This window comes from Sulfobacillus sp. hq2, assembly GCF_002903155.1.
Taxonomy (GTDB): Bacteria; Bacillota; Sulfobacillia; order Sulfobacillales; family Sulfobacillaceae; genus Sulfobacillus; species Sulfobacillus thermotolerans.
In genome coordinates, this window is the sequence record NZ_NWUL01000048.1 from 115343 (window position 1) to 173013 (window position 57671).

Genomic DNA, 57671 nt, shown 5'->3' on the forward strand with positions numbered 1-57671 from the left:
ATACGCACAATACAAACCGCGGGAGGAGTGGTCTCTGCCCTTGACCCGTTACTGCAAGAAATAGGCGGAAACTGGGTTGCGTGGGGATCGGGCAATGCAGATATCGAAATGTCTAGTGGAGGCCAGCGTCAAGTGCCTCCCGAGCGTCCGCGTTATACCTTAAACCGTATTACATTAAGTCCAGAGGAAGTTCAAGGGTATTACGCGAAGTACTCAAATCAAGGCCTTTGGCCTTTAAGTCACATGTTGATTGAACGGGCTCAGTTTTCGCGACGAGCCTGGCAAACGTACCGCAGTGTCAATCAGAAGTTCGCCAAACGTGTAAGCGCTGTCAGTCCACCGGGTGCTTGGGTGTTTTCCCATGATTACCAGCTCGCATTATTTCCCGCTTTCGTACGCAAAACGAGACCCGATGTGACAATCGCGCATTTTTGGCATATTCCATGGCCTCCGTTGCCCATTTTCCGTTTGTGTCCGCAGCACCAGGAAATTCTGCGCGGATTGCTAGGGGCTGACGTGCTCGGGTTTCAAAGCGAACAAGATGTTGAATACTTTCTCAATGCCGTCGAGCGAACGTTAAAGACGACAGTCAATCGTGAGACCGGGCGCATTGATTGGCAAGGACGTAGTGTCCATGTCAAATCCTTTCCTATTTCGGTTGATGTCAACGCCATTGAAGCGATGGTGGAAAGCCCACGAATTCGGCGTTGGGTCCGAGGTATTCGTCGCCACGTAGACCGTCGTGATCAAATTTTAGGGATTTCTGTCGATCGCGCCGATTACACGAAAGGTCTTTTACCGCGTTTAGACGCCATGAAGGAATTTTACACGTTGTATCCGCAATACCGCGAACACGTCACGTATCTTCAAATTGTTGTCCCCTCGCGGACGGAGGTGGCTGAATATCGGCGCTTCTACGAGCAGGTAGAAAAGAAAACGCAGGAAGTCAACCAACGGTTTGCGACGAACGGATGGAAACCCATCATTACATTGCCCCACAGTCTCGATCGCCCTCGTCTCATGGGGCTCTTCCGTGCCGCGGATTTTGCGGTTGTGAGTTCTTTGGTCGACGGTATGAACCTTGTCGCGAAAGAGTTTGTGGCCGCACAAGTTGACAAACGCGGGGTCTTGCTATTAAGTGAAACCACCGGGGCCGCCAATGAACTAGAACACGAATCCTTCCCCATCAATCCCTTAGACCCGGAGGGTTTTGCCAATACCCTGCATGAAGCTTTGAGTATTTCGGCAGACGAACGGGCGGATCGTATTTCAGCCATGCGTAAGCACCTCGAAGAACACACCATCTATGATTGGATGGCCGATATTTTTCTCACATTAAAGATGGCTGCGCAATCTTATGTCTAAACCGCTCTTTTCCGAGTTCACGTTGCATCGTCTCGTTTGTGATCGCCATATTCAAAGCTGTGTGTGGTTCATGGATATCGATGGCACCTTGTTAGATCTCGCTCCGAGCCCGGACCGGGTCCATGTCCCAGAGTCTTTGCTATGGGCTCTGGGGCAAATCGCACAATCACCTCAGCACCGGATTGCATTAATTAGCGGCCGGGCGCTCTCTGACATCCAACAGCGTTTTGCGCCACTGCCGCTGATCTTCAGCGGCAACCATGGCGCCGAGTATCAGGCCGGCCCAGAGCATTGGACGCATGAGAATGTCCAAGCCTTTGGCCGCCACCATGATGCGATCGCAAAAGCTTTGGCCCCTTTGCGCCAAGAGTTTTCAGGATTGCTTATTGAAGACAAAACCTATTCCTTTAGCGTCCACTACCGACAAGTGGCAGCGGCCGAAGGCCCTGCCGTTGCCCGCCGTGTGCGTGACGCCATGACGGGCATCGAGGCTATTGAGATCGTACCAGCTAAATTGTGTTGGGAGATTCGCCCTAAGCCCGGCCCAACGAAAGCGGATGCCGTTCACGTCTTGTGGCAACGGGTGCAGGCGATCCTGCCCTCCCCAACCCTAGCTGTCGTCATAGGAGACGACCGTACGGACGAAGACGCCTTTGCCGCGCTCCCGTCAGCCGTGACTATCCATGTTGGGGACGGCCCTACAACCGCCCAGTGGACCCTGCCCTCGCCTGCCGCAGTACGCGCTTTGCTCCAACACACAGCGCAGCACCTTACGACCTTTTTTTCGTGCTGAATTCCTGACGGATATAGGCAATGAGGGGCAAGAGCGGCTCAACGCGATTGAATGAAGGCACCAGATAGACACCCTGAATAACCGATTCGAGATCGTCAAGCAATGCACAGGCCATGTCAATCCCTAGCGCTGTCCCATCTTGGACATGTTCGAACTGTGCTAAAATCTCTGTGCCAATGGTAATCCCCGGCACCTCATTGTGCAAATACAATGCTTGACGATAGGATACCAAGGGCATAACGCCTAATAACAGGGGGACCGGCAAGGGACCAAAACGGTCCAAAAATCTCTCCAGTTGTTCTTTGGCATAAATGGGTTGAGACATAATAAATCCCGCGCCGGCTTCTAGTTTTTGCTGTAAGCGAAGCACTTCATGGTCGAGGTCCTCGGCCGTCGGATTCACCCCGACTCCGATATCAAACGCCGTATGGCCACCAATTTTCTGTCCCGACGCATCTTGCCCTTGATTAAAGCCTGCCAGCACCTTCACGAGGCCAATAGAATTGATGTCGTACACAGCGGTCGCATGGGCGTAGTCACCGATGCCCGGCGGATCGCCGGTGAGCGCCAGTACATTGCGAATGCCTAAGGCATGGGCCCCGAGCAAATCACTTTGTAGTCCCATCAGATTGCGATCACGAGTGGTAAAATGCAAAATAGTTTCGACCGGTAGCTGTTCTGCAATCAACCGCGCCGTTGCAAGCGCGCTGAGTCGCACCCGTGCCATGGGACTATCACCAATATTAATGGCGTCCGCGCCGGCTTCCCATACGGTGCGCGCGGCTTCCAGCACCCGGTGGGGATTGACGCCCCGAGGCGGGTCGAGTTCCACGCTCACAACAAAACGCTTGCCAAAAAGTTGCCTTATGCCTTCAGGAGCGCCTTCACCCCCCATTGTTTCATTAGCGGCATGTTCGTCCTCAACGTTCCACGTCCGGACCTGGGGCAAAACAGGCATATGCTGCAGTGTTTGAGCAATGGCTTGGATGTGCGCCGCTGTCGTCCCGCAACACCCGCCAATCACTCGACACCCAGCTTCCGCGAGGGCTGGGGCCATGGTCGCCACATAATGTGGACTGGCCGGATAATGGACATGATTGGCCACCATCGCGGGCTGCCCTGCATTAGGAAAGGCGGCTAACGGAATCTGCAAATCTTTGGCCCGTGGCGCCATTCGAATCACGGCATCCAGCAACGGAGCCGGTCCACTTCCGCAGTTGGCACCCACCAACTGAGGAGGACCGCCTGGTAATTGGCCCATCGCTTCAATGGCCTGTTCGGGCGTAAGCCCGTAACGCGTCGCCCCTTCCGGTGAAAACGCAAAACTCACAATAATCGGCAAGAGGCTTTCCTCGCGAATGGCTTCTACCGCGGCTAATACCGTGGGAATATCAGACATCGTCTCCACAATAAAGCCATCGACTCCACCAGCTAACAGTCCCGCGACCACCGGGCGATAATAGTCCACGGCCTCTTCATGCGTAAGGCTCTCCATAACCGGCGAGGCGACAGGTTGTGCCAAAGGTCCTATCGATCCAACAATCCACGCGGGTTCGCCAAAGATATCGCGCGCGTGTCGCGCAATTTGCGCTGCGCGGCGGTGCAATAAGACAACGTCGGCTTCGAGCCCCAGTGCCGCCAGTTTGCTCCCATTGGCGGAAAAGGTTTGGGTCTCTAACAACCGTGCTCCGGCCTCGAGATATTGGAGATGGAGATTCATTAACGTGTCAGGCTGTCTTAGCGGCACGAGAGGAAGAGCAGCGGGGTCGATCCCCGCCGCCATAAGCGCCGTGCCTGATGCTCCGTCCCCTATAATCCACGTCGGGTCCCTTAAAGCATCCGCTAACGATTTCACTCGAGGCCTTCCTCTTCCCGCACTGCTTGAACCGCTTGCGCCATTACGCGCAATTTCTCTGTCGCCTCGTCCCATGTACGCGTCTTTAATCCGCAGTCCGGGTCAATCAGCAAATTGTTGAGGGGAACAATTTCAAGTGCCCGCCGAATTCCCGCCTTAACCTCATCGACGGATTCAATGCGGTGCGTGTGCACGTCCACCACGCCTAATGCCAATTCTTTGTTTTGGGGCCAAGGATGGCGCGCCAAAAGGTCGAGCAATGCATAATTCTGATTAGCGGCTTCGAGGTCGAGCTGGTCCACCGGAAGCTCAAATAATCCCGGCAAAATGGTATCAAAATCCCCGTAACAAATATGACTGATGGTCTTCGCCGTCAATCCTTCTGTGACAATCGCCATGGCTTCAATAGCCAAATCCAATTCTTCGGGCCTCGTCGATAACGCGGGTTCATCAATTTGGATATAACGAGCGCCCGCTTTTTCTAATGCCACCGCCTCCTCGTGCACCAGATGAGCTAAATCCAGCACGAGAGAACGACGGTCGGGATAATAGGCATTGAAAGACCAGTCACAAATGGTATAAGGACCGGTGAGCATCCCCTTCACAGGACGGGCCGTCAATTGGGCCGCTTTTTGCCATGATGCGACCGTTAGCCCCGCTGCATCTCCCAAGGCCACAGTGCCTTCGACGATGGGTTTGTGATAATAGCGGTTGCCGTATGACCGAACCGGCAATGACTCCGAAAACCCTTGCCAATTCTCCGCGAAATAAGCGACCATATCGCCTCGCTCCATCTCGCCATGCACAAAAATATCGATGCCCAGTTCTTCTTGCAAATCCATGACTTTTTTCGTCGCGGCCTCTTCCGCTTGTTGCAACTGTTCGCGCGAAATCTCACCGCGGCGAAAACGCGCACGCGCAGCCATAAGTTCCGGAGGCTTGGGAAAACTGCCCACACTAGTGGTCTGTAAATATTTGGCCATTGGGTTGTTTGTCCTTTCTGTCGGTTAACCGTTGATCAGGGTTTTGAGGTCCTGTAAAAGACGTACTTTCGCCGCCGCCCGGTCAGGAGGCAAAAATTCCAATCCACAGTTGGGGTGTACCCAAACCCGATCAGAACCTTGGCGACGCAATACCGGTTCCAAGATGTCGACCACCTGATGAGCATCTTCCATTCTCACATTGCGCCCATCAATGATTCCCACGCCCACTGAAGCAGGCAGGGTGTGAGACGCCAGGCGATCAAGAATGGCCGGTTCGCTTACGGCATCAAAAGATAGCCGCGCAAAGGGTAATGCTGCCAACGTGTCCAGCCACGGTGACGAGGGTCCCCAATACAGAGCTAACGACTGCTCCAGTGGTCCTTCCAACGCTAGGAGCTTCTGGTACGCTTCTTGAACGAACGCTGTGGGCCAACGATCCGCATAGCGCGCCAGCGCCGGCTCATCCCACTGCACCTCAACAATACCCGTATCAGCGAGGTGACGGACGGTCAACCGCATGACATCAACCAAGTCACTTAATAGCGTTTCCTCATTGTGGTAATTTTTGTCTTCCACCATAGATAAAAAGGTAAAGAGGCCCGGAAGGACAATTGTCACGGGAATACGAGATAAAGAGGCCGCTTCGCGACTCCATGCCGCTAGCGTTCCCCCTTGATATTGTAGGCGACCTGTGACGACCGGATGACGTACGTAAAAGTTGTTGTCAAACAGCCGCAGTAGACCCGCACTGTACACATTATCCAAGTCCCGAACGACGGGATCAAAGAGATCGTACCAGCGGATCTGGCCATCTGTGGTCCTATCACACTGTGCATCAGCGGCTAAGTCCACGACCCGTTTTACAACACTTTCATAGGTCGAGTACAGTTGCTCCGGCGAGATTTGCCCTTTTTCGAAACGTTGAATAGCAGTCCGGACACTCGGCCCCGGACCCGCCGGAATTTTCGGATAAGACCCCATAATCGTTGTCTTCATTATATAATTTCTCCCCTGTTCTGATCTCACCGGCATCAAAGTCGTTGAGGAAATGAAGCTGGACGCGTGGCGTGGACCAGACAGAGCCCGGCACATCCAACCATAAAAAAACGCCTACTTAGAGAAGAGGCGTTAGCTCTTCTCATCTTAAAGAATACGAATCCGTATTCTTCCGGAATTGGCACCCACCCTATGGGGGTTGCCGGGTTTCATCGGGCCAGTCCCTCCACCACTCTGGATAAGAAGTAAATCTTATTGAATTGTAAGCAAAATACCATGGCGTCGCGAAATGGTCAAGAGACATTGCATAAAATAATATAATTGCCATTTTTTGGTATGGATGATAGAGTATCCATAGGAGGTGGCACCATGTCGTCATCGGGCTCGTCTTTATCCAAAGAACGGCGCCACAGCGTGCTGGATTCCGACTCTAAACCAGCTCGCCGCCGCCATGTGTTCCGTTGGTTCGTCGTCATTGTTGCCGTTCTCGGCTCTGTCTTGTTATGGCAGTTGAATTTTTTCATCCACACCTTAGGGGATGCCCAGCGCAGTCTCGAGTCATGGCAAGGAGTCCGCGCCATATTAGGCTCCTTTTTAACCTTTGCTGCTATGCAAATCAGCCACACGGCCTTGACCTTGTGGCATCACGTCTTCCATTAAGCGACTCCCGCTGCCCTTAATGCGGCGGGAGCTCTTGCTCTCCTTCCCCTACCTCTCGCCCATTCTTTCTATACAAAAATCCTCCGTCTAGGAGTTTCGTGCCTTGCACACAGCCCCATCTTCGCTGAAAATAGGAGTGATGATTGCGGGACTACCTGTCCACAATACTTAGGCCATGCGCATTAGTGAACCGACAGCGCAGGAGAAAGAAGGCGTGCCACATGGATGATAATGCGGGAATGTCTTTTGAGATTCTCGCGGCTGGACTGGAGGATGTCCGCCATGACGTCCCAATGCTTATGACCGTCTTGGCGCATAAGCTGGAGGCGTCGTTGCCCGAAAACGTGCGGGTGGTTCGTCAGTCGGGCCTCTTCTCCAAAACGTCATCCATTAAGTCGATCACCCTAACCTTTGACAATGTACGCTACCAACTTAGTGCCAAGGGCGGTCAACTGCTTCCCGAACGGCAAAAGATCGTGCACGACGTCGTATTAAAGACGGACCGTATTCCCTTAGACGCCTGGCTACGTGACGTGCTCAATTATTTATTGGAAGAAAGCCGTCGCCATGAAAATGCCCGTGATATTTTGGATCGTTTTCTCACTTCTTGATCGGCTGATATTGCCCCAGAAAGGACGATTTTTGTGCATCATATGAGGAGCCCTCAGTGGCATCCTGAAACTCTTGCTGCTCACTGCGGCGTCGGACAAGATCTCGCATATGGATCTGTTAGCACCCCGATTTATCAAACGGTGACGTATCAGCATCCGGGTGAGAACCTTGGCCAATACGACTATAGCCGGACCGAAAACCCAACCCGCCACAGCGCGCAAGAGGCTATCAACCGTCTTGATGGAGGTGCTGGCGCTCTTTTATATGGAAGCGGCATGGCTGCTCTCACGGCTTTGGTGCACATGCTCCACCAAGGCGATCATGTGATTGTCACTGACGATGCCTATGGGGGGACCTATCGCTTATTGGTAGATGTTTTTGCAAAATTTGGCATTCGCTCCTCGATGGTTAACACGCGCCAACTCGATGCGGTCGAGCGCGCCTTTACGGACACGACGCGTCTTGTTATTGCGGAAAGCCCTAGTAACCCCTTATTGCAAGTCAGTCCATTACGAGCTCTTGCGGAAATGGCCCATGCCCATGGTGCCAAATTGGCTATTGATAATACGTTTATGACCGCGGTTCGCCAGCGGCCTTTAGACTTAGGGGCTGATTTTGCGGTGTATAGCGCGACCAAATATATGGCGGGCCATAATGATGTCTTGGCCGGGGCAACGGTCTGTCGTTATGCCGAAGACTATGCGCAACTCAACGAACTCACCAATGCCACCGGAAGCATTCTGGGCCCGTGGGATGCGTGGTTACTGCTCAGAGGCCTCAAAACATTAGCTATTCGGATGGACCGTCAAGAAGCCAATGCTGCCGCCATTGCCGCGTTTCTCGCACGTCATCCCCGGGTTCAACGCGTCTTTTACCCTGGGCTCAATAGTCCCGAACAAGACGCCTTGCAAAAAAGTCAGGCTTCTGGAACCGGGGCCATGCTTTCATTTGTCTTGGACGATCCTAATCGTTACATTGACTTTATGAACGCTTTGCAATTGATTTTGCCGGCCGTTAGTCTTGGGGGAGTGGAATCCCTGATCACTCATCCTTTTAATGAAACCCATAGGGAGTTGCCCGAAGAAGTCCGCTGGCAACTTGGTATTATTCCCGGTCTCATGCGGTTATCCGTCGGCATTGAACATGTGGATGATCTCATGGCCGACTTAGACCAAGCGCTCAACTCCCTATCCTAGATGCGTCAAAGGAGTCTATGATGCCACACAAACAGACGGAGTTTATTCACACCGGCCAGGAGATTGACCCTGCCACCCAGGCGGTTACGCCTCCCATTTATCGTGCCACCACCTATCACCAAGCCGATCCCTGGAATCCCCCAACGTATGATTACGCGCGTTCGGGCAATCCAACCCGGCATGCTTTTGAAGCGGCCATGGCAAGCCTTGAGCACGGGAGCCGCGGTATGGCTTTTTCCTCGGGCATGGCCGCTTTGACGGCGGCTTTCATGCTGTTTTCTCAAGGCGATCATCTCCTCGTCACGCGAGACTGCCAAGGAGGCACACAGCGCGTCTTACGCGGCGTATTCAGCCGATTTGGCATTCATGCGAGCTATGTCGATACCGAAGACCTTAACGCCCTAGAAGCCGCATTAACGCCAAAGACCAAAGCCATTTTAGTGGAAAACTTTAGTAATCCGTTCCTACATGTGACAGATATCGCTCGGGTCTCGACATGGGCGCACGGTCATGGCTTATTGGTTTTGGTCGACAATACGTTTATTACGCCGTACCTACAAAATCCTTTAGACCTTGGCGCCGACATTGTCATTCACTCGGCAACCAAGATGATTGGTGGGCACTCCGACATCACCGCGGGCGTTGCCGTCACCAAAGATGAGGATTTAGGACGACAGCTGTACTTCATCCAAAATGCGTGTGGCGCTATCTTGTCTCCGGACGATGCATACATGAGCCTGCGTGGCCTGCATACATTACCCGTACGCATGGAGCAAGCGCAAAAGACAGCCCAATTACTGGCCCAATTTCTCTTGACCCATCAAGATGTTCACACGGTCTATTACCCTGGACTACCCAGTCATCCCGGACATGATGTAGCCCGAGATACCATGCGCGGTTTCGGGCAAATGCTCACGATTCGTCTGCATCATGCCGAACAGGTTCCTGGTATGGCGGAACATCTCGCCTTGGCTCGCGTAGGCGCAGGTTTTGGGGGCACAGAAACCATTGTATCTCTGCCCGAACTGCATTGCCACGCCGCTTTAACGCCAGAAGAACGCACCGAGCGGCACATCACACCCGATGTTGTACGCATTTCCGTCGGACTCGAGTCAGCGGCGGACTTGATTCAGGATTTTCAACAAGCTTTGACGGCTTCCCGTCTTTAATCCTGTGAGAGGGGACCTCCTTCTTAGGACGGTCCCTAACCAGGCGTTTAGGCCGAATTTTTGCATCGTCCTCGAGAATTGAATTGCTCTCCTCTAAGAGATTTCCGTTCCATCGGTCCTACTCAAACCTAACTAAACAGGTTCAAAGCTGACTTCCGGCTTCGCTGAGGCCGATTTCACCGCCGTCTTGCGATGGCGCTCAGAGCCTTCTGGACCTATGTCAATAAAATGGACACCCAAAATGGAGACATTATCCCGATCACGCTTGATATGCCGCCTCAGCCTCGGCTGGAGTCTGATAATCTAGGGCGCTATGGACGCGCTGCCGATTATAAAAAATCTCGATATCGGCAAAGATCGCAACTTCCGCTTCTGCCCGGGTTCGGAATTTCGTCAGGTCAATGAGGGCTGCCGTAACGTTCCCCTGACGCGGTCAACACCGCCCGAATCCGTTCGACCCGCCGGGCCCGAACTTGCGCTGGAGCACTGGGAGGGCGATGGCGCCACGCCTAAGACCCGCTTCGCGAAACGTCGAGGATTTGGCACCTCTGCGTGATGGAGACGGGGAAACGGTGTGCATGAATGAACGGAACGATGACTTCCGATCGTTGGTGACCAGGCGCAGCGCTTGGTCTTCCGCTTTCAGATGCTTCCCGACAAAGGGTTCGACCGGGTCGGCTTTGTAGGCGGCAATCCCCCCATACAACGTGTTGCTGGGAATGCCCAGTTCGCGCGCCACTTTTTTGTCGGGTCAACACGCGTTGAACCGCTTGTTCTTTAAACGCGCGATCCTATGGATTGGCCATCGGATTCACCTCAATTGAGCATTATTGTATCATCTTGTCTCAATACGAGGTGTCCACAATTTAGACTAACATCCACATCGTGACACGGCAGAATCCGCCCGGTCTCGAGCACCAATCGGCACGACACGGGCGTGACGTCACCTTCTCTGTCGCGGAATCGGGCGGCCCTTATCACGATACCTTCTGTTTCTTCACAAATTCAACCCCAAGTACACTGCATCCCGCTCTTCCCGACGAATCCCAATGTAGGCCAGCGTGGTGCCCGGACTGCTGAGGTTCAAAATCTGCTGAATAATAGCGAGATCCACCCCGGAGCGAAACGCCCAGTACCCGAACGATATCTTGTCCAGTATTTTAGAAACTGATCTTCTTGCGCTGTGGCATTTCGAACAGAGTTTTCTGCAGGCGGTGAGACTAGCCCATCCGCTGGATGGGCGATATACTTATTTTGAGCGGGCTCTTGTGCCCCGATCGGCCTCCTCCCGGCGTGCCACGTCTGCGATCTGCCGCCTCTTTGCGCGAGCAGAACCGGAAGGAGGTGGTGCTGATGAGTCTCCACCTGACCGCACCCGTGGCCTTGGCCCTTGTTGGGTTGATGGGACGCTGGCTGTTTCGGCGTCGCAAAAAGTAATCCGCGCGGGAGAGCAGCCCGGCGGATTACGATGAGTCTCTAGCTCTTTGTTTATCGATCGCAGACGTGGAGCTCTGCACGGTGCCGGTCACCCACCCGGGTGCCGTGCATCTTTCTATCATGTTTAGAATACTTCGTTTTCATACGTTCTGCAACGGGCAACGCAGGTTTAGTCTAGGCCGTTACAATCGAAGGATACGGCAAGGACGTCCGCTTCTTGCCCACACCCCTACGATGCACCGGGGATGCGTAAACTTCACCCCTCGCGGGCGGCCTTTATCACGATCCGTTTGGAGTCTCATAAATTCAATCCCAAATAGACCGCATACCCATGATGATCACCTCATTCTATTAGATGAGCATCATCGAGTTCGTGGTGTCCATGGAATAGACTAACATCCACCCGTCGGCGAACCAGCACGACCGTCCTTGTGCCCCCACTTTCCAGAGCGAGTCGCAGCCGCGCCTATGTGTTACGTTGGGCAATCGGGGTGTGCAACGGACCAACCCCCTATAATTGGTCGGCGGATTTACTTGTCTTATGGTCTTATGGCCCGAAATTCAAGGAATCGTTGCCGAATGCCATTAACATTTCGTCGCATGCGGGTCTTAGGCCAAAAGGCCTCCATTCCTTATGCCATAAGCAAGGCCTCACTAAATCACATGACCAAAATGCTCGCGGTCACACGGGCTCCGGAAATCGGAGTCAATGCCATTGCTCCAAGTCTAGTGGACACGCCCATGACGCACGCTTGGCAAGAAGTCCATGACTTGTGGCGTGCCAAGTCCCCTATGCAACGGGGTGCGTCCCCCATGGAAATTGCTGAAATCGCTCTCATGCTGGCCAATTCCACCTATCTTACGCGCGAGGTCGTCAGGGGAGATGGCGGATTAAACCTTACGTAGGCGACCTTGTGTTCTCACGAGGCCATATCTTTGATATAGTCCAAAATGAACCAGCAATCCCATGATGATTGTGTAGAAAAGAAAGGAGGCACGAGGGTGAAAATCTTTCCGGTACATTTTAAATCCGGGGGACAAGAGATCCGAGGACTCGGATATGGTCCTGAAGACGGAGTCCCTGCACCTTTTCGGGCTATTGTCATCCACGGCTATAGCTCCTCGAAACACCTCATGGACCCCGTATCGACCGCTTTGGCCAAAGCGGGGTATCCTGTCGTGTCAATTGACCTTCCAGGCCATAAGTTGGGTGCCAGCGGCGGATCGTTGATCAGCTTTGATATGGCCGTGCAAGCGGCACTCGACGCGCATCGGCAGCTGACCTCCCCCGCACCTCCCGTGTATATTGGTCACAGCATGGGCGCTGCAGCCGCATTGGTGGCGGGCAGCTTGGACCCTGCCGCGGTCGGAGTGGCAAGTTTAGGATTAGGATATCCCGTCACGGTCATGCGCCCTAATCCCGAAGTGATCCAATATTATTTAGAACGATGGGCATGGGTTGACGGCGCCAGTCCCGTCGAAGTCGGACTCGCCATGGACAAAGCTTTGCCTCAAGCTCTAGAGAAATTAGCCACCCGTCCCTTTTTGCTGGTCAGTGGAAGCCGCGACAAGGAGCTTCCCCCCTCAAGCGCAGCCCAGCTCTTTGCCATGGCTCATGGTCCCAAAACGCATAATACCGTGGATGCCGACCACTCCGGCATCCCGCTCCTCGCCGCCCCGTTCGTGGTGGAGTGGCTTAATGCTGTTCAATCCTCAAAGGCCTCATCCTAAGCCAACAGGTCGAAGGCTGCATGCGACATCCTTCGACCTGTTGACCCGTTATTCAGGATGCCGCTGCAACCAGCCCTCTTTGGCCTGACGCCTGACCACTTTGCCCGAAGGCCCGATGGGAAGTTCTTCCACGACCTCAATAATATAGGGTCGTTTGTAATCGGCTAATTGCTCTTTGGCCAGCTGATATAAACTTTCCACGTCGACGTTATGCCCACTGCGCGGTACGACTAAGGCGACCACGCGTTCGCCTCGCCTCGGATCGGGCACCCCAAAGACCGTAGCCATCCCCAAGTCGGGATGACGTAACAACGCTTCCTCCACCTCGACCGGATAAACATTTTCTCCCGCGACAATAATCATGTCCTGTTTGCGATCCACTAAAAACAATAAGCCGTCCGCACTTAAATAGCCCATATCCCCAACGGTTAAGTAGCCGTCCTGTGTGAAGCTCTCACGGGTCGCCTCAGGGTTACCCCAATACTCTTTCATGAGCGATGGCCCTTTAACGAATACCTCACCAATGACGCCAGGCGGTTGCGGCTGCCGGTGCTCATCCAAAATCCGGATATCTTGTCCGATGACGGGATATCCCACCGATCCTAACGGTCCATCTAAGCGGTGTCGAATCACAGAACACGCCCCGTACTCTGTTGAGCCGTAAATATCGTAGAGACGCACTTGGGAGAATCCCCGCAAAATCCGATCACGCAAGGTACTATCCAGCGGAGCGGACGCCGTAAGAATGACCCGTAAGGTTTCGGTGTCGACTTTTCCTGCTTCAACCGCATCGGCTAAAAAGGATAGCAAGGTCGGCACAAACATCGTATAGGTCACGCGGTGCCGATTCATTTCCTCGACGATATGCTGCGGATGAATGGCACGGTGGGGATAAATGACGCAGGTCGCCCCGATTATCGCAGACAACGTCACGACCCACAAGGAGTTCACATGAAACATTGGTAAGACCGCTAGGCCCACGTCTTCGGAGGAAATCCCCAATTCCGCCACCAACGTCAACGCAATCATCAGGTTGCTGATATGGGTCCTCACAGCTCCTTTGGGTTTGCCCGTCGTCCCTGAAGTGTAGACAATCACCCACACATCATCTTCCACAATGTCCACCCGGACCGGCTCAGACGGGGCCGCCGCCACGAGTTTTTCCCAACTGCGAGCCGGGCTGGCATCGTCGAGATGGGTATAGTAGACCGGGACCAAACTCTCCACACTGCTCAAAGCGGGCAGAAAATCTTTGTCCGCCACGATGAGGCTAATCTGACTATCCAATAACGCATAGCGAATTTCTTCTGGTGTCCAGCGAAGGTTAATCGGTACCCCAATGATCCCCGCCTTAGCGAGACCGAAATAGGCTTCGGCCATATCCAAGCCATTAGGCAATAGCAGTCCCACCCGCTGACCTTTGGTCAATCCTAAGGACAACAGTGCCTGCGCAATACGATTAGTCTTTAAATCTAATTCCTGAAAGCTAAGCTGCTCCTCCCCAAAAATTAGCGCCGGTTTGTTTTTATGGCGGACTGCCGCCCCATGTAATGCCTCTCCGACTGTTAGCACATTGTCCAACCTTTCTCATTACGTCGTGAACAAATTACGGAACTTCAGGCCCTTCCCGACCTACTCGCCCATACCCACTGACGACCAGCGTGACCCCCATCACCACAGCAGTGGCCGCGACGGTCGCGACCAGAATATGGGCCGTACTCAATGTAAAGGCGCGCAACGTATGATCGTGGACGAGCGTCCACGTCCATACGAGCAATCCACATCCTGTTGTCGTGATGACTTCCCATCGGCTTTGGGCGATCGAGTAAAACATCGCGATATTTAAAAGTCCAAGCCCTATCATGCCCCAATCATAAGACGGGAGCCATGGCGCAATCGCAAGAAAACGAGGGCCTAATATCATTATCACCAATCGCGCGCCGTGTGCAATAAAAATCCACTGGGCCAGCCCCGCTAAGAGCCCATACACGGCAACAGTCAATCCCAAGTATGAATAGCGGTGGCTGGGATCGGATAACATGGCCGTAAGCATCACCGTGGCCAAACTCCCCGACACAAAATCAATGCTATGCCCCATGATAGCCATACCGGTATATTGGCCCGCAATCTCTGGCGGTAATGCGTATTTGGCCGCCAGTCCATCGACAATCGCATATAACACATTGATGACCGCGACGACGCCCGTGGCCGTTACCATACCGAATCCGGTTGCCTCTTCTTGGACAGGCACGGTGCGTACCATCCGGCGGCTTACCACCCACGTCACCCACGCCGCCGCGCCTTCTAGTCCGCCCACTACCACCAAACGATAAACGGGCCACAATGCACTGCTCGCGGCAACAACGCGAAAGAGCCCGTTTAATACCGCAAGCGCGCCCACTAAGAGATACCTGCGGGCGTTTTGCAATATACCGGTATTCGCCGCCAAAGCGAGGCTGGGTACCACTTCTGCGGTAAAAATGATAAGTAACAGCTGACTAACATGAAACGTACGGGACAAGGGCCCGGCAAACACCCAAATCGCTGCCCACGAGACAACACCAATTCCCCACAACCACCATGCATCTCGTTGCCCTGCTGAGCGCGGCCGTTTGCCCAAGCGCGTATAGATGAGCACCACCACCGATGCCGGCATCACTAAGAAACTTGTAACATTGAGAAAGGTTGTCAAATCACCATACTTGTGGGGACCTAGAACATGCGCCAGAACCACATGATATAAATAATTGAATACCCCAACCAGCAAGGCCGAAAATCCTAGCACAACATTGTCCGACCAAAATTGGTGATTTTTAGCCACGTGTCCCACCGCCCCCGCTTGCTTTAGGACTATCTTGTCCATAAAGCAAGGGGATCTATTTCGACAAAAAAATTCGCCCAAGCTACACGCATAGCTTGGGCAATTAATATTTCGCGGTTCATTCAGCGGGAAACCAAATCACACATCCCAAGGACTTGGTTTCTCTATCATGATTATTCGACATTCCCCCTAAAAATCCTTTCATAATCTGCCAAAATGTTAGTCGTTTGGCGACTAAGCTAAGGCTGTGATCCAATTTGATGCAACAGGAGTTGCATCACGGCGTTGTTGGCATACCCGATATGCCACAAGGCCACCCCCGCCAAATGGTCTTGTTTCGCTAAAAGAATTTTCTGATTCATGCCTTGCAAACTTTCCCACCACGCAATACGCGGCCCCGAAGACGTGTCATATCGCGCATACGTTTCTTGATATTGTTGACTCCACACCGCATGCTGGTCCATGGTAGGAGTAACGGCATTATAAGGAATCGTTTGGGCATTCGTGCTGCCAATGGGCCAACTATATCCATAAAGGGCAATGCCTAGATCAATCTTTGATGCCGGAACCACGGTCATTAACCGCTTTAAGATATTCTCCACCCACGGCATGCCTGCCACAGGTCCTTCCAAACTCCCATCATCATGCTCATCATAGCTCATTAAGATAAACTGGTTCACTTCCCGACCCAAGACCCCGTAATTATAGGCTCCACCCGAATGCGGCACGATATCGATGGTAATCGTATCGGACCTAGGCAGGAAGTCACGCAAGTCAATCATAAACCCCGATAATTGATTGACCACGCGAGTGTGGGCGGGCTCAAAATCGATATTCACTCCTTGAAAATGCATTTTGCCGACCATGTCCGCGATATTGCGCGCCGCTGCCACGCGTGTCACTGGATTATCCAAAAAAGCCTGTGTGCCTGTCCCGTCATTGACCAGGGGAGTAATCGGAATATGCGCCTTTTGTGCCTGCTGCAATATAGTCGTATTAACATGAGCACTCAGCCCGCCATACGCGTCCACCGAATACCAAAAAGGTGCTAAGTCTGTGATAGCGTGCGGATGGCTGTAGAGATAGGTCAAGGGCGTCGACACATCATTGGCCCAAAATGCTACCACCTGTAACTTGGACGGCGCTTGGCTTCCGGATTTTGCCGCACGAGCCCCTAAACCACACCCGGATAGCGCGAGCGCTATGGTCACCACCAAACTTTTTGACAGCCATTGTTTGAATTTCCCGTGAACCATGTTAACCACCTCATCCTAAAGCTTGACCGAAAAAGGGGTCAAACATGCTCTCTTTGATCTTGAGAATTCTAGTAAAGTTCCCCAATTTGACTCATCCGTCGAATCATGGACAAGGCAATTCCTGGCACTTTCTTTGGGACCTCTCATATCCCTCTCATGCACCGCGGGGTATACTATAGAGAAGCTAAGCTGATGTTAGAGGAGGGATCGCGGTGCTCCATCAAAAACCGGCGGATTCCCCAGATTCCCATCACTCCGCCACTCCCAAAAAAGGTCGGTGGATACTGGTCGGGGCTGCCACGGTGATTGTTGGCTTGACCTTGTTTTACAGTGCCAATTGGTCTGGCCTCACGCATCTACCGCAACTGACCCGGCAGCGTTTACGCCAAGCCCACGCCCCCTGGACGTCATTCCATCAGATATCACCATGGTTCTCCAAGGCTTTAGTTGCCACCGAAGACCGGACATTTTATACCAACTGGGGCATTTCTTTTGAAGGCATTGCACGGGCAGCTTGGGTCGATTTGCAGACCGATGCCTTTACCCAAGGGGGGAGCACCATTACCCAGCAGCTCATTCGCGATCTCCTGCTGTCGCCTGTCAAAACCATTCCCCGTAAAATCACGGGCGTCTTATTGTCGCTGATGGCGACCCAACTCTATTCCAAAAAGACTCTCCTGACTTTGTATATGAACGAAGTGTACTTAGGCGATCACGCCTATGGTATTGGGCAAGCCGCTCGAAACTATTTTGGCATTGCACCAAGTCAATTGACTCTCCCCGAAGCTTCTTTGCTCGCAGGACTCCCCCAAGCCCCCTCCCTTTATGATCCATTCGTTCATTTTCGTCTCGCCAAGAAGCGTCAATTAGAGGTGTTAAACAGCATGGTGCAAGACCATATGATTTCAGCCGCACAAGCGAAAATAGCTTACCGTGCGCCATTGCCTTTAACCGGTTCCCACCCAGCATAAAAAGATAAGCCGACCTCCCAGATCACTCCTTCTAGGGGGGTCGGCTCCTTGGATGCGGCGTTTCGCTTACCGCCGCAGTTTCTTCAATTCTCCCATCAAGCGGTCATTGAGCACGCGAATGTGGGTCCCTTTCATACCCAGTGAGCGTGATTCAATCACACCAGCAGACTCAAATTTCCGCAACGCATTAACAATCACCGAACGCGTGATCCCGACACGGTCAGCAATTTTTGACGCCACCAGTAATCCTTCTTCTCCACCCAGTTCATCAAAAATGTGCTGAACCGCTTCCAACTCCGAATAGGACAGCGTATCAATCGCCACTTTCACAGCAGCTTTTTTACGCGCTTCCATCTCCAATTCATCCGACTTGGAGCGCAGAATTTCCATCGCCACCACCGTTGCGCCATATTCCGCGAGCACCAAATCTTCATCATTGAATTCCCGGCCAAAGCGCGATATCACGAGCGTTCCCAACCGATCACCACCGCCATTGACAGGCACTATCGTGGTAATCTTATTTTCGTACAAACACGCCTTATCGCGGAAGAATACGCACTTACGCGATTCCTGCGATACGTTCGGATAGGTTTCATCAACCTTGAGTAAGCCATTGTTGTAATTACTCGGAAACGCTTCTTCCGCTAAGACTTCACGAATCATGATGTCACATTCAAAGCCGTCCAATAAGCTATAGCCTAAAATTTTACCCCGGCGACTTACGACATATACGTTGGCCTGAATGAGTTCGCTTAAAATCTTAGCCATCTCTTCAAAATTGACTGGATGTCCAGCCGTTCGCTGTAGTAACCGATTAATGCGTCGTGTTTTTTCCAATAATTCTTCCACGACATGCACCTCCCTGATTCGACAAAGTTCCCTGTCGTCACAATTTTCACCACTTGAGTATACCACAGCGACGTTGGATTGTGTAAACGAAAAAAAACATTCAGAGTATATACCGATTGATGTCAATATTTTCGGCGATCTTTGCCAAGCGTTGTTGTACGTATGTTGCGGTGATGGGAATCTTTTGGCCTGACAACTCCGGGGCCGAGAAATTCAGTTCCTCGAGCACCTTCTCCAAAATCGTATGGAGCCGCCGCGCCCCAATATTTTCGGTATCCCGGTTGACCTGGTACGCATATCGAGCCATTTCCCATAACGCGCCATCATCAAACTCCACCTCCACGCCCTCGGCACCTAGCAGCGCCTTGTATTGCTTAATGAGGGAATGATGGGGTTCGGTCAAGATCTTATAAAAATCTTCCTCCGTCAAGGCATTGAATTCCACGCGAATGGGGAACCGCCCTTGCAGTTCCGGAATCAAATCGCTCGGTTTGGCCACGTGAAAGGCGCCGGCCGCAATAAATAAAATGTGGTCGGTTTTTACAGGCCCATATTTGGTATTGACCGTCGAGCCTTCAACTATGGGGAGAATGTCGCGCTGGACCCCTTCACGAGAGACATCGGGTCCATGCCCCTCCTTACTACTCGAGGCAATCTTGTCAAACTCGTCAATAAAGATAATCCCTTCTTGTTCTGCGCGCCATACCGCGTCCGCATGGGCCGCATCGGTGTCAATCAACTTTTGAGCTTCTTCTTGGGTCAACACCTTACGCGCTTCGGCCACCGTCATTTTCCGCCGTTTGGTCCGTTTAGGCAAAATGCCGGAAAACATCTCACCTAAATTCATTTGGTTTTCTTCGCTACCCGGTAAATTGCCCATCATTGGCAATGCCGGACCCGCGTCCTCGACTTCCACTTCGACGACTTCATGTTCCATGGCTTTCATGCGAAGCTTCTCACGGACCTTGCGGCGTTCATCTTCAATCCTGTGACGTTCCTCGGCACTCACGCTCGACGACGGCTTGTTTTGCCGGGCACCTCCGAAAAGCGCTTCTAAAGGGTTGACATTGGCAGAGGGTTCGTCAGGAAATGGCACAATGGCGTCTACCAATCGGTCCTCCGCAATGCGCTCAGCGCGGTCTTGGACCGCTTGCGACCGTTCTTCCTTCACCATGCGGACACTCGTCTCGACTAAATCCCGCACCATGGCATCTACATCACGGCCCACATACCCCACTTCCGTAAACTTAGTGGCTTCGACTTTGATAAAGGGGACGTGCAGCAAGCGGGCCAAACGCCGTGCTACTTCGGTTTTCCCCACCCCTGTCGGACCAATCATGAGGATGTTCTTGGGCGTAATATCCTCCTGTAATTCAGGATCTAACTGACTGCGGCGCCACCGGTGCCGCAGCGCTATCGCCACAGCGCGTTTAGCGTCATCTTGCCCAACAATGTACCGATCGAGCTCTTCGACAATCTTTCTGGGTGTCATTAACCGATCATCCATACCCAATCCCTCCCTACCCCAGTGTCTCAACCGTCAAATGATGGTTGGTGTAGATGCAAATATCGGCGGCAATGTCTAAAGAGCGCCGGACCACTTCTTCCAGCGGCATGGTTTGCTCGACTGAGGCAAAGGCCCTCGCGGCGGCTAAGGCATAACTCCCCCCTGATCCAATGGCGGCAATAAAGTCATCCGGCTCAATCACTTCACCGGTCCCCGATAGGATGAATAAGTGTTCTTGGTCTGCCACCAGCAACAAGGCCTCCAACTTCCCTAACATGCGGTCGGTCCGCCACTCGCGAGACAACGCCACGGCCGCTCGCGGTAGATTGCCATGACTTTCCTCTAATTTTCCTTCAAAATGTTCGAAAAGAGTTAAGGCGTCGGCCACCGAACCCGCAAATCCCGCAAGCACTTTCCCGTGATAGAGTCGGCGCACTTTGACAGCCGTGTGCTTCATCACCGTGTTTTGACCAAAAGTCACCTGGCCATCTCCACCAATCACCGCTTTGCCATCGCGGACCATCCCTAGCACGGTGGTGCCATGAAATTCCACATTGGACACGATGTATCCCTCCTAGCTCCGCTCCTGTGCTAGGCACGAGGATGGGCATGTTGATAGACTGTAGCAATATGTTCTTGTGAGACTAACGTATACAACTGTGTCGTCCGAAGCGTGCTGTGCCCTAAGAGTTCCTGAATGACACGCAGATCGGCCCCATTCATCAGCATGTGTGTGGCGAAGGAATGCCGGAGCCAATGCGGACTAACATTGCGCTGAATAGCCGCCTTGGCCAACACACTTTTAATAATGCGCCGCACGCTGCGCGTGGTTAAACGGCCACCTTGGTAATTCACAAATAACGCCTGAACGCTGGGACGCGCGAGCCACGGACGACTATGCTCCACATACTGATACAAGGCATCGTGGGCTTTTGTTCCAAACGGAACCACTCGCTGCTTTCCGCCTTTCCCTTGAACATGCACAACATTGGCCACCAAATCCACGTCGTGCTGATCCAAGGAGACCGCCTCTTGACTCCGCAAGCCTGCCCCATAGAGCAATTCCAAAAGGGCCCAGTCACGCAATCCGAGAGGCCCCGGACGTTTCGGCGCTTGTTCAATTAGGTCGTGCGCTTCATCCATCGTCAAGGTGCGGGGCAGAGACGGACGAAACCGCGGCGCTAACAAGCGTTGGGCCGGATTGTCCGCTCGCAATCCATGGCGCTGGGCAAAGCGGTAAAATCCTCGCACCACCGCCACCTTGCGCGCCACCGACCGCGGCGCTAGCCCTTGCGCCAGCAATGAGGCCGCCCAGCGGCGCAAATCTTGACTGCTCAAGGTTTCATAAGGACCTGCCGCTTCGACTAATTGCCGCAAATCTCGGCGGTATGCCTCTATGGTATTCACTGCAGCATGCTCGACATTCTGCAAATAGCGTAAATAGTAGGCAATGCCCTCACTCTCACTCATGCACAGGCTCCAATTGGCGGACAAACTCCTCCATCCGGGCCATGGCCCGGTCGCGAAGCCACTGGCGGCGCGCTTTTTTGTCACGGAGCCCCTGCACTTCCGGAGGCAGTTCAAACAATCCAAAATTCGCATTCATCGGCTGAAAATGCGCAGGGTCCGTATGCGTAATATAATAAGCTAAAGCGCCCATCATTGTCTCGCGCGGAAACACGGGCATTTCTCGACCCTCTAGGTATGCCGACATCCCCACCGCTGCCACGATGCCCATCGCCGCCGATTCCACGTAGCCTTCCACGCCCGTCATCTGTCCCGCAAACCACAAGTCTTCACGCCGCTTGGTATTTAACGTCGGCCTTAAAAGCGCAGGGGACTTGAGATAGGTGTTGCGGTGCATCACACCATAACGCACAAACTCTGGATTGGCTAACGCCGGAATCAACCCGAACACACGCTTCTGCTCGCCCCAACGTAAATTGGTCTGAAAGCCAACCAAACTCATTAAAGATCCTACCGCATTGTCCTGTCGGAGCTGCACAACCGCGTACGGACGGCGTCCCCCTTCAAACGGATTTTCCAATCCAATCGGCTTCATCGGTCCATATAACGGAGTCTTGGGTCCGCGCCGGGCTAGCTCTTCAATGGGCAAGCACCCTTCAAAAAAGGTGCTCGATTCAAAATCATGTCCCAGATGCTGTTCCGCATGAATCAGCGCATCATAGAACACCTCATACTCCGCTTTCGTCAAAGGGCAATTCAGGTAGTCCTCGCTGCCTTCACGCGATCCCCAGAACGCATGCTCCATGTCCACGGTGTCCGTCAGCACAATCGGCGCCGCCGCATCAAAAAAAGAGAGCATACTATCGCCTAAGGTCTCTTGAATAGCACCAGAGAGAGCCTCATGCGTCAACGGCCCCGTCGCAATCAGGCAGGGCTGTGAAGGGATATCTGTCACCACTTCGTGGTGGATAACAATGCGGGGATGCCCTTGTAACCGTTCTGTGACGCGCTGACTAAACACCTCACGGTCGACCGCCAAGGCCGATCCTGCAGGAACTTGCGCGGCCTGTCCTGCTTGAAGAATTAACGAGTCAAATAGCCGCATTTCATCTTTTAACAAGGCCGCTGGCGCTGTACCCTGAATGGACCCCAAAGAGTTGGAACACACCAATTCGGCGAATTGCCCGGTCACGTGGGCAGGGGTCATCACGTCCGGCCGCATTTCATACAGGTGCACCACCCAGCCCCGCTGGGCAAGCTGCCAGGCGGCCTCCGATCCCGCTAGACCTGCGCCTATGACCATCGCTTCATTGGGCCTGCTCTTCTTCATAACCGCATCCCTCCCGCAAACACATCAAACTATCGTGGTTGCCCCGCCGTTTGAAGGCCATGCTCGATCCGCACCGCGGACAGACCTTGTCGCTTGGACGATTCCACGTAACAAAATCACATTCTGGATAGCCCACACATCCGTAAAATGTCCGCCCTTTGCGGGTTCGCCGCACCACCAAATCTTTATGGCACTTAGGACATAAAGCTCCTGTCTTCTCGACATAAGGCTTGGTAAAATCACATTCCGGATACCCTGAGCACGCTAAAAATTTTCCAAACCGGCCATATTTGACCATCATGGGCCGCCCACATTTTTCACACACCTCGTCCGTCTCTTCCAAAGGCAGATCGACCTTTTCGATGTCGTCATCCGCCTTCGCCAGTTCTTCTGAAAACCGCTCATAGAAGCCCTTCAGAACATCTTGCCACTGCATATCATCTGCGGCCACATGGTCCAGTTCGGTCTCAATTTCGGCCGTAAAGCGCGTATCCACGATTTCCGGAAAATAATGTTGCAATAAGTCGACCACCACGCGCCCTAAGTCCGTCGGAATCAGCTTTTTCTGGTCGCGCCGCACGTAGTCTCGATGCAATAGCGTCTCTACAATCGGTGCGTAGGTCGAAGGCCGTCCAATCCCGAGTTCCTCTAAGGTCTTAACTAAGCTGGCTTCGGTATAGCGTGGCGGGGGCTCGGTAAAATGCTCTTGCGGTTCGATCCGGGCAATGGTCAAGACCGTGCCCGCTACAAGATCCAAGAGGGGCTTCGCTTTGGTGTCATCGTCTTGCAACTGGGGATCGGCTTCATCAAAGGACTCTTGGTACACGGTGCTATACCCAGGGAATAAGACCCGGGACCCAGTAGCTCGAAACTTGGCCTGATCTTGGAACGCGACATCAATCGTCGTCGATTCATACACCATCGCCGCCATTTGGCTCGCCACAAACCGTTCCCAAATCAGACGATATAGACGAAGCTGGTCGCGGTTTAATGCGCCCTTTAGCATATCAGGATGCCGACGGACGTTGGTGGGTCGAATCGCCTCGTGGGCATCTTGGACGCCGGGTTTGGCCTTGCTCTGCCGTATTTGACCACTTTCGGGAACATACGCCGGGCCAAAGCGTTCGGCAATATACTCGCGCGCCTCATCACGGGCACCGTCTCCAATCCGTGTCGAATCCGTACGAATGTACGTGACCAGACCGACGGTGCCTTCCCCTGGCACTTCTAAACCTTCGTACAGTTGCTGGGCAAGGCTCATGGTGCGCTTAACCGACAATCCCAACTTCCGCGACGCTTCTTGCTGCAAAGTCGATGTGGTAAAGGGCAAGGCAGGAAACCGCCGCTTCTCCTTAGTTTTGACATCACTCACCACCACTTGGGCGCCAACCTTGACCCCTTGCAGAATTTGTTCCATCTCTTGTGCCGTCACACGACCACGGTGGCCCAAGGGCGCATAATAATGACTCAGAAGTTCCCCATTTTCCGCCACGGCGGTCATATCCACGGTGAAGTATTGCTCTGGCACAAACCGTTGAACGGCATCTTCCCGGTCTACGAGCAGCTTAAGGGCAGCACTTTGGACGCGTCCGGCTGAAAGCCCTGGCCGCACTTTGCGCCAAAGCAAGGGCGAGAGCTGATATCCCACCACCCGGTCTAGAACCCGCCGCGCCTGCTGGGCATTAACGAGTCCCATATCAATAGGCCGTGCTTCTTTAATGGCATGGCTTACAGCGTCTTTGGTAATTTCATGAAATTCAATCCGGTGCACATCTTGAGGCGCAAGGTGCAAAGCCTCAGCCAAATGCCATGAGATCGCTTCCCCTTCGCGATCAGGGTCGGTCGCCAAATAAATCCGGTCGGACTTTTTGGCCGCATCTTTCAGTTCCTTTAATAAGGGGCCCTTGCCCCGAATGGTAATATACCTAGGCTTAAAGCCGTTATCCACGTCGACGCCAAACTGGCTTTTGGGTAAATCCCGCACATGGCCCATAGATGCCTTCACCTGGTATCGTGTTCCCAAAAACCGGCTAATGGTCTTGGCTTTGGCCGGTGATTCCACGATAATGAGCGGCTTCGATCTTGCCATGACAATCCCCCCGGTTCCAAACGTTTTTTCATTATAGCAAACCTCACACCCAGGCTCGGCGTTCTGGCTCGATATTAGCATGACTGTAACAGGGAAGTTCTACGGATGCAAATCTTATCCTGACTTTATCCTATGGCGTCATGGGATAAAATTTTCTTCAAAAAGGTCACACGGTGCACCGGTGACGGCCCATAGTGTTTTAACATCTCTCGGTGATACGTCGTCGGATAACCCTTATGTTGCGCAAATCCATAAACGGGAAATTGTTCGGCTAGGGCTTCCATATACCGGTCCCGCACGACTTTGGCGACAATTGAGGCCGCTGCAATGCTCGCCGAAAGGGCATCACCATGCACGATGGGGATTTCCTGCCAGGGCCCCCCAATACGCATCGCATCGGTGAGCAACACATCCGGGACGCGCCGCAAGTGCCCGATCGCTCGCATCATGGCTAGCCTGCTGGCTTGCAAAATATTAATGCGTTCAATAGTCCGTACCCCGACCATTCCCACTCCGACATCTTCGGCACAGCGCACAATCTCATGATAAAGATGAAGTCGCTGGCGCGCGGTCAATTTCTTCGAGTCATCAACACCCCAAATCGGGGTATCCGCGCGCAAAATGACTGCCGCAGCTACGACTGGTCCCGCCAATGGCCCCCGCCCGACTTCATCAACCCCGCCGATGCGCTGATAAGGCTGTTGCCACACAGCGCGTTCATAATGAGTGAGCTGTTCCCATGCCTCTGATTGACCTTTCATTGAGGCTCCTCCAAACTGAATCGGCCCAGTTTGCCTTGCTGGAAAGCGAGCAATACCGCATCTGCCGCGCGCTGCGCGTCAACGACCCCGCCGGTCCGAAGGAATCCGCGCCGTTTGCCCCAGTCTAACCAGCCTGAAGGATTATCATGATCTTGCGTGAGTTCCCAAATGCGGTCCGCCAGTTGACTGCGTTCTTCAGCAGGGGCGGGTACTATGCCTAGCACTTGCAGTCGCCAGTCATGACTATGTCCTGGCGTCACTACCCCTGGCAAATCGAGCCATTCCCACCCTCCCGGCAGCCTAATCCACTGCGGTCCTCGTGTAATGCCCGGCTTGGCGCCTGTGGCCACGCGGTTCTTTCCGACCATCCGATTCAGTAATGTCGACTTTCCCACATTAGGAACACCGACAACAGCAAGTCGGTAAGGCGGCTTCAGGACCCGACTAATGACCGATTCAATTTGCGTTCGGGCTTTGGGGTCTTGCGCTGTCACCGCAAATGCGTGAATCCCTTGTTTCTGGTATGCCGCAACCCACGCCCGCGTCACGGCGGGATCCGCCAAATCGGCCTTGTTTAAGAGAAGGATCCGCTGGGCTCGTCCAATCCACCGCGTCATAGGGGTATGACGACTAATAGCAGGCGCCCTGGCGTCTGCTATTTCAATAAAGGCCGTAAGGTAAGGAGCCAACTCACGAATAGTTCGCTGGGTCGCTACCATATGGCCTGGATACCAATTTGCTTTGGCCATAGCGCTTCCTTTCAGTTCAATGCAAAAGATGGAAATCACTTAAAGGCCACCACACCACAAACGCCTGGCCTTTAACATTTTTCATGGGCAAGAGACCAAAATACCGACTGTCATAGCTCTTGGGGCGGTTGTCGCCCTCAACCCATAAATACCCCGGCGGAACCTTCGTAGGGGGGACATTCATGGAAGTGCGGTATTTCAAAAAGGGTTCATGGTAACGATGACCATTAATATAGACGACGTTATTCTCCACGCTAATGGTATCCCCGGGCACTCCAATCACCCGTTTAATCCAATCTTGGCTTTTGATCACGGGCGAGCGAAAGACAATAATTTGTCCCGTCTTCGGGGTTTCAAAATCGTAAATGAGTTTGTTCACCAACACCCGTTCACCGGTATGTAAAGTGGGCAACATCGAGATCCCTTCGACCTCATAGGATTCAAATACAAACGTCCGTATGAGGAAGGCCAAAACCACGGCTATCACGATCGTCTCGATAACTTCCCAATAGCCCTTGCGGCGTTCCTTGGTCACGATCACAGCCCCCCAAAGCCTATAAAGATAGCGAAGACACCCGGAAATGAGTGCCTTCGCCACAAATTAGCGCCGTTCTTTAATTCGGGCTGCTTTGCCGCGCAACTTCCTCAAATAATACAACTTCGCTCGGCGTACTTTCCCACGCCGCACGACCTGAATGGATTCAAGCCGCGGAGAATGGAGTAAAAAGGTCCGTTCAACGCCGACCCCATAGCTGACACGACGCACAATGAACGTCTTGGACAATCCCGACCCTTTGATGCCAATGACGACACCCTCAAAATTCTGCACACGTTCACGGTTACCTTCGCGAATCTTTACCGCAACACGCACGGTGTCGCCTGGGCGAAACGCGGGAAGATCCGGTTTCATTTGCTCTTCTTCTAACAATCGAATGTAATCCAATATTTTTCCCCCCTTTACGGGCCAAATGACATTATATCATCCGAAGCATAGCGTCGCAAACGGCCCTACAACAAATCGGGACGGCGCTCGGCGGTTCGCCGCCGGGCTTGCTCAGACTGCCACTTGGCAATTTTAGCATGGTCACCCGATAACAACACGTCCGGAACCGCCTGATCCCGAAACACGCGCGGCCGGGTATACTGTGGGCCTTCTAATCCTCCAGCACCGCTAAAGGATTCTTGCCATGCTCCTTCGTCAGCACCTAAGGCGCCCGGTAACAGCCGCACAATCGCATCAATCATAACCATGGCCGGAATTTCTCCACCCGTCAACACCACGTCCCCAATGGAAACCTCTTGGCCGTGCACCATATGGATCGCGCGTTCGTCAATGCCTTCGTAATGTCCCGCCACGACAATCAGATGTTCAAGCTGGGCTAATTCACGAGCCATGGTTTGGTCAAAACGACGCCCTTGGGCTGATGTGACCAGGACCGTCGGCGCAGCAGCATGATGCACTGTGGCCCATTCCACTGCCGGCACGACGACATCTGCCCGAAGCAACATGCCAATGTTGCCACCAAACGGATAGTCATCGGTGACCCGGTGCGGCCCCACTCCAAACCACCTTAAAGGCACCCGGCGAATATCCACGAGGCCACGATCTTGAGCGCGTCGCACAATGCTGGTGGTCATGGGGCCTTCAAACATTTCCGGAAATAACGTGACGACTTGGATCACCATTACGAGAGATCCTCAAGCCCTGCCGGCACGTCCACTTCCATAATCCCCATATCCAAGTCCACACGTTTCACCACGGATTTCAGGGCTGGGACCAAAAGCGGAGCCCCCTCGTCGCGAGCGACTTCAAACACATCCTGATTGCCGCCTGTACGAATCACCTGCTGGATAACGCCAATCCGGGTATGATTGTGATAATCCCGTACTTCCAAGCCTTCGAGCTGAAACCAATAGTATTCTTGGTTTCCCAATGTAGGCAAGGAGTCAATAGGCACATATAAACCCGCTCCGCGCAAGAGTTCCGCTTGCTCCCTGGTGGCCACCGTGCGCAATTGCATAATCACGAGAGGTGGGCGCGGCGTGACACGCACTACGTCTTGGGGACCCATGAGGCCATCAATCCATACCGTTTTCCGTGACAACAAGCGTTCCGGAAAGTCGGTTGTCGGATACACCCGAAGTTCCCCGTGAATCCCATGCGGCGCCGTGACTTCCCCGACGCTTACAAAATCATCCCACTTACGACTACGCGTTTTTCTCATGTTTTTTGGCCTGTTTCGCCTCATGAATGGACTTCAAAATGCCCGCCTGCCGTAACAACGAGCGCGTCGTGTCCGTGGGCTGAGCGCCATTAGCAATCCACCGTTGGGCTTTTTCTTCATCAATTTTGACAACAGCAGGATCTTTGGTAGGATCATAGTACCCAATTTCGTCCAAGAACTTACCATCCCGCGGCGAACGCGCATCGGCAACCACTACACGATAAAAAGGATGCTTTTTGGCTCCCATCCGGCGCAATCGAATCTTTACCAATCGTATTCCCTCCTTTCCTAGGGGTCCCCTGGGGGATTCTGATTGATGTGCTCAAACGAATTAATGCAGATCGGGAAATCCTTTCAAGGGCAATTTAGGCATGCCCCGTTTCTTGCCCGCTTTCATCTGCTTCATCAATTTGCGCATATCGTTAAACTGTTTTAACAACCGATTGACCTCTTGCACCGTGGTCCCGCTGCCTTTGGCAATGCGAAGACGCCGGCTGCCGTCGATGATATCCGGTTTGCGGCGTTCCTGGATGGTCATGGAATTGATAATCGCTTCCACACGGTCCACCCCTTTATCATCGACTTGGTCTTTGTATTTGTTCAGAGCCCCCATGCCGGGCAACATTTCCATGACTTTGGACAGCGGCCCCAGCTTCTTCACCTGACCTAACATCGCTTGGAAGTCTTCGAAATTAAAGTCTTTCGTGCCAATACGCTTGGCGCGTTCCTCGATTTCGTCTTTGTCCAGCGATTGTTCGGCCTTTTCAATGAGGGTCAAGACGTCACCCATGCCCAAAATGCGAGACGCCATGCGGTCGGGTTGAAAGGGCTCGAGCGCATCCACTTTTTCACCGGAACCGACCAATTTAATGGGCAGCCCCGTGACCTGCCGAATGGATAACGCAGCCCCTCCTCGGGCATCCCCATCAAGCTTCGTTAGCACAACGCCCGTCAATGGCAACTTTTCCTTAAATGCCGACGCGACGCGAACCGCGTCTTGACCGGTCATAGCATCGACAACCAGCAAGGTCTCATGGGCGGGCAATGCCTCATGCATCTCAACCAATTCGGTCATGAGGGTCTCGTCCACGTGAAGTCGGCCCGCCGTGTCCACTAAGACAACGTCTTTGGCAAGTTGGCGACTTTTTTGCCACCCTTCTTGCGCCAGCTGAACCGGTGACAAGCCCGGCGAAAACACCACGGGGACATCAATTTGTTGACCTAAGGCCTGCAATTGGTCCACAGCCGCCGGGCGGTAGATGTCCGCCGCCACCATAAGGGGCTGGCGGCCTTGCTGCTTTAACATCTTCGCCAATTTTGCGGTCGTGGTGGTTTTTCCGGAACCTTGAAGGCCCACGAGGTAGATGACCGTTGGTGGATTGGAGGCCATTTTGATGCGCTCAACTTGACCGCCCATCAGGGTGGTCAGATGGTCGCGAACAATACGCACCACCCCTTGAGCCGGAGTGAGGCTGTCCAACACATCTTGACCCACCGCTTCTTCTTCAACCTGGCTTAGAAATTCTTTGACCACTTTGAAATTCACGTCCGCTTCCAGCAACGCAAAGCGTACATCCCGTAGCCCTTCACGGACATCGTCCGCCGTCAATCGGCCTTGACTACGCATCCGCTTAAACGTGGCTTGCAGCTTTTCGGTCAAATTGTCAAACATCGCCTCGGTCCTCCTCTCCCGCCAATTCGGCAATCCAGTGTAATGCTTGATCTTGCCATGTCCCAGCCGGTGCCGCTTCAACAGCCTGCCGGAGGTGTTCAAGCAGGCGAATTTGATGGTGCCGATGTTCCACTAAATGCAATGCCGCTTCAAACATTTCCAGACTTTTGGCCGTGCGGTTTAGCAAATCATGGATAGCCGTCCGCGTCACGTGGTGAGCGTCTGCAATCTCCATCAACGACCAGTCTTCCACATAATACAGTCGCCACACCTCTTGTTGGTGCTCGGTGAGCAAAGCCCCATAGTAATCGAAGAGGAGATTGGCGCGTTCTCGGTCTGGTCGCTGCATCTCACCACCGCCTTGCACCTGTAAAGCATTATTACTTAACAGACTGTCATATCATACGCATAAGGGGGACTCTTGTCAATGGCGCCCTCAGGACATCCATTGGCGCAGGGCATCTAGCACCCCAAACGCGCCGGGATATTGGGAGCGAATAATCCATTCGGGCAAACATTCGCGGACCCGAGGTTCGCCATTGGCCACAAGGACGCCCGGATAATGCCCATTTAACATATCGCCATCATTTTCGGCATCCCCGGCAACAAAACAATTTTCGGACTTCACCCTGATTCTTCGCAAAATATATTGCAATGCACGACTCTTTAACGCGGTACAGGGTAAAATGTCGAGGCGCAGTTCTTCAGGGTACCACAGCGTGCGCACCAGCAAGTGGTGTTCGGTCAAACATTGTTGCACCCGCGTTAACAACTGAGGATCCTCCAATTCGAAGGCAATTCGCCAATGAGAACTCCGCCCTCGGTAAATCACGCCCGATACTTCGCTCAAGGCCGAACGCAGTCGGCGCGGCGACCAATGGCGGCGCTGTTCAAAAGCCCAGACCTCGTCCGCTTCCAAATTCGGTCCCCAAAAAATATCAGCGCCAACGTCCGTCGCAATCGCCAAGGGGGTCGGAAAGCCATATCGGCAGATGATCGCATGCGCGTTGCTCAAGGTGCGGCCTGTTAGATAAATCACACCTAATTCGGGGTGCTCCATGAGATAGTCGCGAACCGCTTGCTCGCCACCGTGTCCAATTAATGTGCCATCAATATCAGTAGCCAACACTCGTTTCATGGTGGCCACTGGACGCCACCTCCTCATAGACCGTTTGGAGTCTTTGGGCCATATGATTCACCGTATGATGGCGTTGAACCATTTCTTGGCCGTTCATTCCCCATTGCCGCGCCTGGCTTGGGTTATTCCACAACTGTAACGCGGCCTCCCACAACTGGTCAATACGTGTACGGTCAATCAAAATCCCGTTAAATCCGGACTCGATCCAATCTTGAACACCCGGCACATTTGTCCCAATGACCGGGCAGCCGGAGGCCATGGCTTCTACCACGGCCATGCCCAATGTGGGCCCTTGATTGGGGGCAATCAGCGCCGCAGCCGATCCCATATAGATAGCAATGGCATGATGCGGTGTGGGACCGAGGAACCGAATGTGTTTGCCTAAAGGGCGCGCTAATTCGGCTAAGGTCGGATTGGTGGGGAGCCCTCCTAGAACCTCACCCGGGCTTCCTCCTACCACTAATAAGGTCAAATCGTCGGGTAATGGATGCTGTCCCATGACCTCCAGCACCTCTTTTATCCCCCGCCCCTCTTCTAACCGGCCAACGTAGAGCAAAGGCGGACGATAGAGGCCTAGTCCCCGGAGCAAGGGACCCGCGTCACGAACAAAAAAATTGGTAATGTCAACCCCAGGAGAGACCACGTACAAAGGGACATCAGGAGCTGTTTGATGAATCATTTCGCTCTCTTCTAAGTATGGCACTACAATGGCCTGGGCTTGCGTCAACAACTGCCGCTCCCATTGCATCCGTACCGGTGAAATACGGTCGCCCGGGCGCCTCGTCCACTCTGCCATTTTATAGGGCGAATGAATCCACGGCACTTGGAGCACTTCCGCCACCTTTTGCGCGACCATGCCCGAAATCCAAAAATGGCTGTGAATGGCGTAATATTCCCGGTGCTGGTCATTGACCCATGTCAAGACCTGATCCACTAATTGGTCCCGCACATTATGCCATTGATCATCCGACCAGACCCGATCTTCCCATCCGGTGAGTCGTATCACTTGTCCTAAATGCCCAAAGGACGAGCGTTCCGCCACTTCTTGACGTTGACGCACCGTCATCACATCGACCGCGTAACCTAAATGTTGCAAATTCCTGCCCATTTGGCGTACTAGGACTTGCTGACCACCTGTCTCCCCACCATCCAACGGATTTAAGGGATCGGCCCGCATAGACAACTGCAAAACTCTTTTCATCACCTTGTGGACACCTCCCTCATCACGGAGGGCAAGAAAAACCCCCCTAATTTCCCGGGGGGAACGAGAGATACCATGTCTTAACCTTGAGCCCCCTACGCCTGCGAAGTTAGCTGTCGGGTTCGGGCTCAGAGCCTGCCCGTTGCACCGCAATTCACCCCAAATCGAAATCGGTTCCTCCGCTTCCTTGAGAATTCGGCGTTTTCAAGGTATCTTCTAAGTATAGGATCGGTCTTTAGTACGCGTCAATCGCCTAAGATCGCGCGCACATAGCTGTCTGCATCAAACGGGAGCAAATCTTCCACTTTTTCTCCCACGCCCACAAAGCGGATCGGCAATCCCAATTGGCGCTTGATGGACAACGCTATGCCGCCTTTCGCTGTTCCATCCAGCTTCGTTAACACAATGCCCGTGACCTTGACCGCCTCTAAGAATACTTGCGCTTGGGCTAGCCCATTTTGACCTGTGGTCGCATCAATCACCAGCCACACTTGGTGAGGTGCCTGCGGACGTTCTCGTTGGATCACCCGAACCACTTTTTGCAACTCTTGCATTAAATTAGTCTTGTTATGCAGGCGGCCGGCGGTATCAATGATCGCTAAATCTTTGGACCGAGCGATAGCCGCTTGCACCGTGTCATAGGCCACAGCCGCAGAATCGGCGCCGGGCGCTTGCCGCACCACCTCGACCCCGGAACGCACGCCCCATTCTTGCAGCTGTTCCACTGCGGCGGCCCGAAAGGTATCAGCAGCCCCTAATATCACCTGATATCCTTGGCGCTTCATTAAGGCCGCAAACTTTCCGGCCGTCGTGGTTTTACCCGTTCCATTTACACCGACCATGAGCCAGATACTGGGTCTTTGGGGATCCAACAGTGACGGATCGGAAGGCACATCAAATAGGTCAACCATAATTTCCCGTAAGAGGTCCATGACGTCATCCGCATGCCGCGGGCGCCTGGTGCGGACAGCTTCACGCAAAGCCGCCGTCAGATATTCGATGGTGTCAACACCTAAATCTGCCTCATACAAAATTTCTTCTAACTCTTCCCATAGATTGTCGTCCCACTCTTTCCCGTGAAACAACGCGCGCAGACGTCCGCCCAAATTATTGCGCGTTCGACTCATTCCTTCTTTGAGTCGATTCCAAATTCCGGCCATGCCATCTCCTACCCTTCCGCCACCGCAGCATTTTGATCGAGCTTCACCGAAATTAACCGACTGCGACCTTGTCCATCGCCTGCAACACCCCATAACCCATCAGCAATGACCATCGTTGATTTATGATGAGTGACAATCACGTATTGCGTCGTACCATGATGGTTTTTGATATAGTGTGCCACTCTTTGCGCATTCGCCTCGTCCAAGGCTGCCTCGACTTCATCCAAAACCACAAAGGGCGAAGGGCGGACAGCAAGCAGTGCGAACAGCCAAGCAATACCGCCCAAGGCTTTTTCGCCTCCTGACAAGAGTGTCATCGTACTTGGTTTCTTCCCCGGAGGCTTAATCCATAACTCAACGCCTGGCTCCTCACCCGCCGTCCAGCGAAATCCTCCTTCGCCGCCAATCAACGCCCGGCATGCTTCTTGAAATGCCCGTTCCACTTGACCGGCCGTTTCCTCCAGCCGGGTATTGACATCGCGATCAATTTGTTCGAGAGTCGCCTGCACCTCATCTTTGGCTAATTGTACATCGCGGTACTCGTTCTCTAAATAGCTTAGCCGTTCCCCGAGTTGTGTGTATAGGGCAAAAACCCCCGGCTGCACGGGACCTACTTGGTCCATCTCCTTTTGGAGCGCTTCAATACGCAACTTGGCAGGACCCAATTCCTGATCCGACAACACTTCTTCTGCTCCCGCCTCATAGCCGTCCCACCGCGCCTCGGACTTCGCCAATTGCTGTTCAAGATAGGCCATGCGTTGCGCAATCTTACGTTCCTCCGCATCCATTGCCGCCTGCCGGGCCCGCAATTGTGACACTCGGCTGCCTAAAGCGGTCAGGGTCGCCCTGTCTTGAGCGAGCCTCTCGCGTTGCTGGCTCAGTGCCGCGTGAGTTTGCTCATGCTTATGGCGCGTATCGTCTAAAGCCTTATGCACCACGTCCAACTTGGTTTGGATGTCGTGCATCCGAGCCTCCATGCCGCCATGTTGCTGCGTTATCCGCATTTTTTCTGCGACAGCCCGTTCCCTCAAGTCCCATTGGTGTTTGAGGATCTCATGGCGTTGTTTGGCCTCAAGCACTAAAGCCTGGGCTTCTGACATGCGGTGCGCCGCTTCTTGCCACTGGGCCTGCACATCTTGAAAGTTCTGCTCGGCCGCTATCACCCTACTGCGCACGCTCTTTACATCTTGCGCCAACACCTTCGGATCATGCGTTCCCAATCCTGATAATCCCGCCAACAAGTGTTCGATCTGATCAAGGCGCAACCGGATGCGCGCATCTTCGGCTTGTATGCGTTCCATATCCTCGCGTATTTGACTCACCTGTTGGTGAGCCAAAGCTCGGTCCGCCTCTTGGCGCTCATACAGAGCTTTCACGTGGGTTAATCGGTTGGCAAGGGGCGTGATGCGCTCAGACACTCCGGGTCCCTGACGCCTGTCGCTGCCGCCGGAAATGGCCCCTCCTGCCAAAACCACTTGGCCGTCTAGCGTCACCATTTTATAGCGAAACTGGTGTTGACGGCCCACAGCAGGGGCCACCGTCAAGGACTCCAGTACCAATACCCGCCCGAGCACATGCGAGATAGCGGGGAAAAACGCGGGCTGAAATGTGACCATCGCCAGAGCCCAACCGTGGACGCCCAGCTGGTGTTCCAAAGCTTGATCACGGTCAGGTACAAGGGATGGCCGGATTTGATCCAACGGCAACAGCGTAACGCGTCCTGCTTTGTGCGCCTTGAGCCACTCGACAACCTGCCGAGCATGATGCTCCGTCTCGGTAATCAAGTGGTGTGCGGCAGCCCCCATCGCAACGTCCAACGCCAGCCGATAAGACGCCGCAATGTCTAAGACACTGGCGACCGTTCCCACGATACCTGACAATTGCCCTTGCTCGGCAGCTCGCAATACCGCGCGGACTGGCGCAGGCACCGCCTGCTGCTCTTGCTCCATAGTGCGCAGCGCTTTAATGCGTGCTTCTAATTCCCATGATTCTGATTGCAACCGGCGTGCTTCCGCCTCGCCGGCTGCATACCGAGCTTGAGGATCTTTGAGGCTTTGCGCTAACTGGGCCAGCGTTCGTCGATTAGCCTCTAAGGCTTGGTGTAACGTCTTTCGTTCTTCTTCGAGATGTCCAAGCTGGGCCAACGCTTGGTCTGTCGTTTGCGCTTGTAAAATGCCTTCCACGCGCGCTAATTGGCGTTCACTCTGTTGCAGTCGGCGCTGAGCCTCTTCTAGCGCCGCCTGCGCTTGGTCTCGCTGAGCACGCAAGACATGCACGGCATGTTCGTAATCTGCTAGCCTTTGACGGGCCATATCCCACGCTTTTTGGGCATCGGCCAGATCATCCATTGAGGGCCCTTCGTCATCTCCCATCGTCCCCATCTGCTCTGTAACGACACGAATTTGCCCTTGCAAGCCCTCACTTTCATGCTGATAGCCCTGCCATTCTGCTTCTAAGCGTGCTAACTGCGCCGAAAGGCTAAAAGACTCCTGCTCCAGCTGTCGTACCCGTTCTTGTTGCTGCGCTACTTGACTCTCCACAAAGACCCGCTCTTCTTCTACGCCTTGCAACGCTTTGTTCACGTCTGCCGTCTCTTGTTGCAACAAAACCCGCTGAGTGCGGATCGCATCAAGCGCTGTCTGCCACTCATGGCGATCGTGCATAGCTTTAACGTACTGCGTGTATTGATACCGGGCTAAAAGCGCCGCATGTTCGTGCTGCATCGTGAGATACGCCTGCTCGCGCAACGCCTCATCATGCACCAATTCCTGCTGATGTCGCACCTCCGCCATGAGGTCCGTCAAGCGCATCAAGTTTTTTTGCACGTCCCCAAGATGCTGTAACGTCTCTTTGCGGCGCACTTTATAGCGGGAGACTCCTGCAGCCTCTTCTAGTTGTTCAAGCCGTTCCCGCGGTTTCATCAACAAAGCCTCGTCGACCCGCCCTTGCCCGATAACGGCGTAGTTAAAACGGCCGACCCCGCTGTCCAAAAACAGGTCCACCACATCTTTCAATCGGCATGTGCGCCCATTAAGCAAATACTCGGAATCCCCGGAGAGGTAATAACGACGCGTCACCGTGAGCACTTCGGGCCATTTTTCCATCTCACCGTCATGGTTATCGAACGTGAGGACTACCTCAGCAAGTTTTGCTCTTTGACCCTTGCCTCCCACGTGGAGCAAGTCATCCCACCGCTCGGCCCGCAATTCTTTCACCCGCTGTTCGCCCAAAGCCCAGCGAATTGCATCTATGACATTACTTTTGCCGCCGCCGTTAGGCCCCACAATCACGGTAATACCCGGCGACAACACGATACGGGTGTCTTGCCCAAACGATTTAAATCCATAGAGGCTTATCGTTGATAAATGCATAGAAAAAATCATCCATTCCCGGCAGTCTGAGGCATTAGTGGAAATCATTGTACCATATCGGTCCCGTTTCAGACGACGAAATCCCATGTCGCTTTCTTTGGTATTATTTGCCTCGATTCGCCAAAAGCCGTGGATTAAGGCCCATAAATTACCACGCTCCAGGGGGGATGACAACGCGCTAATTTCCTGTATATTTAGTAAAGCCGTAACTCATGGATAAATAAGCCGATTTTGGCAAAATCATCAGGGATATGGCGAAACTCAATAACACGACGTTGTCAGGAGGAGACTATCAGTGGATATCGTAAGAAAAATGGCGCATATGATTTTAGAAGACCCGTTTTTAACCGCCGGGGACCTTGCTAAGAAACTCGGCTACGCAGAAGAGAAGACGATTTATTATTGGTTGTCCAAAGAAAACTATCCCGGACTGCAAGCCTTTAAACGTGCCGTGATAGCCGGTCGCTATATCATGCCTCCCCTTAAGGCGCGTGAATCGCATAGTGCCTATGGCCGGATTCCCTTATTAGAGGGATTTGATGAAAATGGCGCCGCGATTTTGACGACAGATTCGCTCTCTGATGATATGTCCGCCAATGTGCTCGGCCGCTTCGCATGGCATTACCATGGGCCCCAGCAGGGTCCGATTCAAAATGGTGACATGCTGTTACTCATCAAGTTAGAGCCCTCGGACCGGGCAAAATGGGTGTTAGCGGGCGCTCCTCGCACCCCCACTGTTCTCATGAAAATCATGGATGGAGACACCGTGGTGTATGTGCATCCGGAAACCTACGAGCCTGCCACCGTGCCGGCTCAGCTTCACGGAATTGTCCAAATTATTCGTGCGATGGTTTGAATGTGTATCTAACCCGTTGTACCAGGCGACCAGTCGACTTTTTTGCCCTGCGTCCCGTGCGACGCTGCGTTTGACTTGATGCCCTATGTGACTATCTCACCCTAGTGCGTTCCTTGTATCAAAGGAGCTTGGGTTTTGTGCGCCCCAGTGTCTTCAATAGGCAACACAAGCATCGTCTATTCCACGCAGTTCGGGCCTAGGCCAAAGGGTAGTGCGGCCATCCGCATCGTGATCCGTCTTGATGGCGGGCACGGAAGCCCGAAGTTACCCCATTGATAAGGAGGGTCCCGCCCCATAGGGGCCCTCCTTACTTAACAGAGGACGCTACGATCACCAGTGCAATAGGCACCCATTCCTTTTGGGACCTTAAATCAGATTCCTCTCCCTCCATTTATATTTACATGCTTTTAAAGATAGAAAGATGCTCTAACGGCTCACGCTTAAGCGCTGTAAGCCCTTCATGCACTTTAGCCGTTGGGCTTGTGTTATGCGCTTCGCGACCCACACCCGCTCTGGAAAGACGGACCAGCTCGTTCTCGAAATGATTTGTGCTACAATGATCTGCAATTAACCGAATGGGATGCGAGAGAATGGCGGACACGGCGCAAATTTCCCGTTGGACGCTTCGAATGATATAGTGAGCGTTAAAAGAACTCTAAGGCGAGGGATGACATCGTGTATTGCCGTCACTGCGGCGACCAGATTCCAGTTGATAGTATGTTTTGTCCCAGTTGTGGCAAAAACTTGCTACCTGACGATCCTGCGCCACAGGCTCAGGCCAGTCCCAGTGCCGCAACCAGCTCACCACGTACGCCTGCGCCATGGATGACATGGTGGCAAAGCGTGCCTTGGCGACGTTACCGAAATGTGCTGTCCGGCGTTATCCAACTGAATGCATCTCGTCTACGTGCCGCGTGGACGCTGTCTCAAATTCTATTTGTGGCGAGTGCCGCGTTTTCGATTGTCGGGTTTGTACTGAGTATGTTTCAGGTCGTACAGGGTCTTGCGTGGCTGCTGTTCGGCCTTGTCCTAGGGCTTAGCGCCCTTTATACCAAAGGTCCGCCGCATCAAGGAAATCCCCCATCTCTAGGGGGTTAAGTCAAGTATTTCAAGGAGATGACAAGATAGCGTGCGTTGCCCCAAATGTGGTCAAGAAAACACTGCCGGTTCGGCATTTTGCCGATTTTGCGGAAGCAAGCTGTCTGCGCCCTCAAAAAAGCGCCGCAAGCCGGCGTCTCCCTCCTCTGGTCCGGTGGCTAAAACCTCTTCCCCGTCCAATGACACAAAGGCGCAAGGCGTCAAACGGCGAATTCGCTGGGGGCGGGTGGCTCTTTTAGCGACCGTGGGAATATTAGTGGCCGGCTTCGGTTACGGAGGATATATTGGCTATCAAGCGTGGCAAACCCTGCCCTCGGTACAGTCAATGGTCTCTCTTCAGGCGATGGGACAAGATTCCGTGATTTATGATCGCTTTGGTCAACCGGTGGCGCGACTCCACGGCACGGTAAACCGTGTCAACGTGCCGTTGTCTGAGATTTCTCCGAATCTCCAACATGCCTTGGTCGCCATTGAAGACCACAGCTTTTATACCAACCCGGGCTTTGACATTACTTCCATTCTTCGAGCTGCCTTTGTGGACATCATTCATCGGCGCGCTGTTCAAGGGGCGAGCACCCTGACCGAGCAGTTAGCCAAAGACCTATACTTGAGCGATAAAAAGACGCTGGTGCGCAAGGCTCAGGAATTTATGATTGGCCTGGAATTGGCTCACACCTACACCAAGCAGCAAATCTTAGATATGTATCTTAATGAGGTCTATCTCGGCGATGGCGCCAGCGGCGTGTATTCCGCGTCGAAGGCTTACTTTGATGAAACGCCATCGCAATTGACGTTGGCCCAAGCGGCTATGCTCGCGGGTCTTCCTCAAGCGCCATCCTTATATGATCCCCTCGTTAACCTGAAATTGGCCAAACAACGCCAACTGCAGGTGCTCAATGCGATGGTGAAGTACGGATATATTAGCAAAGCGCAAGCCAACCAGGCTTATGCGGCGCCTCTGAACTTGCACCCAGTGGCGGTCAATTCCGCCAACAGTCAAATCTATCCGTATCCTTGGTATGTCGACAAAGTGATTCAAGTGCTCGAACAGCAAGGCTTTTCCGGGACACAAATATTTGATGGCGGCCTAAAAATCTATACCGCTTTAGACCCGACCATTTACAATATTGCGCAAAACGCGGTCGATCAGACCATGAATTATAATTTTGGGCCGTCTCAATCCCCCAATCCCACCTACCAGGCGGCAGCCGTGGTCGAAGATCCCCACAACGGAGATATCTTGGCTGTAATTGGAGGCCGCACATTCAGCCAACCGTTTATGGAAGACCTGGCGACTAATCCGTCGGTGCAACGGTCCACGGGGTCCTCGATTAAACCGCTTCTCGAGTACGCACCCGCGATTGCCAAGGGTTACACCCAAATGTCTGTGATTCAAGACGTCCCGATTTTTCATGTTAATGGCCAGTGGTGGCCGCATAATGACAACCACCTCTACCGGGGCTATTTAACACTGCGTGACGCCTTGGCCATTTCCGACAATGACGTGGCCGTCCACTTGCTCCATGATATTGGCTTGGATTACGGGTATTATTTCGCCAAGAACAAATTTGGGTTGCCCCTCACCACTGCGGACTTGCATGCAGGACTTGGCATCGCCATTGGCGGTCTCAAAGAAGGCTTCAATGTCTTAGAAATGACTCAAGCTTACGCCACGTTCCCGAATAACGGCGTGCGCATGACGCCGATTTGGGTGACGAAGGTGGTTAATCCAGATGGCGCGGTGGTCTTTCAAGACTCGCCCCACGGAACCGTTGTGCTGACCCCACAACAAGACTACATCATGGAGAAAATGATGGAACGGGTTATGGACCCCAACCCCATTCCCAGTATTGGGCCGGGGAGTGATGCGACGGGCATTAACTTAGGCATTGGCCGGCCAGCGGCCGGTAAAACCGGTACCAACAACGGTGAGGCCGACGCTTGGTTCTTGGGCTATACACCGCAGCTCATGGTCGGCGTCTGGGAAGGGAATCGCAAAGGCGAATATCGGCAACCCGCGACGCCCAATGGTCCGGCCTATGGCGACGTGGCGGCCGGCCCTATCTGGCAAAAAATCATGGAGCAAGTGGATGCCCAAGAGCATCTCCCTGTTGAACATTTCCCACGACCGAGTGGAATGGTTTACCTCAATGACATCAGCATCACCTCGGGAAAAATCGCTAGTCAATATGCCCCTCCGCAAGACGTGGAAGGCGCTTGGTTCATTAAAGGGACACAACCAACCACCATTGGCGATACGCATTATCCGGTCAAAGTTCTGGCCCGCAATCCCAATGAATTATGGCAGCAAGGGTGTGGAGCCTATGTGACAACGATAGCTTTACGCAGAGAGTCCGATTGGCATCCTGGGGGACCCTATATCTGGGATTCGCGCTACTGGGCTCCCACCAAGATGTGTACACCGTCAACGGCGCCATCCAAGACGTCTCCGTCGACGTCGCCGTCCAGTTCACCGTCCTCGCCTTCGGCCACAGCGGCCCCGTCCACGCCGTCGACGCCACCCTCGTCACCTGCATCCTCCATCCCCCCAGCGCCCGTGGTAGCCCCATCGCCCATCACGGCGCCATCGGGCGGAAAACCTTAATAGGCGTCCCCTCTCGGAGATTGTCAAACGATCCACATAACGTACCGCCAAGCTCGCCTAGGTCCATGGACAAGCTTGGCGGTACGAATTCTTGACGCACACTAACCCCAAAGCTCAATAGTGAAGATCTGCCCTGACCCGCTCCCAAAAAAAATAATCCGCGCAAGCCAATAGCTCGGCGGATTATGCGGCCTTATCATGAGAGAATTCTGGCAATCGATAATATGAGGTTCCTAGGCGCTATGGCGGTGGGAGCGAGCCCTCCTGCTCGGCCATCAACTGCTTTAAGGCCAGACGCGCACTTTGTTGTTCGGCTTCCTTTTTACTATGCCCAATCGCGCGCCCAATCGGCACCCCACCTACGGACACTTCTACTTCGAAACTTTTAGCGTGGTCGGGCCCATAGGACCCGACCACCTCATAGGTAGCTTCTTCGCCTCGGCGACGCAACCATTCGTTCAACGCGGTTTTGTGGTCGCGTCCGGTCTCTCGTTCCTCAACGCCCGTCAACGCAAACCGCAACACCTCGAGAATAAACCGCCGCGCTTGCTCCAGGCCTCCATCCAGATAGATGGCGCCAATGATCGCTTCCATAGCATCCGCCAACAAGGAATGCTTTGTGCGTCCACCACTGCGTTCCTCACCACGCCCTAAGCGCAAATAGGACCCGACGTGCAAATTCGCCGCAGCTTCTGCCAACGTCGCCTCACAAACAATAGCCGCCCGGCCCTGACTTAGTTGTCCTTCAGTCCACCGCGCATTATTGGTATAGAGCCATTCGGTCACGACAAGCTGCAAGACGGAGTCACCCAGAAACTCTAAACGCTCATTATGGGTTTCCTTACGGAAACCCTCATTGGCGTAAGACGAATGCGTCAATGCTTGTTTAAGAAGATTTTGGTCCTTCACCCACTGCGATAAGTCATTGGGATTCATGAGACATACTCCCGTGCGACAATTGCCGCATTCTGCCCCCCGAACCCGAATGCATTGGACATCACCACATGAACGGGGCGCTGTTGAGGAGTGTTAGGTACATAATTCAGATCACAATCATCACTCGGCTCCATTAAATTGACCGTCGGAGGAACCGTTTGATGCTTGATAGCCAAGATCGATGCGATAAGCTCCACAGCGCCTGCCGCGCCCAAAAGATGGCCTGTAACCGACTTTGTGGACGATACCGCTAAACGATACGCATGCTCCCCAAACACTTCTTTTATGGCCAATGTTTCCGCTAAATCGCCCTTTTGGGTCGATGTGCCATGCGCATTAATATAGTCCACAGCATTGGGGTCGATATCGGCGTCCCTCAGCGCCCGGCGCATGGCTTGCGCCGCCCCACGTCCTTCTGGATGTGGTTCCACCACATGAAAGGCGTCTGCGGAACGGCCATATCCTACCAGCTCCGCATAGATGCGGGCATTGCGCGCCTTAGCATGTGACAAACTCTCTAACACCAAAAACCCCGCGCCTTCACCCATCACAAAACCGTCACGCTCTTTATCAAAAGGGCGACTGGCATGCACGGGATCATCATTGCGTGTAGACATGGCTTTCATGGCACAAAAGCCCGCGAACGCGATGGGCAACAGGACCGCTTCCGAACCTCCTGCCAACATCACATCGGCTTCGCCGTACTGGATCGCGCGCAGCGCATCTCCAATGGCGCTCCCAGACGACGCGCAAGCGGTCACCAACGTCACATTAGGCCCTTGCAAGTTGAAACGCATTGCGACTTGCGCCCCGGCTATGTTAGCAATCATCTTCGGGATAAAGAACGGGCTGACCCGACCAGGCCCCTTCGTCAGCAAAATTTCATGCTGCTCCGTAAGCGTTTCCATGCCGCCAATCCCAGTACCTGCGGCAACACCTGAGCGCTCCGGATCCACGTCATGCAACTCCGCGTCGTCGTAAGCATCCTGTGCCGCAGCCACCGCCATTTGCACAAACCGGTCCATATGCCGCGCTTCTTTTTTCTCAACATATTTCAACGGATCGAAATCGTGCACCTCAGCGGCTATACGCGTGGGAAAGTCAGACGCATCAAATCTGGTGACAGGGCCAACACCGCTCTGACCACTTATGAGGCCAGCCCACAACGTTTCTAGAGTTGATCCTACCGGAGAAACCACTCCCATGCCCGTGACTACTACGCGTTCCCGCTGCATTCGCTGCTCCCTCCCCCAGTGTCGGGGCATTGACGCCCCGTCCCCAGGGCCATTAGTTAGGCGTTTTCCCGAATATATTCCACAGCATCATTCACCGTGGCAATTTTTTCGGCTTCATCATCTGGAATTTCCAGACCAAATTCCTCTTCTAACGCCATGATTAATTCCACGATATCTAAAGAATCGGCACCTAAATCGTCAATAAACGAGGCTTCGGGCACGACTTCTTCTTCATCCACACCTAATTGGTCCACAATAATCTCTTTAACTTTGTCAAATACCTGGTCTTTGTTTGCCACTACCTACACCCCCAAAATTAGTCCATTACTAGTCCGCCATCGACAACCAATGTCTGGCCCGTAATGTAATCCGCCTGAATGAGAAACCATACTGCATCTGCCACATCTTCCGGTCGCCCTGCGCGCCCAAGCGGCACCTGGCTAATCAATTGGTTATACGCCTCGGGTGCCATTTGATGGGCCATTTCCGTGTCAATAAGGCCGGGTGCGACCACATTGGCTGTAATTTGCCGAGACGCCACTTCACGGGCTACTGACCGCATCAGCCCAATTACGCCGGCTTTGGCGGCTGAATAATTGGCTTGGCCAGCATTCCCGATCAGTCCCGCGATTGAAGAGATTGTCACGATTCGCCCAAAGCGTTGCTTGAGCATCGGCTTTAATGCCGCACGCGTACAGGCAAAAACGCCGGTTAAATTCGTCGCAATCACACGGTCCCAATCGTCCATTCGCATCCGCAGCACTAACGTGTCCCGCGTGATGCCAGCATTATTCACCAGAATATCAAGATGACCCCAGTCTTTCAGCACTGCATTGACCAGGTCTTGCGCCTGGTCTGCATCAGAAACATCCGCAGGGTACAGAGCGCATTGGCCGCCATTGGACCGGATCAGATCATGGGTTTCTTGTGCCGCAACGGCGTTGCCACGATAATTGATTGCAACAGCGATCCCTTGTTGGGCTAATTTGAGGGCGATAGAGCGACCGATGCCTCGCGAGGCACCCGTCACTAACGCCGTTCGTTGCTCCCAAGACACCCGCAAACCCTCTTCCTATCGTCATATAGCTACCAGGCGATAATTCTTAGCTATTATAGCCTGGCCCCTGGGCGAGTTCAAGAGCTTTGCGCAGACTGCCCTCGTCTTCTACATTACCGACTTTTTGACGGCGGTCAATCTTTTTCAGCAAACTACTTAAACTACGTCCCGGTCCGAACTCTAAAAACCCTGTGACGTTCATGCCAATCGCCTTCTCGACACTTTGTTGAAAGCGAACAGGATGAGAAACTTGGGTAATCAAGCGCGGAATGATCTCGCTGGGCTTTTCGCAAAGTTCAGCATCGACATTGGCAATCACCGGAAAGGCAGCCGGTGTTAATGGCACGGTAGCCAATGCCTTGGACAACACCGCGCCCGCGGGTTCAAGCAGACGGGAATGAAAGGGAGCCGATACCGCGAGCCGGATGACTCGGGCACCTTGAGCACGTGCCAATTCCTCAACCCGCTCGAGACCGGCCACTAAACCCGATACAACAATTTGACCTGGCGCATTATAGTTCGCCGGCTGCACCCATGCAACCGCAGACGCCTCTTCGCACAAAGCCTCAACGTCGCTCGCCATAAGTCCCAAAATGGCGGTCATTCCGCCTAACCCGCGGGGCACCGCTTCTTGCATCGCCTGTCCCCGAATGCGGGTGACACGTGCGGCGTCGGCTAAGGACATGACGCCCGCCGCCACGTAGGCGGAATATTCTCCTAAGGATAACCCTAGTCCCAGCGCCACGGGAAGATCGGGAAATTCTTCATGAAAGGCCCGCCAAGCCGCCACGCTTACTACCAAAATGGCCGGCTGCTGAATCTCGGTATCTTGGAGGCGGGATTCAGGCCCATTGAAAATGATGTCCGATAAGGCATAGTGTAACGCGTCGTCTGCCTCTTCAAATGTCCGTTTCGCACTCAACGAGGCATCCCACAAGGGCCGTCCCATACCTACATATTGCGCCCCTTGCCCCGGAAACATCACTGCCCAACTACTCATCACCATCGTCCTCCTTGTTACCGCCCCCACCGAATCACATTCGAACCCCACGTTAATCCCGCACCAAATGCGCACAGCACGACCACGTCATCGTCGTGGACCCGACCTTGTTCCCGGGCTTCTTGTAGCGCCAATGGAATGGTGGCCACCGAGGTGTTTCCATAGCGGTCAATATTGACCACCACGCGGGAGGGGTCGAGTTCAAAGCGCCGCACCGCCGCGTCGATAATTCGCAAATTCGCCTGATGCGGTACGAGCAGGTCCATCTCCGAAACAGCCAAACCGGCCTTTTTCAGCCCTTCTTCAACAGCCTCTGGCATCGCTTTCACCGCAAACCGAAAGGTCTCATTGCCGTTCATCTTGAGATAGTGTTGACGCGCCGCCACGGTCTCCTCAGATGCAGGCAGCATGGAACCGCCGGCAGGCTCAATCAATAGATCGCCTCCGCGCCCATCCGCTTGTAAATAGGAAGCCAAAAGACCCCGTTGGCTTCCCTCCTTGCCTTGGAGCACAAAGGCGCCCGCTGCGTCCCCGAACAACACCGCCGTCGTGCGGTCTTCATAATCCGTAATGCTTGTCAGTTTGTCAGCTCCAATTACCAGGATGTTGTGATAGGCCCCACTTTGAATCAAAGCCGACGCCATTTCCATCCCGTAAATGAGACCTGTACAACCGGCTTGAATATCGACCCCGGGGATGGGCTTGGTGGTCAGTTGATGCTGAACGCGCGCGGCGGTCGAAGGAAAAATGGTATCGGGGGTATTGGTGGCACAGACGATAAAATCCAAGTCGTCGGCCGTAATGCCCGCATCTGCTAATGCCCGGATACTCGCTCGCGTGGCCATAACCGACGTGGTTTCATCAGGCGCTGCGATATGGCGTTCTTTAATCCCCGTCCGGGTGACAATCCACTCATCGGAGGTATCCACCATTTGTTCCAAATCTTGATTGGTTAAAATCTTTTCAGGGACATACGTACCGAGTCCCGCTACGATGGCTCTTGTGGTCATTGATTCGCCTCTTCCTCTCTGACACGCTCACGAATACGGTCCTGCGTGTGCTTGTGACAATAGCTGTATGCCAAGGTGATTGCGGTATGAAAAGCCCTTTGTTGACTAGCCCCATGAACCTTGTACACAATTTGATCCAGGCCCAAAAGAGGAGCGCCGCCATATTCTTCGTAGTCCATGCGCCTCTTCAACGCCATCAGGCCATCTTTCAACATCCACGCCGCAATTTTCGTCTTGAAGTTGGCCAACAAGACTTTTTTGAACTCGCCCATCAAATCCCGCGCTAAACCTTCCGTCAGTTTGAGCGCAATGTTTCCGCTAAATCCGTCCGAAACCACAACATCCGCTCGCCCTTGTAACAACTCGCGCGACTCAATGTTGCCCACAAAATTCAGGTCGGACTGTCTAAGACGCTCATAAGTCTCACGAGCCAAAGGCGTCCCCTTTCGAGGCTCTTCGCCCACGTTTAACAGTCCCACGCGCGGATTTGGAATACCGTAGACTTCTTGACAATAATACGCACCCATCACGCCATATTGCACCAATTGACTCGGCTTGGGATCCAAATTGGCGCCCACATCGAGCAATAGCACACCCCAACCTTTCATCACGGGCAGCAGCGCCGACAGCGCGGGACGCTCAATGCCCGGCATCCGTCCAATGATAAAAAGGCCTGCGGTCATCAAAGCGCCGGTATTGCCTGCGGAAATCACAGCCATCGCCTCTTGCTGCTTCACCAATTTAATGGCTTGCACCATCGATGAATCAGGTTTCCGGCGCACAGCTTGAACAGGTGCTTCGCCCATGCCAATCACGTCCGGTGCATGGTGTAAAATCAATCGGGTCTGCCGCGGTTTATCCCTCAGTAACGGCTTTATTCGGTCAACATCACCGACTAAGACAATTTCCAGATCCCCAATCTCCTCGAGCGCGCTGAGCGCTCCCTGTACGGGAGCCAAAGGCGCGTTGTCGCCACCCATCGCGTCGACCGCGATTTTCACGAAAGAGCCCCCTCCTTGTTATCCATCGAGACCTTGGCTTTTCCGTCGAAGGGATCGGTCAGCACAACAAACTTGCCGCGAAAAACCGTAACGTCCCCCACGCGGCTAATCACCAAAACCACCCAACGGTGCCCTTGCCTGCGGATGACCTCTGCCCCCGCGATAATTTGTTGTCCCGCATGCACCATGTTTTTAAACTTAGCATTGGCCAATCCTGTGACCGCCATCGCCCCATCGACGACGGCTAGAGCCAATGAATCCGCTTGGGCAAAAATAAAATGAGACTGCACCACCCCGGACTGGGCAAACGCCATAGATTCGTCGGTCCGCAGCAGTGATCGTCCACTCTGGCCAATCACCAGGTCAATCAAGTCGCCTACCATGTCTTGCCGTTTTAAGGTCCGGGTATGCACCACACTTAACCGGGCCAGTCCTTCTGAACGCAAGCGGAGCTCCGGTATGCCGAGATGCAGTCGGTCCAAGCGTATCGTGGGCACACTGACGCTAAAGCGTTGTGCTAAATCCTCGTCCGTCTGCAAAGGGTTTTCTCGAATGGCTTCCGCCAACTTCCGCTGCCGTTCGACGCGATTGAGCCGAGCCATGCGCCACCCCCCACTTGTGATGAAATAATATCACTAAGTCATAAATATGGCGATAAAAAGATTCCATGACCAAAAGCCATGGAATCTGGCATTATGCTTCGTGCTGCACAACAATTCGTCCGTTATAATAGCCACAATGCGGGCAGACGTGGTGCGGCAACCGATCTTTGTGGCACCGCGGGCACTCGACCCACTGCGGGGCAGTAAGCTTCCATGCTGACCGACGCCTATGCGTGCGGGAACGTGATAATTTCTTTTTCGGAACTGCCATCAGATATGCCTCCCATAATCAAAGCCAATTGGGTGTTGCTAGTGGTCCGATGAGGACGGGTCATCAGGAAACTTGAGCTGTTCGAGAAGCGACCACCGACTGTCATGCGGCTCTTGACAGTTGCATGTTTCGACGTTAAGGTTTGCGCCGCAATGCGGACACAACCCTTGACAATCCGGTCGACAATACGGGGCGTAAGGCACGGACACCCCGAACGCATCGGCTACAATGTCATCCAAAAAAATTTTATCACCTTGAAATCGGTAATAATCTTGATCCGGATCGCTAGCGCCAGGCTCCTCTCGAAATTCTTCCACCGTGGAGAATGGAATCACAAGATCGAAGGACTCCAAGCACCGCGCGCACACGGCTTGAACATGAGCTTTGCCTGCAATTTCCGCAATGAGAGCCCTGCCCGTATTGCGCACATTGACATCCAGTTCCGCGAGTCCCTGCAACGGGTACTCGGTCCGTTCCTGAACCACGGCAGGCCATTCTTCGAAAAAATGCTGATGTTCTTCACGGCCAGCCCATTTTTTAACGTCCACAACCCGGATATACATCTAAACCCACCTCGCAAAACTGAAAAAATTATATCCAATATAGTCCTAAGCTGTCAACTTTGCCGTTAAAGCCGCTTCCGAAACACCCCTTCCACAACCACCCATAGCGCCACGACAATACCTAAAATCATGCCATATTCCGTCAAAGGAGCATGTCCCACACTCGCGTGGTCACGGTGCGCCACAAACGCCGTACCCAAAATGACGGAACAGAGGATAAACGTCAAGGCCATGCGGTTAGCTAACCGTTCCCAATGGAAGAAAATGCGTTCGATATTGCGTCCCTCAATCATCACACGGAATTCTCCGCGGGCAATCGTTTGCAACGCTTGTTCCATTTGGCCGGGCAACACTCTTCCCCAGTGGACCCAATCCATCGCCGCATCGGCCACAGGTGGACCCCATGCCGCTGGTTTCAACCGACTGATCAAAATACGGCTTGAGAATTTCTTACCAATCTCAATGAGAGAGAGATTGTCGTCCAATTGCCGCACAACGCCATCGGCAATCACCGCTGTACGCGCGAGCAACGTATACTCGACCGGCATCTGAATATGGTGGCGCTGGGCCAATTGCATAAGGTCCCCTAAGGCTTGCCCAATGCGAAAGTCCTTGAGCGATGTATCATAATACCGCCTGCGTAAGACCTCGACATCGGCATAAAGGCTCCGGGCATCCATCGCCCCAGGCCCCAATCCCATGGCTTGTAACGCATCCACCACTTTGTCAGACCGCCCCTGACTCAGTCCCAGCACAAGGTCTAATGACCGCGCACGCATTACCGGCGAGAGAACGCCCATTAAGCCCCAGTCCAAAAAAATCAGATGGCCTTGGGCATCAACATGCACGTTACCTGGGTGCGGATCCCCATGAAAAATGCCTTGTTCAAAGACTTGTTGATATAAAGACTCTACAAAACGTCGTGCAATTGCCCCAGGATCGAGGCCCATTCGTTCCATCGCCTGGTGGTCTGAGATTTTGATGCCTTCGAGCTCTTGCATGACTAAGACATCAGGCGTAATGAGTGGCCAGTAGGGTTCGGGAATCCATTGCTCAGCGCTTTGAAAATGTTTGTGGGCCAAGTCAGTATTATGCGCTTCGACCGTAAAATCCAGCTCATCGCGCAAAGCGCTAATTAATTCTTTCACCACGTGGCTTAAATCATATTGCCGCGCCCATTCGAGACGGCGCACGGCAAGGTCGGCTAAGTTTTGCAAAATCGCAAAGTCGGCTTCACTGCGTTCCACAATCCCCGGGCGGCGCACTTTGACCACCACCTTGCGCCCATCCTTCAATACCCCACGGTGGACTTGACCGATAGACGCGGCCGCTAAGGGTATCGGATCTAACGATGCTAAAACATGGTCAAAAGGTTGATGCCAAGCATGGGCCAAGGTCTCTTGAATTTGATCAAACGAAACGGGGGGAACCTGATCTTGCAATTGTTGGAGCGCTTGGATCAACGGCGCAGGTAGAAGGTCGGGTCGCGTGGAAGCCAACTGCCCCAATTTGACATAGGTGGGACCTAAATCGACCAGCACCAGCGGAATGCGTTCAGGCCAATTGGCATCAATATCGGGACGTAGGATCCCTAACAATCGGCGGGACCACGGCAGATGCGCAGAAAGACCGAGATTGTCCAAAACTAAGACAAACCCATGCTGCGCTAGGACCTCAGCAATTTCCCGGTAGCGGCGCCAGTGCCTTGGCCTAATGGGCATCGTGCGAACCGACTTCAAAGACATCGCGCACCACAGTACGCCCCTCTTGCACCATGACACGACCTTGTGCAATGACCGTATCAATCTGTGTGCCGTTTATAAGGACACAGTCCGCCGGCCCACCTTCCATTAAACGCCCGGCTGATTGGAGTCCCAAGATTGCGGCCGGGGTGGTGGTAATGGGAGTTATGCACTTCTCCCATGGCCACTGTGTCATTTCGTGAAGCGCTGCGGCTTCGGCAAACAACGTATCCGCTGACCCAACCTCCATGCGCAATAGACGTCCCTCCTTATCAAAAACCGGTATGGATCCTTGCGCATCGGAGCTGAACGAAATCCTATCCCACGGCACGGCGGATTTCTCAAGCGCGATTGCTGCCTCCGACGCCGAAATGCCCTCGGGATCAGATGGACCTGGTTGAATTCCTGTGGTCAAATCGCAATATCCGCCCTGACGCCCCCAAACTTTGGCGTCTTCTAAAAGGCGCGGATTGCGGTTAAGATGGGTTGGCACAAACGTCGAAAGGGGAACATCATACTGATCGCGCACATGAAAAAGCGGCGCCAGTCCCTGGAGCCCATCGCCCACGTGCAAATGCAATACACCGGCCTTCCCGGCTAAAAGGCCGCCCACACGCGCCTCTGACGCTAATGCCGCCAGCATCGCTTCCGTCGGTTGACTGCCCCGGTGGTCACTAATGGCAATTTCTCCAACACCCACCACCCGGTCAATCAGAATAATATCGTCGCGCGCGGAACCGGAAATGGTACGGGTTGGAACTTGATAGGCCCCGGTATAAATCCATGCCGACAACCCCATTGTATTGAGCGCACGGGCTTTGGCTAGCAGGGCTTGGACCGAGCGGGATGTCCCGTCCGTGCCCAACACCCCGACTACCGTCGTAATACCCGCATGGGTTAACCGGGTCAAAGTAATTTCGGGGGTGCGAAAGACGGGTCCACCTTCTCCACCTCCGCCGGATATATGCACATGCTGATCCACAAAACCGGGGCACACCATCATATTGGACGCGTCAATAACGGGGCCCTTGGCCCAAGAAGGTATCATCAAATTAGGCCCTATGGCCGCAATCATAGAGCCCACAATCAATACGTCCTGGACCCCTAAAGACTGAGGCGCATAAACCATCCCACGGCGAATCAGCACCGCCGACACCGTCATTCTTTATTGCCACTACCCTTCTCGCCATGCCCCAACACCAACTCAATTTTTTTCGCGATTTCCTGACTTTGACGAATGACGCTGCGTAGTTTTTGCAAGTTGGCTTGAAGCTCTTGACTTAGTTCATATTGAGCCTGCGTAAGCACTTCGGCCACGGTTTGATTTTGACTGCCTGATCCGGATGACTTGGATTGCACCTTGCCCTTTTTAGCTTGGGCCGATTGTCCAATAAGCGAGGCCGTCGACCCCTGTGATGATGAACCGCTGGTACTTGACTGCCCCGATGATCCATTTTGCTGGTTGTTCTGGCTTGAACCGTTATTCTGAGGTGATTGTTGGCCACTAGCGTTAGTCATTTCCTCTTGAATCATCGACCGAAGCTGTTCGAGGATATTGCCATTCGCATCGGACGCTCCCCCTTGCTGAGACTGTTGCTGGGAGCTATTACTGGATGACGATGAATTGCCTCCCTGCATCCGCTGCATTTCCTGTCGAATCATGTCACGTAGTGTTTGATTGCTCTGATTGGATCCATTTGACCCTTGTGTACCCACTATTGTCCCTCCCAGGAGATTAATATCTCCTGTAGTGTGGGCAATTTTGGCGTTTTTATGTAGTCGCTTTGGTGATATCGTGCAAAGCTTGCGTGAGATTCGACACGGGATAAATGGTCATGTGATACCCTTTGCGGCGCGCCATAGCCAAGGCTTTCGGATAATTGGCCGTGGGGCAAAGAAACACGGTGGCCCCAGAACGATGGACGGTAATAACCTTTTGAGCGACCCCTCCAATAGGCTGCACCTGTCCCGACGGGGTAATCTCCCCAGTTCCCGCAACAATTCGCCCGTGGGCTAAGTCTTTCCCCGTAATTTGGGAGTAAATTTCAAGAGAAAACATCATCCCCGCACTCGGACCGCCAATGCCCTCGCTGTTAATGCTTACAGGCCGTGGAATAACAGGTTCTTGCAACGACGAGATCATGACGCCAATCGCTGGCGCGGAGTCATGAGGAATATGGGTCGTCCGAATCGGCACTACCACAGTTTGGTGCTTGCGCACGACGGTAAAGGGCACAATTTCCCCAAACGTAAAATGCTTGAGCATAATATCATGGACTTGATTGGGGTTGGTAATGGAATAAGGCCCGATTTTAGTAATTAAATCACCAGGCTGCAGCTTGCCTTGAGCATTGCCCTTTTTTAACACCCCAATCACCAACGCCCCCGGTACGGTTTTCACATACGCATGAAGGCCTGCAAGGCGTTCACCCGCCACTTCAGCCGTTAACTGGCTATTGGTCATCAGGCTCTCATTATACTGAATGTATTGATTCATGTTCAGCCCGCCCATAGCGTAGCTCGCCTTTAATATTTCCATATTTGGGTCGAGTCGCGCACCCAAATATTCCAGTTCATTCACTTGCTGAAGCCCCACCGCGACCATGAGCAATTCGCCCTTTTCTGGCTCGGGGTGCCCATTTTTCACATGCACCATTTGGGCTAAGTTCCCGGTGACGCCCGGCGTAATGACCAGGTATGGCGTTGGGATAAACCATAAGACGACGGCGACAGCCACGAATATCGCGGCGACCCATACAATCCATTTGAGGGTCTTGCGCTTGCTCTTCATTGAATTCCTCCTCATCGTTCCCCTAAAAGCTCAATAATGTGAGATATGGCCGCTTCGCAGGCATCCTCCCCCGCTTGAACGATGGCATCCACATGATAGGCATGGCTCTCGCGGCTGAAGTCCACTTTCGGCTTAATGACAACATCTGCTTCAACTGGCTGATATCGGCTTAACTCGCGCGCCATGATGTCAAAAGACTGAAACAGTACGTCAAATAAGGAATGGACTCGCGGTGTGAGTGTCACGCCGACATCCACGGCGACCGTTACATTATGTGGAACTTGGGGGAGAACACTCACCGGTACGCGATTGACGATCCCGCCGTCGACCAGCGTACGGTTATCAATGACCACCGGACTAAAAACCCCTGGAATCGACGAGGTGGCGCGGACAGCGCGCGCGAGCGACCCCGTATTTAATACCACTTCGGCACCCAATTCAATGTCTGCCGCCACCAATTGCAAAGGCGGCTTGCAGTCGGCAAATGTTTTGCCTTGGGTATAGAGCTCAATCAAGGCTTCCAGTTTCTTTCCGGCCAAAATGCCCATTTTGGACAAAGAAAAATCCATCCAGTGGCTGCGCTTGATGCGGCGCGCAATATCGTGAATCATTTCCCCCGAATAGCCTGTACTATAGAGAGCGCCAATGACTCCGCCCATGCTCGAGCCCGCAATGGCCACAATGGGAATGCGGTGCCTTTCCAAGACTTTCAGCACGCCTATATGCGCGAGTCCCCTAGCGCCCCCAGATGACAAGGCCAACGCTACCCCGTACTTTTCCATTGTGTGGGTAATTCACTGCCTCCCCTATCACCGTATGCAAGGACAACCAAAACTTTGCCGCAGGTCCTGTGCTCTTATTCTTCCCTCAATTCTGCGCGGTTTGCTTCCAGGCTCTGGCTCAAGTGATTTAATTCGGTGACCAAACCGGCCAAAATTTCATCCGCATACACTCTGGCTGCCCGGTGAATTTCCCGCGCTGTCGTCCGTGCTTGGTCAACAATCTGGTCGGCTTTGCGACGAGCTTCTTGCAAAATCTCGGATTCTTCCGCTAGTTTCGCCGCTTGCTCCCGCGCGGTTTCCACGATCTGTTGGGCCTCTTTGTGAGCATCCTCCAACAATCGGTCTCGCTCTTGGACCACCCACCGCGCTTGTTTGACCTCTTCGGGCAAGACATGTTGAATCTGCGCCACCAAAGTGGTCAATTCCGCTTCGTCAAGAAGCACCCGGTGGGTCCACGGCAACTTGCGCGATTGCTGAATCAACTGTTGAAAACGGTCTAATAACACCGTCAATTCGGACACAATGGGTTCACTTGTCATGCTCATCCCCTGCTCCCCGCAAATTTTTCTTGAAGGGCTAGGGCGACCACGGGTGGCACCAGGCCCTTGACGTCTGCATGGTATGACGCGAGTTCTTTGACGAGGGTAGAGCTAAGATAAGAATATTTTTCACTGGTGAGAATAAAGATGGTTTCTAGGTCCGGCGCCATTTTTTTGTTCATCAAGGCGATTTGAAATTCGTAATCAAAGTCCAAGACCGCCCGCAATCCCCGCACAATGGCTTCGACCTGGCGTTCTTGTGCATAACGCACCAACAAATCTTCACTCTTCTCAACGCGCACATTGGGGATGTGTTGTGTGGCTGCCTGAACTAATTGCATGCGTTCCTCCGCCGAAAATCGCGGCGTTTTCCCTACGTTGACAAAGACAGCCACAATCAATGTGTCAAATAACTTGGCGGCCCGCTCAATCACGTCAACGTGCCCCAAGTGGATCGGATCAAAGGAACCGGGATAAACCGCAAGTCGTGCCATGTCTGCCTCCTTGCTCTAGGATCTTGTCCAATAGCTAATCGTGGTGTCTCCATAGCGTCGTGTTTTCACAAGGATAGTGCCCATCAAAGGACCAAAATCCTGACCTGTCGGGTGTTCCACGACCACCCATGCCTCTGGCGCCAAGACGTCTTGCAAGCCTTCGCGAATGGTGGCGCTTAGTCCATCTTTCCACGGAGGATCGCAGATGACCAGATTGAATTGATGCCCTTTGTCCCGAAAATGCCCCACAGCACTCTCCGCCGTACCGGGCCACAAACGCACCCACTCGCTCATGTTGACCCGCTCAATGTTAGCGCGAATCACCATCTGGGCCTTTCGGTTGGGCTCCACCGCTACCGACGACGCGGCGCCCCACGAGACGCTTTCCAACGCCATTGCCCCACTACCCGCATAGAGGTCGAGCACTCGCGCCCCCTCAACCTGATTCCGCAAACTATTAAAAATGGCCTCGCGGACGCGCTCTGTCGTCGGCCGGGTGCCTTGGCCAGGAGGGGCCTCGATGCGCAGGCCGGAGGCCCATCCCCCCACGATCCGCATGTCAGTCCTCCTCATAGCAAGAAACTTATTCCAGTATACCATCGCCGTCGGCTTTAATGCATCTGTGCCTGTGTTAGGAGCTGAGAGACGGTCACAAAGCGGTAGCCGCGCAAAGCCAAGTCTTTTAGGATAATCGGTAGGGCAGCTATCGTTTGGGAGCGGTCTGATCCTCCATCATGGAAAAGCACAATATCGCCCGGTTGAATGTGACTAACGACGCGACTGACAATCGCCTCCACCCCAGGGTTGGCCCAATCCCTTGTATCTTCTGTCCACGACCACATAATGACTCGCAGGTGGAGTTCTTGTGCAGCGCGCAATACCGTGGGGTTATAAGTGCCATAAGGAGTTCTTAACAACGTCGGAGGATGGCCCGTGACGTCTTTAATCGCCTGATTCGCTTGCGACAGGTCCGAGACAATTTGTGCATAGCTATGCTTGGCCAAATTCATGTGCGAAAAGGTATGATTGCCGATCTCCATATGATCTTTCACTTCTTGCCGGATAATATCCGGATCGCGCAGCACCTGCTGGCCAATGACAAAAAACGTGGCGAGCGCATGATGCTGCACTAAAATGCGCAAAATCTGCGGCGTCGACGAACGCCATGGCCCATCATCAAAGGTCAGCGCGACGACCTTTTGGTCGGTTGGCACATACCATGTGATAGCCGGATTCGTTCCGCCTCGTGCGGACGCCGCATGCAGTGCATGCCATTCACTTAGTCCCACGATTAACAACATCAACGCGGCCGCCAACTTCCAATGCCGAAAAACACCTCGCAGGGAAATCACAAAAAAGCCGTTCATCGCGTGGTTCCCCATAAAATCATCGCTACGCCCGCACCGATCCAAGCAATTTTGGCAAACGGCACTTTTGTCGCCGCTAGACCAGCAATGCCCAAGAGCATCGTGGACGTCAAAATAATGGGCCCTGCCAGCCCTAACAGACCATTAATACGGACGGCCACATCAAGCCGTTGATAGCGCCACATTAAGAACGCGCCGGTAAATTCAATACTGGCCGACAAAAACCGGATAAGGACCATACTCTTTAAGTACACATCATTGCCCATCATGAGCCCTCCCAATGACTACTTTAAGAAATGGCTCAGCCACCCCACCATTTCTAACATTAAATAAGTTGTCCCTGCGGCCATCAGCGGTC

The 57671-nt window shown here is 53.4% G+C and carries 60 protein-coding genes, 2 pseudogenes and 2 riboswitches (2 of these 64 running past the window's edge); of the genes and pseudogenes, 14 read left to right on the forward strand and 48 right to left on the reverse strand.

Annotation, left to right across the window (positions count from 1 at the left end; translation table 11 throughout):
- Both CO251_RS16390 and otsB read left to right on the forward strand, forming a co-directional pair.
- Positions 1-1365, forward strand: the 3' portion of a protein-coding gene (locus CO251_RS16390) for a trehalose-6-phosphate synthase (protein WP_103376882.1). 84 nt of this gene lie to the left of the window's left edge; the window shows 1365 of its 1449 coding nt (coding positions 85-1449); its start codon lies beyond the left edge, outside the window; it ends in the stop codon at positions 1363-1365.
- Positions 1358-2158 (forward strand): trehalose-phosphatase, encoded by an 801-nt coding sequence (otsB, locus tag CO251_RS16395; RefSeq protein WP_103376883.1) that lies wholly within the window; start codon positions 1358-1360, stop codon positions 2156-2158. Before CO251_RS16390 ends, otsB begins: the two co-directional genes overlap by 8 nt.
- Here the strand turns inward: otsB and CO251_RS16400 are convergent.
- The 3 genes from CO251_RS16400 to CO251_RS16410 are packed head-to-tail and all read right to left on the reverse strand — an operon-like array spanning position 2136 to position 5992.
- Complete coding sequence (locus tag CO251_RS16400) at positions 2136-4013, reverse strand: bifunctional homocysteine S-methyltransferase/methylenetetrahydrofolate reductase (protein ID WP_103376884.1); 1878 nt, start codon at positions 4011-4013, stop codon at positions 2136-2138. The genes otsB and CO251_RS16400 overlap by 23 nt on opposite strands.
- Positions 4010-4996 (reverse strand): methionine synthase, encoded by a 987-nt coding sequence (locus CO251_RS16405; RefSeq protein ID WP_103376885.1) that lies wholly within the window; start codon positions 4994-4996, stop codon positions 4010-4012. Before CO251_RS16405 ends, CO251_RS16400 begins: the two co-directional genes overlap by 4 nt.
- Before the next feature lie 24 nt (positions 4997-5020).
- A complete protein-coding gene (locus CO251_RS16410; protein WP_103376886.1) occupies positions 5021-5992 on the reverse strand; it encodes a synthase in 972 nt (323 codons plus the stop codon).
- Between the two features lie 139 nt (positions 5993-6131).
- A riboswitch (SAM riboswitch) is annotated at positions 6132-6237 on the reverse strand.
- Between the two features lie 124 nt (positions 6238-6361).
- On the opposite strand from CO251_RS16410, the gene CO251_RS16415 reads away from it, so the two are divergent.
- The 4 genes from CO251_RS16415 (at position 6362) to CO251_RS16430 (ending at position 9629) form a co-directional block, all read left to right on the forward strand.
- Positions 6362-6652 (forward strand): hypothetical protein, encoded by a 291-nt coding sequence (locus tag CO251_RS16415; protein ID WP_103376887.1) that lies wholly within the window; start codon positions 6362-6364, stop codon positions 6650-6652.
- A gap of 221 nt (positions 6653-6873) precedes the next feature.
- Complete coding sequence (locus CO251_RS16420) at positions 6874-7263, forward strand: hypothetical protein (RefSeq protein ID WP_103376888.1); 390 nt, start codon at positions 6874-6876, stop codon at positions 7261-7263.
- Positions 7264-7305: 42 nt separating this feature from the next.
- Positions 7306-8460, forward strand: coding sequence for a PLP-dependent aspartate aminotransferase family protein (locus tag CO251_RS16425; protein WP_103377004.1), 1155 nt, complete (start codon positions 7306-7308; stop codon positions 8458-8460).
- Between the two features lie 17 nt (positions 8461-8477).
- Positions 8478-9629, forward strand: coding sequence for a PLP-dependent aspartate aminotransferase family protein (locus tag CO251_RS16430; protein ID WP_103376889.1), 1152 nt, complete (start codon positions 8478-8480; stop codon positions 9627-9629).
- A 259-nt stretch (positions 9630-9888) separates the two neighbouring features.
- Here CO251_RS16430 and CO251_RS17870 read toward each other — a convergent pair.
- Both CO251_RS17870 and CO251_RS17875 read right to left on the reverse strand, forming a co-directional pair.
- Positions 9889-10020, reverse strand: a pseudogene (locus CO251_RS17870) (IS3 family transposase); the annotation flags it as partial.
- Between the two features lie 42 nt (positions 10021-10062).
- Positions 10063-10368, reverse strand: coding sequence for a hypothetical protein (locus CO251_RS17875; protein WP_158246400.1), 306 nt, complete (start codon positions 10366-10368; stop codon positions 10063-10065).
- A 608-nt stretch (positions 10369-10976) separates the two neighbouring features.
- On the opposite strand from CO251_RS17875, the gene CO251_RS17960 reads away from it, so the two are divergent.
- From CO251_RS17960 to CO251_RS16445, 3 genes are all read left to right on the forward strand, one after another.
- On the forward strand, positions 10977-11066 hold the full coding sequence (locus tag CO251_RS17960; RefSeq protein ID WP_304465930.1) for an MYXO-CTERM sorting domain-containing protein: 90 nt from the start codon (positions 10977-10979) through the stop codon (positions 11064-11066).
- Between the two features lie 579 nt (positions 11067-11645).
- Complete coding sequence (locus CO251_RS16440) at positions 11646-11972, forward strand: SDR family oxidoreductase (RefSeq protein ID WP_207654699.1); 327 nt, start codon at positions 11646-11648, stop codon at positions 11970-11972.
- 96 nt (positions 11973-12068) lie between these two features.
- Positions 12069-12797 carry an alpha/beta hydrolase gene (locus CO251_RS16445; protein ID WP_158246401.1) on the forward strand — a complete coding sequence of 243 codons (729 nt, stop codon included), beginning with the start codon at positions 12069-12071 and terminating at the stop codon, positions 12795-12797.
- A gap of 48 nt (positions 12798-12845) precedes the next feature.
- On the opposite strand, the gene CO251_RS16450 is transcribed toward CO251_RS16445, so the two are convergent.
- From CO251_RS16450 to CO251_RS16460, 3 genes are all read right to left on the reverse strand, one after another.
- On the reverse strand, positions 12846-14369 hold the full coding sequence (locus CO251_RS16450) for a class I adenylate-forming enzyme family protein (RefSeq protein WP_103377006.1): 1524 nt from the start codon (positions 14367-14369) through the stop codon (positions 12846-12848).
- 34 nt (positions 14370-14403) lie between these two features.
- Positions 14404-15618 (reverse strand): capsular biosynthesis protein, encoded by a 1215-nt coding sequence (locus CO251_RS16455; RefSeq protein WP_103376891.1) that lies wholly within the window; start codon positions 15616-15618, stop codon positions 14404-14406.
- 239 nt (positions 15619-15857) lie between these two features.
- Positions 15858-16874 carry a glycosyl hydrolase family 18 protein gene (locus tag CO251_RS16460; protein ID WP_103376892.1) on the reverse strand — a complete coding sequence of 339 codons (1017 nt, stop codon included), beginning with the start codon at positions 16872-16874 and terminating at the stop codon, positions 15858-15860.
- A gap of 212 nt (positions 16875-17086) precedes the next feature.
- Between CO251_RS16460 and CO251_RS16465 the strand changes: the two genes are divergently transcribed.
- Positions 17087-17845 (forward strand): transglycosylase domain-containing protein, encoded by a 759-nt coding sequence (locus CO251_RS16465; protein ID WP_242968663.1) that lies wholly within the window; start codon positions 17087-17089, stop codon positions 17843-17845.
- A 66-nt stretch (positions 17846-17911) separates the two neighbouring features.
- Here the strand turns inward: CO251_RS16465 and codY are convergent, their stop codons facing one another.
- The 19 genes from codY to smc form a co-directional block, all read right to left on the reverse strand.
- The gene (gene codY, locus CO251_RS16470; RefSeq protein WP_103376894.1) at positions 17912-18694 is read right to left on the reverse strand and encodes a GTP-sensing pleiotropic transcriptional regulator CodY; all 783 of its coding nucleotides are present in this window, start codon (positions 18692-18694) and stop codon (positions 17912-17914) included.
- Between the two features lie 100 nt (positions 18695-18794).
- Entirely contained in the window at positions 18795-20201 is a 1407-nt protein-coding gene (gene hslU / locus CO251_RS16475) for an ATP-dependent protease ATPase subunit HslU (RefSeq protein WP_103376895.1), read from the reverse strand.
- Positions 20202-20214: 13 nt separating this feature from the next.
- On the reverse strand, positions 20215-20754 hold the full coding sequence (gene hslV / locus CO251_RS16480) for an ATP-dependent protease subunit HslV (RefSeq protein WP_103377007.1): 540 nt from the start codon (positions 20752-20754) through the stop codon (positions 20215-20217).
- Positions 20755-20792: 38 nt separating this feature from the next.
- Positions 20793-21671, reverse strand: a complete 879-nt coding sequence (locus CO251_RS16485) for a tyrosine recombinase XerC (RefSeq protein WP_103376896.1) — start codon at positions 21669-21671, stop codon at positions 20793-20795.
- Complete coding sequence (gene trmFO, locus CO251_RS16490) at positions 21664-22998, reverse strand: methylenetetrahydrofolate--tRNA-(uracil(54)-C(5))-methyltransferase (FADH(2)-oxidizing) TrmFO (protein ID WP_242968664.1); 1335 nt, start codon at positions 22996-22998, stop codon at positions 21664-21666. The genes CO251_RS16485 and trmFO overlap by 8 nt, the downstream gene beginning before the upstream one ends.
- Complete coding sequence (topA, locus tag CO251_RS16495) at positions 22976-25087, reverse strand: type I DNA topoisomerase (protein ID WP_103376897.1); 2112 nt, start codon at positions 25085-25087, stop codon at positions 22976-22978. The genes trmFO and topA overlap by 23 nt, the downstream gene beginning before the upstream one ends.
- Before the next feature lie 125 nt (positions 25088-25212).
- On the reverse strand, positions 25213-25848 hold the full coding sequence (locus tag CO251_RS16500; protein WP_103376898.1) for a ribonuclease HII: 636 nt from the start codon (positions 25846-25848) through the stop codon (positions 25213-25215).
- On the reverse strand, positions 25845-26597 hold the full coding sequence (locus tag CO251_RS16505) for a GTPase (RefSeq protein WP_103377009.1): 753 nt from the start codon (positions 26595-26597) through the stop codon (positions 25845-25847). Before CO251_RS16505 ends, CO251_RS16500 begins: the two co-directional genes overlap by 4 nt.
- A gap of 16 nt (positions 26598-26613) precedes the next feature.
- On the reverse strand, positions 26614-27132 hold the full coding sequence (gene lepB / locus CO251_RS16510) for a signal peptidase I (RefSeq protein WP_103376899.1): 519 nt from the start codon (positions 27130-27132) through the stop codon (positions 26614-26616).
- A gap of 66 nt (positions 27133-27198) precedes the next feature.
- Positions 27199-27540 (reverse strand): 50S ribosomal protein L19, encoded by a 342-nt coding sequence (gene rplS, locus CO251_RS16515; RefSeq protein WP_103376900.1) that lies wholly within the window; start codon positions 27538-27540, stop codon positions 27199-27201.
- 65 nt (positions 27541-27605) lie between these two features.
- The gene (gene trmD / locus CO251_RS16520; protein WP_103376901.1) at positions 27606-28283 is read right to left on the reverse strand and encodes a tRNA (guanosine(37)-N1)-methyltransferase TrmD; all 678 of its coding nucleotides are present in this window, start codon (positions 28281-28283) and stop codon (positions 27606-27608) included.
- A complete protein-coding gene (rimM, locus tag CO251_RS16525; RefSeq protein WP_158246402.1) occupies positions 28283-28822 on the reverse strand; it encodes a ribosome maturation factor RimM in 540 nt (179 codons plus the stop codon). Before rimM ends, trmD begins: the two co-directional genes overlap by 1 nt.
- A complete protein-coding gene (gene rpsP / locus CO251_RS16530; RefSeq protein ID WP_103376903.1) occupies positions 28806-29093 on the reverse strand; it encodes a 30S ribosomal protein S16 in 288 nt (95 codons plus the stop codon). The genes rimM and rpsP overlap by 17 nt, the downstream gene beginning before the upstream one ends.
- Before the next feature lie 60 nt (positions 29094-29153).
- Complete coding sequence (gene ffh, locus CO251_RS16535; RefSeq protein WP_103376904.1) at positions 29154-30494, reverse strand: signal recognition particle protein; 1341 nt, start codon at positions 30492-30494, stop codon at positions 29154-29156.
- Positions 30487-30843, reverse strand: coding sequence for a YlxM family DNA-binding protein (gene ylxM / locus CO251_RS16540; protein ID WP_103376905.1), 357 nt, complete (start codon positions 30841-30843; stop codon positions 30487-30489). The genes ffh and ylxM overlap by 8 nt, the downstream gene beginning before the upstream one ends.
- Positions 30844-30930: 87 nt before the next feature.
- Positions 30931-31632 carry an HAD family hydrolase gene (locus CO251_RS16545; protein ID WP_242968677.1) on the reverse strand — a complete coding sequence of 234 codons (702 nt, stop codon included), beginning with the start codon at positions 31630-31632 and terminating at the stop codon, positions 30931-30933.
- Positions 31610-32833, reverse strand: a complete 1224-nt coding sequence (locus tag CO251_RS16550; protein ID WP_242968678.1) for a glycosyltransferase — start codon at positions 32831-32833, stop codon at positions 31610-31612. Before CO251_RS16550 ends, CO251_RS16545 begins: the two co-directional genes overlap by 23 nt.
- Before the next feature lie 83 nt (positions 32834-32916).
- Positions 32917-33044: riboswitch (cyclic di-AMP (ydaO/yuaA leader) on the reverse strand.
- Positions 33045-33078: 34 nt separating this feature from the next.
- Complete coding sequence (gene ftsY / locus CO251_RS16555; protein WP_103376908.1) at positions 33079-33993, reverse strand: signal recognition particle-docking protein FtsY; 915 nt, start codon at positions 33991-33993, stop codon at positions 33079-33081.
- An 8-nt stretch (positions 33994-34001) separates the two neighbouring features.
- Positions 34002-37538 (reverse strand): chromosome segregation protein SMC, encoded by a 3537-nt coding sequence (gene smc, locus CO251_RS16560; protein WP_103376909.1) that lies wholly within the window; start codon positions 37536-37538, stop codon positions 34002-34004.
- A 121-nt stretch (positions 37539-37659) separates the two neighbouring features.
- On the opposite strand from smc, the gene CO251_RS16565 reads away from it, so the two are divergent.
- The 4 genes and pseudogenes from CO251_RS16565 to CO251_RS16575 all read left to right on the forward strand — a co-directional run bounded on the left by CO251_RS16565 (position 37660) and on the right by CO251_RS16575 (position 41923).
- Positions 37660-38220, forward strand: a complete 561-nt coding sequence (locus tag CO251_RS16565) for a hypothetical protein (RefSeq protein WP_103376910.1) — start codon at positions 37660-37662, stop codon at positions 38218-38220.
- Positions 38221-38895: 675 nt separating this feature from the next.
- Positions 38896-38961 (forward strand): annotated as a pseudogene (locus CO251_RS18135) (zinc-ribbon domain-containing protein); the annotation flags it as partial.
- Positions 38962-38964: 3 nt separating this feature from the next.
- Positions 38965-39318 (forward strand): hypothetical protein, encoded by a 354-nt coding sequence (locus CO251_RS17280; RefSeq protein ID WP_242968665.1) that lies wholly within the window; start codon positions 38965-38967, stop codon positions 39316-39318.
- 31 nt (positions 39319-39349) lie between these two features.
- Positions 39350-41923: a PBP1A family penicillin-binding protein gene (locus CO251_RS16575; RefSeq protein ID WP_103376912.1), complete on the forward strand. Its 2574-nt coding sequence runs from the start codon at positions 39350-39352 to the stop codon at positions 41921-41923.
- A gap of 240 nt (positions 41924-42163) precedes the next feature.
- Here CO251_RS16575 and rnc read toward each other — a convergent pair whose 3' ends face one another.
- The 21 genes from rnc to CO251_RS16680 form a co-directional block, all read right to left on the reverse strand.
- On the reverse strand, positions 42164-42859 hold the full coding sequence (rnc, locus tag CO251_RS16580; RefSeq protein WP_103376913.1) for a ribonuclease III: 696 nt from the start codon (positions 42857-42859) through the stop codon (positions 42164-42166).
- Positions 42856-44094 (reverse strand): beta-ketoacyl-ACP synthase II, encoded by a 1239-nt coding sequence (gene fabF, locus CO251_RS16585; protein ID WP_103376914.1) that lies wholly within the window; start codon positions 44092-44094, stop codon positions 42856-42858. Before fabF ends, rnc begins: the two co-directional genes overlap by 4 nt.
- A 56-nt stretch (positions 44095-44150) precedes the next feature.
- Positions 44151-44393 (reverse strand): acyl carrier protein, encoded by a 243-nt coding sequence (locus tag CO251_RS16590; protein WP_103376915.1) that lies wholly within the window; start codon positions 44391-44393, stop codon positions 44151-44153.
- A 17-nt stretch (positions 44394-44410) separates the two neighbouring features.
- On the reverse strand, positions 44411-45151 hold the full coding sequence (fabG, locus tag CO251_RS16595) for a 3-oxoacyl-[acyl-carrier-protein] reductase (protein ID WP_103376916.1): 741 nt from the start codon (positions 45149-45151) through the stop codon (positions 44411-44413).
- 46 nt (positions 45152-45197) lie between these two features.
- Positions 45198-46151 (reverse strand): ACP S-malonyltransferase, encoded by a 954-nt coding sequence (fabD, locus tag CO251_RS16600; RefSeq protein ID WP_103376917.1) that lies wholly within the window; start codon positions 46149-46151, stop codon positions 45198-45200.
- A gap of 17 nt (positions 46152-46168) precedes the next feature.
- Positions 46169-47161, reverse strand: coding sequence for a beta-ketoacyl-ACP synthase III (locus tag CO251_RS16605; protein ID WP_103376918.1), 993 nt, complete (start codon positions 47159-47161; stop codon positions 46169-46171).
- Positions 47158-48162: a phosphate acyltransferase PlsX gene (gene plsX, locus CO251_RS16610; protein ID WP_103376919.1), complete on the reverse strand. Its 1005-nt coding sequence runs from the start codon at positions 48160-48162 to the stop codon at positions 47158-47160. The genes CO251_RS16605 and plsX overlap by 4 nt, the downstream gene beginning before the upstream one ends.
- Positions 48159-48764 (reverse strand): transcription factor FapR, encoded by a 606-nt coding sequence (gene fapR / locus CO251_RS16615; RefSeq protein WP_103376920.1) that lies wholly within the window; start codon positions 48762-48764, stop codon positions 48159-48161. Before fapR ends, plsX begins: the two co-directional genes overlap by 4 nt.
- A 91-nt stretch (positions 48765-48855) precedes the next feature.
- The gene (gene rpmF, locus CO251_RS16620; RefSeq protein WP_103376921.1) at positions 48856-49035 is read right to left on the reverse strand and encodes a 50S ribosomal protein L32; all 180 of its coding nucleotides are present in this window, start codon (positions 49033-49035) and stop codon (positions 48856-48858) included.
- A gap of 38 nt (positions 49036-49073) precedes the next feature.
- A complete protein-coding gene (locus CO251_RS16625; protein ID WP_103376922.1) occupies positions 49074-49598 on the reverse strand; it encodes a DUF177 domain-containing protein in 525 nt (174 codons plus the stop codon).
- Between the two features lie 65 nt (positions 49599-49663).
- Positions 49664-51319 carry an AarF/ABC1/UbiB kinase family protein gene (locus CO251_RS16630; RefSeq protein WP_158246404.1) on the reverse strand — a complete coding sequence of 552 codons (1656 nt, stop codon included), beginning with the start codon at positions 51317-51319 and terminating at the stop codon, positions 49664-49666.
- Positions 51309-52502, reverse strand: a complete 1194-nt coding sequence (iadA, locus tag CO251_RS16635) for a beta-aspartyl-peptidase (protein WP_103376924.1) — start codon at positions 52500-52502, stop codon at positions 51309-51311. The genes CO251_RS16630 and iadA overlap by 11 nt, the downstream gene beginning before the upstream one ends.
- Positions 52499-53056 carry a hypothetical protein gene (locus tag CO251_RS16640; protein WP_103376925.1) on the reverse strand — a complete coding sequence of 186 codons (558 nt, stop codon included), beginning with the start codon at positions 53054-53056 and terminating at the stop codon, positions 52499-52501. Before CO251_RS16640 ends, iadA begins: the two co-directional genes overlap by 4 nt.
- Before the next feature lie 55 nt (positions 53057-53111).
- Entirely contained in the window at positions 53112-54131 is a 1020-nt protein-coding gene (locus tag CO251_RS16645) for a PDZ domain-containing protein (RefSeq protein WP_103376926.1), read from the reverse strand.
- Positions 54132-54142: 11 nt separating this feature from the next.
- Positions 54143-54913, reverse strand: coding sequence for a patatin-like phospholipase family protein (locus CO251_RS16650; protein WP_103376927.1), 771 nt, complete (start codon positions 54911-54913; stop codon positions 54143-54145).
- Positions 54914-54987: 74 nt separating this feature from the next.
- Positions 54988-55452 (reverse strand): ATPase, encoded by a 465-nt coding sequence (locus CO251_RS16655; protein WP_103376928.1) that lies wholly within the window; start codon positions 55450-55452, stop codon positions 54988-54990.
- Positions 55453-55454: 2 nt separating this feature from the next.
- Positions 55455-55946 (reverse strand): pantetheine-phosphate adenylyltransferase, encoded by a 492-nt coding sequence (gene coaD / locus CO251_RS16660; protein WP_103376929.1) that lies wholly within the window; start codon positions 55944-55946, stop codon positions 55455-55457.
- A gap of 15 nt (positions 55947-55961) precedes the next feature.
- Positions 55962-56504 carry a 16S rRNA (guanine(966)-N(2))-methyltransferase RsmD gene (gene rsmD, locus CO251_RS16665; protein ID WP_103376930.1) on the reverse strand — a complete coding sequence of 181 codons (543 nt, stop codon included), beginning with the start codon at positions 56502-56504 and terminating at the stop codon, positions 55962-55964.
- A gap of 53 nt (positions 56505-56557) precedes the next feature.
- Positions 56558-57313, reverse strand: coding sequence for a polysaccharide deacetylase family protein (locus tag CO251_RS16670; protein ID WP_158246405.1), 756 nt, complete (start codon positions 57311-57313; stop codon positions 56558-56560).
- On the reverse strand, positions 57310-57582 hold the full coding sequence (locus CO251_RS16675) for a YqhV family protein (RefSeq protein WP_242968666.1): 273 nt from the start codon (positions 57580-57582) through the stop codon (positions 57310-57312). Before CO251_RS16675 ends, CO251_RS16670 begins: the two co-directional genes overlap by 4 nt.
- Positions 57583-57597: 15 nt before the next feature.
- Positions 57598-57671: the final stretch of a DUF441 domain-containing protein gene (locus tag CO251_RS16680; protein WP_103376933.1), read on the reverse strand. It continues 397 nt past the right edge of the window; only the last 74 of its 471 coding nucleotides appear in the window; the start codon falls outside the window, past its right edge; its stop codon occupies positions 57598-57600.

What these genes read in the sequence shown, in the direction of transcription:
- otsB (WP_103376883.1), top strand. Translation starts at nt 1,358, where the DNA reads ATGTCTAAACCGCTCTTTTCCGAGTTCACGTTGCATCGTCTCGTTTGT.
- CO251_RS16405 (WP_103376885.1), bottom strand. Translation starts at nt 4,996, where the DNA reads ATGGCCAAATATTTACAGACCACTAGTGTGGGCAGTTTTCCCAAGCCT.
- CO251_RS16410 (WP_103376886.1), bottom strand. Translation starts at nt 5,992, where the DNA reads ATGAAGACAACGATTATGGGGTCTTATCCGAAAATTCCGGCGGGTCCG.
- CO251_RS16415 (WP_103376887.1), top strand. Translation starts at nt 6,362, where the DNA reads ATGTCGTCATCGGGCTCGTCTTTATCCAAAGAACGGCGCCACAGCGTG.
- CO251_RS16420 (WP_103376888.1), top strand. Translation starts at nt 6,874, where the DNA reads ATGGATGATAATGCGGGAATGTCTTTTGAGATTCTCGCGGCTGGACTG.
- CO251_RS16425 (WP_103377004.1), top strand. Translation starts at nt 7,306, where the DNA reads ATGAGGAGCCCTCAGTGGCATCCTGAAACTCTTGCTGCTCACTGCGGC.
- CO251_RS16430 (WP_103376889.1), top strand. Translation starts at nt 8,478, where the DNA reads ATGATGCCACACAAACAGACGGAGTTTATTCACACCGGCCAGGAGATT.
- CO251_RS16440 (WP_207654699.1), top strand. Translation starts at nt 11,646, where the DNA reads ATGCCATTAACATTTCGTCGCATGCGGGTCTTAGGCCAAAAGGCCTCC.
- CO251_RS16460 (WP_103376892.1), bottom strand. Translation starts at nt 16,874, where the DNA reads ATGGTTCACGGGAAATTCAAACAATGGCTGTCAAAAAGTTTGGTGGTG.
- hslU (WP_103376895.1), bottom strand. Translation starts at nt 20,201, where the DNA reads ATGGATGATCGGTTAATGACACCCAGAAAGATTGTCGAAGAGCTCGAT.
- CO251_RS16485 (WP_103376896.1), bottom strand. Translation starts at nt 21,671, where the DNA reads ATGAGTGAGAGTGAGGGCATTGCCTACTATTTACGCTATTTGCAGAAT.
- trmFO (WP_242968664.1), bottom strand. Translation starts at nt 22,998, where the DNA reads ATGAAGAAGAGCAGGCCCAATGAAGCGATGGTCATAGGCGCAGGTCTA.
- topA (WP_103376897.1), bottom strand. Translation starts at nt 25,087, where the DNA reads ATGGCAAGATCGAAGCCGCTCATTATCGTGGAATCACCGGCCAAAGCC.
- CO251_RS16500 (WP_103376898.1), bottom strand. Translation starts at nt 25,848, where the DNA reads ATGAAAGGTCAATCAGAGGCATGGGAACAGCTCACTCATTATGAACGC.
- CO251_RS16505 (WP_103377009.1), bottom strand. Translation starts at nt 26,597, where the DNA reads ATGGCCAAAGCAAATTGGTATCCAGGCCATATGGTAGCGACCCAGCGA.
- trmD (WP_103376901.1), bottom strand. Translation starts at nt 28,283, where the DNA reads ATGGTGATCCAAGTCGTCACGTTATTTCCGGAAATGTTTGAAGGCCCC.
- rimM (WP_158246402.1), bottom strand. Translation starts at nt 28,822, where the DNA reads ATGAGAAAAACGCGTAGTCGTAAGTGGGATGATTTTGTAAGCGTCGGG.
- ffh (WP_103376904.1), bottom strand. Translation starts at nt 30,494, where the DNA reads ATGTTTGACAATTTGACCGAAAAGCTGCAAGCCACGTTTAAGCGGATG.
- ylxM (WP_103376905.1), bottom strand. Translation starts at nt 30,843, where the DNA reads ATGCAGCGACCAGACCGAGAACGCGCCAATCTCCTCTTCGATTACTAT.
- CO251_RS16545 (WP_242968677.1), bottom strand. Translation starts at nt 31,632, where the DNA reads ATGAAACGAGTGTTGGCTACTGATATTGATGGCACATTAATTGGACAC.
- CO251_RS16550 (WP_242968678.1), bottom strand. Translation starts at nt 32,833, where the DNA reads ATGAAAAGAGTTTTGCAGTTGTCTATGCGGGCCGATCCCTTAAATCCG.
- ftsY (WP_103376908.1), bottom strand. Translation starts at nt 33,993, where the DNA reads ATGGCCGGAATTTGGAATCGACTCAAAGAAGGAATGAGTCGAACGCGC.
- rnc (WP_103376913.1), bottom strand. Translation starts at nt 42,859, where the DNA reads ATGAATCCCAATGACTTATCGCAGTGGGTGAAGGACCAAAATCTTCTT.
- fabF (WP_103376914.1), bottom strand. Translation starts at nt 44,094, where the DNA reads ATGCAGCGGGAACGCGTAGTAGTCACGGGCATGGGAGTGGTTTCTCCG.
- fabD (WP_103376917.1), bottom strand. Translation starts at nt 46,151, where the DNA reads ATGAGTAGTTGGGCAGTGATGTTTCCGGGGCAAGGGGCGCAATATGTA.
- CO251_RS16605 (WP_103376918.1), bottom strand. Translation starts at nt 47,161, where the DNA reads ATGACCACAAGAGCCATCGTAGCGGGACTCGGTACGTATGTCCCTGAA.
- fapR (WP_103376920.1), bottom strand. Translation starts at nt 48,764, where the DNA reads ATGGCTCGGCTCAATCGCGTCGAACGGCAGCGGAAGTTGGCGGAAGCC.
- rpmF (WP_103376921.1), bottom strand. Translation starts at nt 49,035, where the DNA reads ATGGCAGTTCCGAAAAAGAAATTATCACGTTCCCGCACGCATAGGCGT.
- CO251_RS16625 (WP_103376922.1), bottom strand. Translation starts at nt 49,598, where the DNA reads ATGTATATCCGGGTTGTGGACGTTAAAAAATGGGCTGGCCGTGAAGAA.
- CO251_RS16630 (WP_158246404.1), bottom strand. Translation starts at nt 51,319, where the DNA reads ATGCCCATTAGGCCAAGGCACTGGCGCCGCTACCGGGAAATTGCTGAG.
- iadA (WP_103376924.1), bottom strand. Translation starts at nt 52,502, where the DNA reads ATGACGGTGTCGGCGGTGCTGATTCGCCGTGGGATGGTTTATGCGCCT.
- CO251_RS16645 (WP_103376926.1), bottom strand. Translation starts at nt 54,131, where the DNA reads ATGAAGAGCAAGCGCAAGACCCTCAAATGGATTGTATGGGTCGCCGCG.
- CO251_RS16650 (WP_103376927.1), bottom strand. Translation starts at nt 54,913, where the DNA reads ATGGAAAAGTACGGGGTAGCGTTGGCCTTGTCATCTGGGGGCGCTAGG.
- CO251_RS16655 (WP_103376928.1), bottom strand. Translation starts at nt 55,452, where the DNA reads ATGACAAGTGAACCCATTGTGTCCGAATTGACGGTGTTATTAGACCGT.
- coaD (WP_103376929.1), bottom strand. Translation starts at nt 55,946, where the DNA reads ATGGCACGACTTGCGGTTTATCCCGGTTCCTTTGATCCGATCCACTTG.
- rsmD (WP_103376930.1), bottom strand. Translation starts at nt 56,504, where the DNA reads ATGCGGATCGTGGGGGGATGGGCCTCCGGCCTGCGCATCGAGGCCCCT.
- CO251_RS16670 (WP_158246405.1), bottom strand. Translation starts at nt 57,313, where the DNA reads ATGAACGGCTTTTTTGTGATTTCCCTGCGAGGTGTTTTTCGGCATTGG.
- CO251_RS16675 (WP_242968666.1), bottom strand. Translation starts at nt 57,582, where the DNA reads ATGATGGGCAATGATGTGTACTTAAAGAGTATGGTCCTTATCCGGTTT.